Source organism: Quadrisphaera sp. GCM10027208, assembly GCF_042658805.1.
Taxonomy (GTDB): Bacteria; Actinomycetota; Actinomycetes; order Actinomycetales; family SCSIO-59966; genus SCSIO-59966.
This window is the reverse complement of the sequence record NZ_JBHSRC010000002.1, coordinates 56472-112070: the sequence shown is the minus strand read 5'-3', so window position 1 is coordinate 112070 and position 55599 is coordinate 56472. Positions and strand designations below refer to the sequence as shown.

Annotated in this window: 59 protein-coding genes and 1 tRNA gene (2 of these 60 running past the window's edge); 22 read left to right on the top strand and 38 right to left on the bottom strand. The window is 74.6% G+C overall.

The genetic code is table 11. From position 1 onward, the window contains the following. From ACFP6A_RS03600 to ACFP6A_RS03590, 3 genes are all read left to right on the top strand, one after another. On the top strand, positions 1-74 hold the 3' portion of the coding sequence (locus tag ACFP6A_RS03600) for a DNA/RNA non-specific endonuclease (RefSeq protein ID WP_379601614.1). It extends 1504 nt beyond the left edge of the window; 74 of the gene's 1578 nt are visible here — the last part of the coding sequence; its start codon lies off the left edge, out of view; it ends in the stop codon at positions 72-74. Next, the gene (locus ACFP6A_RS03595) at positions 71-508 is read left to right on the top strand and encodes a hypothetical protein (protein WP_379601612.1); all 438 of its coding nucleotides are present in this window, start codon (positions 71-73) and stop codon (positions 506-508) included. The genes ACFP6A_RS03600 and ACFP6A_RS03595 overlap by 4 nt, the downstream gene beginning before the upstream one ends. A 310-nt stretch (positions 509-818) precedes the next feature. Then, complete coding sequence (locus tag ACFP6A_RS03590; protein WP_379601611.1) at positions 819-1247, top strand: hypothetical protein; 429 nt, start codon at positions 819-821, stop codon at positions 1245-1247. 73 nt (positions 1248-1320) lie between these two features. Here ACFP6A_RS03590 and ACFP6A_RS03585 read toward each other — a convergent pair. The 7 genes from ACFP6A_RS03585 to ACFP6A_RS03555 all read right to left on the bottom strand — a co-directional run bounded on the left by ACFP6A_RS03585 (position 1321) and on the right by ACFP6A_RS03555 (position 6397). Continuing rightward, positions 1321-1393, bottom strand: a tRNA-Thr gene (locus ACFP6A_RS03585). 105 nt (positions 1394-1498) lie between these two features. Then, positions 1499-2248, bottom strand: a complete 750-nt coding sequence (locus ACFP6A_RS03580; protein WP_379601609.1) for a DsbA family protein — start codon at positions 2246-2248, stop codon at positions 1499-1501. Continuing rightward, positions 2245-2820: a MauE/DoxX family redox-associated membrane protein gene (locus ACFP6A_RS03575; RefSeq protein WP_379601607.1), complete on the bottom strand. Its 576-nt coding sequence runs from the start codon at positions 2818-2820 to the stop codon at positions 2245-2247. Before ACFP6A_RS03575 ends, ACFP6A_RS03580 begins: the two co-directional genes overlap by 4 nt. After that, on the bottom strand, positions 2817-3509 hold the full coding sequence (locus tag ACFP6A_RS03570) for a copper resistance protein CopC (RefSeq protein WP_379601606.1): 693 nt from the start codon (positions 3507-3509) through the stop codon (positions 2817-2819). Before ACFP6A_RS03570 ends, ACFP6A_RS03575 begins: the two co-directional genes overlap by 4 nt. Positions 3510-3555: 46 nt before the next feature. Next, positions 3556-4194: a hypothetical protein gene (locus ACFP6A_RS03565; RefSeq protein ID WP_379601605.1), complete on the bottom strand. Its 639-nt coding sequence runs from the start codon at positions 4192-4194 to the stop codon at positions 3556-3558. A 64-nt stretch (positions 4195-4258) separates the two neighbouring features. Next, positions 4259-5944, bottom strand: a complete 1686-nt coding sequence (locus ACFP6A_RS03560) for a serine/threonine-protein kinase (protein WP_379601604.1) — start codon at positions 5942-5944, stop codon at positions 4259-4261. A gap of 24 nt (positions 5945-5968) precedes the next feature. Continuing rightward, positions 5969-6397 (bottom strand): CBS domain-containing protein, encoded by a 429-nt coding sequence (locus ACFP6A_RS03555; RefSeq protein WP_379601603.1) that lies wholly within the window; start codon positions 6395-6397, stop codon positions 5969-5971. 148 nt (positions 6398-6545) lie between these two features. On the opposite strand from ACFP6A_RS03555, the gene ACFP6A_RS03550 reads away from it, so the two are divergent. Next, complete coding sequence (locus ACFP6A_RS03550) at positions 6546-7973, top strand: trehalose-6-phosphate synthase (RefSeq protein WP_379601601.1); 1428 nt, start codon at positions 6546-6548, stop codon at positions 7971-7973. Next, positions 7970-8731, top strand: a complete 762-nt coding sequence (gene otsB, locus ACFP6A_RS03545; RefSeq protein ID WP_379601600.1) for a trehalose-phosphatase — start codon at positions 7970-7972, stop codon at positions 8729-8731. Before ACFP6A_RS03550 ends, otsB begins: the two co-directional genes overlap by 4 nt. 38 nt (positions 8732-8769) lie before the next feature. On the opposite strand, the gene ACFP6A_RS03540 is transcribed toward otsB, so the two are convergent. Further along, a complete protein-coding gene (locus ACFP6A_RS03540; RefSeq protein WP_379601599.1) occupies positions 8770-9801 on the bottom strand; it encodes a LacI family DNA-binding transcriptional regulator in 1032 nt (343 codons plus the stop codon). A 114-nt stretch (positions 9802-9915) separates the two neighbouring features. Between ACFP6A_RS03540 and ACFP6A_RS03535 the strand changes: the two genes are divergently transcribed. The 6 genes from ACFP6A_RS03535 (at position 9916) to ACFP6A_RS03510 (ending at position 18194) form a co-directional block, all read left to right on the top strand. Beyond that, positions 9916-11211, top strand: coding sequence for an extracellular solute-binding protein (locus ACFP6A_RS03535; protein ID WP_379601597.1), 1296 nt, complete (start codon positions 9916-9918; stop codon positions 11209-11211). Positions 11212-11302: 91 nt separating this feature from the next. After that, complete coding sequence (locus ACFP6A_RS03530; RefSeq protein WP_379601596.1) at positions 11303-12892, top strand: ABC transporter permease subunit; 1590 nt, start codon at positions 11303-11305, stop codon at positions 12890-12892. A 130-nt stretch (positions 12893-13022) separates the two neighbouring features. Further along, complete coding sequence (locus ACFP6A_RS03525; RefSeq protein ID WP_379602146.1) at positions 13023-13868, top strand: sugar ABC transporter permease; 846 nt, start codon at positions 13023-13025, stop codon at positions 13866-13868. An 11-nt stretch (positions 13869-13879) separates the two neighbouring features. Further along, positions 13880-15793, top strand: a complete 1914-nt coding sequence (locus ACFP6A_RS03520; protein ID WP_379601595.1) for a glycoside hydrolase family 13 protein — start codon at positions 13880-13882, stop codon at positions 15791-15793. 51 nt (positions 15794-15844) lie between these two features. Next, positions 15845-16921 (top strand): ABC transporter ATP-binding protein, encoded by a 1077-nt coding sequence (locus ACFP6A_RS03515; protein WP_379601594.1) that lies wholly within the window; start codon positions 15845-15847, stop codon positions 16919-16921. Between the two features lie 4 nt (positions 16922-16925). Next, a complete protein-coding gene (locus ACFP6A_RS03510) occupies positions 16926-18194 on the top strand; it encodes a DUF4032 domain-containing protein (RefSeq protein WP_379601592.1) in 1269 nt (422 codons plus the stop codon). A 1-nt stretch (position 18195) separates the two neighbouring features. On the opposite strand, the gene rlmB is transcribed toward ACFP6A_RS03510, so the two are convergent. Together rlmB and cysS are read right to left on the bottom strand one after the other, a co-directional pair. Beyond that, entirely contained in the window at positions 18196-19164 is a 969-nt protein-coding gene (gene rlmB / locus ACFP6A_RS03505; protein WP_379601590.1) for a 23S rRNA (guanosine(2251)-2'-O)-methyltransferase RlmB, read from the bottom strand. A 1-nt stretch (position 19165) separates the two neighbouring features. After that, the gene (cysS, locus tag ACFP6A_RS03500) at positions 19166-20608 is read right to left on the bottom strand and encodes a cysteine--tRNA ligase (protein WP_379601588.1); all 1443 of its coding nucleotides are present in this window, start codon (positions 20606-20608) and stop codon (positions 19166-19168) included. 90 nt (positions 20609-20698) lie between these two features. Between cysS and ACFP6A_RS03495 the strand changes: the two genes are divergently transcribed. Beyond that, entirely contained in the window at positions 20699-21559 is an 861-nt protein-coding gene (locus ACFP6A_RS03495) for an alpha/beta fold hydrolase (protein WP_379601587.1), read from the top strand. Between the two features lie 43 nt (positions 21560-21602). Here ACFP6A_RS03495 and ACFP6A_RS03490 read toward each other — a convergent pair whose 3' ends face one another. From ACFP6A_RS03490 to ACFP6A_RS03465, 6 genes are read right to left on the bottom strand one after another with little or no spacing between them, the layout of a single operon-like run. Next, on the bottom strand, positions 21603-23240 hold the full coding sequence (locus ACFP6A_RS03490; RefSeq protein WP_379601586.1) for an FAD-dependent monooxygenase: 1638 nt from the start codon (positions 23238-23240) through the stop codon (positions 21603-21605). Between the two features lie 2 nt (positions 23241-23242). Beyond that, positions 23243-24205 (bottom strand): MBL fold metallo-hydrolase, encoded by a 963-nt coding sequence (locus tag ACFP6A_RS03485; protein WP_379601585.1) that lies wholly within the window; start codon positions 24203-24205, stop codon positions 23243-23245. Beyond that, positions 24202-25023, bottom strand: a complete 822-nt coding sequence (locus ACFP6A_RS03480; RefSeq protein ID WP_379601583.1) for an ABC transporter ATP-binding protein — start codon at positions 25021-25023, stop codon at positions 24202-24204. Before ACFP6A_RS03480 ends, ACFP6A_RS03485 begins: the two co-directional genes overlap by 4 nt. After that, a complete protein-coding gene (locus tag ACFP6A_RS03475) occupies positions 25023-26927 on the bottom strand; it encodes an ATP-binding cassette domain-containing protein (protein ID WP_379601582.1) in 1905 nt (634 codons plus the stop codon). The genes ACFP6A_RS03480 and ACFP6A_RS03475 overlap by 1 nt, the downstream gene beginning before the upstream one ends. Then, a complete protein-coding gene (locus ACFP6A_RS03470) occupies positions 26927-27796 on the bottom strand; it encodes a branched-chain amino acid ABC transporter permease (RefSeq protein WP_379601580.1) in 870 nt (289 codons plus the stop codon). The genes ACFP6A_RS03475 and ACFP6A_RS03470 overlap by 1 nt, the downstream gene beginning before the upstream one ends. Next, the gene (locus tag ACFP6A_RS03465; RefSeq protein ID WP_379601579.1) at positions 27793-29001 is read right to left on the bottom strand and encodes an ABC transporter substrate-binding protein; all 1209 of its coding nucleotides are present in this window, start codon (positions 28999-29001) and stop codon (positions 27793-27795) included. The genes ACFP6A_RS03470 and ACFP6A_RS03465 overlap by 4 nt, the downstream gene beginning before the upstream one ends. A gap of 126 nt (positions 29002-29127) precedes the next feature. Here ACFP6A_RS03465 and ACFP6A_RS03460 point away from each other — a divergent pair, with 126 nt between their 5' ends. Further along, complete coding sequence (locus tag ACFP6A_RS03460) at positions 29128-29838, top strand: IclR family transcriptional regulator (protein ID WP_379601578.1); 711 nt, start codon at positions 29128-29130, stop codon at positions 29836-29838. A 10-nt stretch (positions 29839-29848) separates the two neighbouring features. Here ACFP6A_RS03460 and ispF read toward each other — a convergent pair whose 3' ends face one another. Genes ispF through ACFP6A_RS03445 form a run of 3 tightly spaced genes read right to left on the bottom strand, consistent with a single transcriptional unit; the run spans position 29849 to position 31535 of the window. Further along, positions 29849-30373, bottom strand: coding sequence for a 2-C-methyl-D-erythritol 2,4-cyclodiphosphate synthase (gene ispF / locus ACFP6A_RS03455; protein ID WP_379601577.1), 525 nt, complete (start codon positions 30371-30373; stop codon positions 29849-29851). Continuing rightward, complete coding sequence (gene ispD, locus ACFP6A_RS03450) at positions 30370-31041, bottom strand: 2-C-methyl-D-erythritol 4-phosphate cytidylyltransferase (RefSeq protein WP_379601576.1); 672 nt, start codon at positions 31039-31041, stop codon at positions 30370-30372. Before ispD ends, ispF begins: the two co-directional genes overlap by 4 nt. 11 nt (positions 31042-31052) lie before the next feature. Then, complete coding sequence (locus ACFP6A_RS03445) at positions 31053-31535, bottom strand: CarD family transcriptional regulator (protein WP_379601575.1); 483 nt, start codon at positions 31533-31535, stop codon at positions 31053-31055. Positions 31536-31722: 187 nt separating this feature from the next. Here ACFP6A_RS03445 and ACFP6A_RS03440 point away from each other — a divergent pair, with 187 nt between their 5' ends. Continuing rightward, entirely contained in the window at positions 31723-32199 is a 477-nt protein-coding gene (locus ACFP6A_RS03440) for a hypothetical protein (protein WP_379601574.1), read from the top strand. 54 nt (positions 32200-32253) lie between these two features. Here the strand turns inward: ACFP6A_RS03440 and ACFP6A_RS03435 are convergent, their stop codons facing one another. Both ACFP6A_RS03435 and ACFP6A_RS03430 read right to left on the bottom strand, forming a co-directional pair. Beyond that, positions 32254-32937, bottom strand: a complete 684-nt coding sequence (locus ACFP6A_RS03435; RefSeq protein WP_379601572.1) for a response regulator transcription factor — start codon at positions 32935-32937, stop codon at positions 32254-32256. 2 nt (positions 32938-32939) lie between these two features. Further along, on the bottom strand, positions 32940-34169 hold the full coding sequence (locus ACFP6A_RS03430; protein WP_379601571.1) for a sensor histidine kinase: 1230 nt from the start codon (positions 34167-34169) through the stop codon (positions 32940-32942). 124 nt (positions 34170-34293) lie between these two features. On the opposite strand from ACFP6A_RS03430, the gene phoU reads away from it, so the two are divergent. Beyond that, positions 34294-34953: a phosphate signaling complex protein PhoU gene (phoU, locus tag ACFP6A_RS03425; protein WP_379601569.1), complete on the top strand. Its 660-nt coding sequence runs from the start codon at positions 34294-34296 to the stop codon at positions 34951-34953. A 30-nt stretch (positions 34954-34983) separates the two neighbouring features. Next, a complete protein-coding gene (locus ACFP6A_RS03420) occupies positions 34984-35577 on the top strand; it encodes a hypothetical protein (protein WP_379601567.1) in 594 nt (197 codons plus the stop codon). 145 nt (positions 35578-35722) lie between these two features. Here ACFP6A_RS03420 and ACFP6A_RS03415 read toward each other — a convergent pair whose 3' ends face one another. The 4 genes from ACFP6A_RS03415 to ACFP6A_RS03400 all read right to left on the bottom strand — a co-directional run bounded on the left by ACFP6A_RS03415 (position 35723) and on the right by ACFP6A_RS03400 (position 39210). Then, positions 35723-36466 (bottom strand): phosphoglyceromutase, encoded by a 744-nt coding sequence (locus ACFP6A_RS03415; protein WP_379601566.1) that lies wholly within the window; start codon positions 36464-36466, stop codon positions 35723-35725. A gap of 9 nt (positions 36467-36475) precedes the next feature. Beyond that, complete coding sequence (locus tag ACFP6A_RS03410; RefSeq protein WP_379601564.1) at positions 36476-37075, bottom strand: YbjN domain-containing protein; 600 nt, start codon at positions 37073-37075, stop codon at positions 36476-36478. Then, a complete protein-coding gene (mshA, locus tag ACFP6A_RS03405) occupies positions 37072-38349 on the bottom strand; it encodes a D-inositol-3-phosphate glycosyltransferase (RefSeq protein WP_379602144.1) in 1278 nt (425 codons plus the stop codon). The genes ACFP6A_RS03410 and mshA overlap by 4 nt, the downstream gene beginning before the upstream one ends. Positions 38350-38427: 78 nt before the next feature. Continuing rightward, a complete protein-coding gene (locus ACFP6A_RS03400; protein WP_379601562.1) occupies positions 38428-39210 on the bottom strand; it encodes a PP2C family protein-serine/threonine phosphatase in 783 nt (260 codons plus the stop codon). A 24-nt stretch (positions 39211-39234) separates the two neighbouring features. On the opposite strand from ACFP6A_RS03400, the gene ACFP6A_RS03395 reads away from it, so the two are divergent. Next, entirely contained in the window at positions 39235-40035 is an 801-nt protein-coding gene (locus ACFP6A_RS03395; RefSeq protein WP_379601560.1) for a class I SAM-dependent methyltransferase, read from the top strand. Here ACFP6A_RS03395 and ACFP6A_RS03390 read toward each other — a convergent pair. From ACFP6A_RS03390 to ACFP6A_RS03350, 9 genes are read right to left on the bottom strand one after another with little or no spacing between them, the layout of a single operon-like run. Beyond that, positions 40022-41197: a hypothetical protein gene (locus ACFP6A_RS03390; protein ID WP_379601559.1), complete on the bottom strand. Its 1176-nt coding sequence runs from the start codon at positions 41195-41197 to the stop codon at positions 40022-40024. The two genes, ACFP6A_RS03395 and ACFP6A_RS03390, sit on opposite strands and share 14 nt — an antisense overlap. Further along, entirely contained in the window at positions 41194-42327 is a 1134-nt protein-coding gene (locus tag ACFP6A_RS03385) for a sensor histidine kinase (RefSeq protein ID WP_379601558.1), read from the bottom strand. Before ACFP6A_RS03385 ends, ACFP6A_RS03390 begins: the two co-directional genes overlap by 4 nt. Positions 42328-42335: 8 nt before the next feature. Then, a complete protein-coding gene (locus tag ACFP6A_RS03380) occupies positions 42336-43031 on the bottom strand; it encodes a response regulator (RefSeq protein ID WP_379601557.1) in 696 nt (231 codons plus the stop codon). Between the two features lie 46 nt (positions 43032-43077). After that, positions 43078-43608 (bottom strand): O-acetyl-ADP-ribose deacetylase, encoded by a 531-nt coding sequence (locus ACFP6A_RS03375; RefSeq protein WP_379601556.1) that lies wholly within the window; start codon positions 43606-43608, stop codon positions 43078-43080. Positions 43609-43610: 2 nt separating this feature from the next. After that, a complete protein-coding gene (locus tag ACFP6A_RS03370) occupies positions 43611-43937 on the bottom strand; it encodes a DUF2516 family protein (protein ID WP_379601555.1) in 327 nt (108 codons plus the stop codon). Positions 43938-43981: 44 nt separating this feature from the next. Continuing rightward, positions 43982-44407, bottom strand: a complete 426-nt coding sequence (gene dtd, locus ACFP6A_RS03365) for a D-aminoacyl-tRNA deacylase (RefSeq protein WP_379601553.1) — start codon at positions 44405-44407, stop codon at positions 43982-43984. Next, complete coding sequence (locus ACFP6A_RS03360) at positions 44404-45435, bottom strand: LLM class flavin-dependent oxidoreductase (RefSeq protein ID WP_379601551.1); 1032 nt, start codon at positions 45433-45435, stop codon at positions 44404-44406. Before ACFP6A_RS03360 ends, dtd begins: the two co-directional genes overlap by 4 nt. Further along, positions 45432-46442, bottom strand: coding sequence for an asparaginase (locus ACFP6A_RS03355; RefSeq protein ID WP_379601550.1), 1011 nt, complete (start codon positions 46440-46442; stop codon positions 45432-45434). The genes ACFP6A_RS03360 and ACFP6A_RS03355 overlap by 4 nt, the downstream gene beginning before the upstream one ends. Beyond that, entirely contained in the window at positions 46439-47281 is an 843-nt protein-coding gene (locus tag ACFP6A_RS03350) for a GNAT family N-acetyltransferase (protein WP_379601549.1), read from the bottom strand. Before ACFP6A_RS03350 ends, ACFP6A_RS03355 begins: the two co-directional genes overlap by 4 nt. A 154-nt stretch (positions 47282-47435) precedes the next feature. On the opposite strand from ACFP6A_RS03350, the gene ACFP6A_RS03345 reads away from it, so the two are divergent. The 4 genes from ACFP6A_RS03345 to ACFP6A_RS03330 are packed head-to-tail and all read left to right on the top strand — an operon-like array spanning position 47436 to position 51871. Beyond that, positions 47436-48554: a glycosyltransferase family 4 protein gene (locus ACFP6A_RS03345; RefSeq protein WP_379601547.1), complete on the top strand. Its 1119-nt coding sequence runs from the start codon at positions 47436-47438 to the stop codon at positions 48552-48554. Then, complete coding sequence (locus ACFP6A_RS03340; RefSeq protein ID WP_379601546.1) at positions 48551-49711, top strand: glycosyltransferase; 1161 nt, start codon at positions 48551-48553, stop codon at positions 49709-49711. Before ACFP6A_RS03345 ends, ACFP6A_RS03340 begins: the two co-directional genes overlap by 4 nt. After that, positions 49708-50532: a glycerophosphodiester phosphodiesterase family protein gene (locus tag ACFP6A_RS03335; RefSeq protein WP_379601544.1), complete on the top strand. Its 825-nt coding sequence runs from the start codon at positions 49708-49710 to the stop codon at positions 50530-50532. The genes ACFP6A_RS03340 and ACFP6A_RS03335 overlap by 4 nt, the downstream gene beginning before the upstream one ends. A gap of 25 nt (positions 50533-50557) precedes the next feature. After that, positions 50558-51871 (top strand): CehA/McbA family metallohydrolase, encoded by a 1314-nt coding sequence (locus tag ACFP6A_RS03330; protein WP_379601543.1) that lies wholly within the window; start codon positions 50558-50560, stop codon positions 51869-51871. A 78-nt stretch (positions 51872-51949) separates the two neighbouring features. Here the strand turns inward: ACFP6A_RS03330 and ACFP6A_RS03325 are convergent, their stop codons facing one another. The 4 genes from ACFP6A_RS03325 to ACFP6A_RS03310 all read right to left on the bottom strand — a co-directional run bounded on the left by ACFP6A_RS03325 (position 51950) and on the right by ACFP6A_RS03310 (position 54596). Next, positions 51950-52255 (bottom strand): YciI family protein, encoded by a 306-nt coding sequence (locus ACFP6A_RS03325; protein WP_379601542.1) that lies wholly within the window; start codon positions 52253-52255, stop codon positions 51950-51952. A gap of 99 nt (positions 52256-52354) precedes the next feature. Then, a complete protein-coding gene (locus ACFP6A_RS03320; RefSeq protein ID WP_379601540.1) occupies positions 52355-53236 on the bottom strand; it encodes a biotin-dependent carboxyltransferase family protein in 882 nt (293 codons plus the stop codon). Next, positions 53233-53856 (bottom strand): allophanate hydrolase subunit 1, encoded by a 624-nt coding sequence (locus ACFP6A_RS03315; RefSeq protein ID WP_379601539.1) that lies wholly within the window; start codon positions 53854-53856, stop codon positions 53233-53235. The genes ACFP6A_RS03320 and ACFP6A_RS03315 overlap by 4 nt, the downstream gene beginning before the upstream one ends. After that, positions 53853-54596: a LamB/YcsF family protein gene (locus ACFP6A_RS03310; RefSeq protein WP_379602142.1), complete on the bottom strand. Its 744-nt coding sequence runs from the start codon at positions 54594-54596 to the stop codon at positions 53853-53855. The genes ACFP6A_RS03315 and ACFP6A_RS03310 overlap by 4 nt, the downstream gene beginning before the upstream one ends. Positions 54597-54695: 99 nt before the next feature. Between ACFP6A_RS03310 and ACFP6A_RS03305 the strand changes: the two genes are divergently transcribed. After that, positions 54696-55599, top strand: partial view of a GGDEF domain-containing protein gene (locus ACFP6A_RS03305; protein ID WP_379601537.1) — the 5' end (the start) only. 1274 nt of this gene lie beyond the right edge of the window; the window shows 904 of its 2178 coding nt (coding positions 1-904); it begins with the start codon at positions 54696-54698; its stop codon lies beyond the right edge, outside the window.

The following is a 55599-nucleotide window of genomic DNA, read 5'->3' as shown; positions in this document are numbered from 1 at the left end:
AACGTCCGGAAGCGTTTTCCGTTGAGTACACTGTGAACGGCAGCGACCCACGGATCAAGGAGTTCGTCCAGTGACGCAGCAGGTCGACCCGACGTTGCTTTATCAGCAGATCTTCAATGCCTTCCGTGCGGCTGCGCCCGAAGGGTGGACGGTTGGACACATCACCTACCTGTGTGCTGGGAAGACGGCCGAATACCAGGCGCTCGCCACGATGCCTGACGGCAGGAAGGTCGGCTTCGGCCGCATTCCCCGCACCCTCTCCAAAGCGTTTCGAGCATTGCGGGACTCGATGTACCGACCGGGTAGAGGTACCTGGTACACCGCGACCGCGACGCTGTACCCGGACGGCCGATTCTCACTGGACGTCGACTACGACCACGAACCCCAGTGGGATTCCCCGACATCCCCGGGCCACTACGTCGAAGACGCCGAGCAGTACCCGCGCGACGAGAAGCACACGCCGGACTGGCTGCGGCAGCGCCTAACCGAAGCGACCAAGGGCAACTGAGCACCGCCTGCCGCTCAGGCGCTGCGGCCGGTGTATCGCGCATGTGGAGTCCCGGCGTGTGGAGTCCCGGCGTGGTGTACGGGCCGCCCGCCAAGTTGCCGCGGACGATCGACGGCGTCCAAGCAGTTGACACGAAAGACCGTGAAGACCCGGACGTCGCCTCAGCCCCCAGACACGCCGACCGTGAGCGACACCTCAACCACGCTCAACTGGGAAGAGCCCGTATCCTGAAGGCTCGACCCGACCGGAGACGAATCGTCGTCGAGTACTCGGTAAACGGCGGCCCCCCGACCAGGAGAGAATTCGAGCAGTGAGCGACTCGCCGGACGAATTGATCCGAACCATCGGCCAGGCCTTCGTCGACGCTGCCCCGCGCGAATGGACGGAAGGCAAAATCGTGTACCGACGGGCAGGCAAGACCGCCGAGTACCAGGAAACCGCGGTCCTGCCCGACGGCAGGGTGGTGGGCGTTGACGCAGGCCGCGGCGCAGCCAAGGCATTCAAGGAACTGCGGCGCCTGATGTACCAACCTGGTAAGGGCACCTGGTTTACCGCGGTGTGCACGTTGTACCCGGACGGACGCACCACGTTCGACTTCGACTTCGACAACGAGCCCGAGTGGGCTTCCCCCACGGTCGCAGGTCACTACGTGGAGGACGTCGAGCAGTACCCGCGCGACGACGAGCACACGCCGGACTGGTTGCGGCAGCGCCTAGCCGAAGCGACCAAGGGCAACTGAGCATCGCCTGCCGCTCAGCAGAGACCCCATGCTGAGCTACCATCAACGAGGATCTGACCTGCGGAGATACTTGAGCCGGCACGGGGACTCGAACCCCGAACCGCCCGATTACAAGTCGGGTGCGCTACCAGTTGCGCCATGCCGGCGGGACGCCCGGACTCTAGTCCGGGCGACGGTCGTCGGGCAGGACGACCCGACGGCGGTGGGGCCGGTGACCCGAGCCCGGACGGCGCGGGTCACCGGCCCGGCCCTCACCCGGCGGCGGCGACGGCGGCCTCCACCGCCTCACGGGAACGGTCCTGCAGGATCTCGCCCTCGACCATGACGGTCGGCGTGCCCTGGACGCCGGCCTGCGACGCGGCGTCCGTGGCGTTGGCCACCCAGCCGGTGTACCGCTCCTCGAGCACGCACTGCTCGGCCTCGGGGTCGGCGCCGGCGGTCTCGGCGATGGACCAGATCTCCTCGTTCGTCATCCCCGGCCCCTGCTCGGCGACCTGGTTGACGAACATGAGCCGGTTGAACTCCGGGAACGCCTCCGGCGAGGTCTCCCCGACACAGGCTGCAGCGCTCGCGGCACGGGTGGAGAACTCGGTGGTGGAGTAGCGGTCCAGGATGGCGATCGGCTTGTGCACGAGCGCGATCTCACCGGCCTCGGCCTTGTCCACCAGCCACTCGCCGTCCTGCGCCTCGTACTGAGCGCACGCCGGGCAGGCGTAGTCGAGGTAGACGGCGACCTCGGGTGCGTCGGCCGGCCCGGTCCGGATCCCGTTGTCCACCAGGCCGCTCGGAGTCGCCGTGGTGTCCGAGACGTTGCTGCGTCCGGCCTGGACGATGGCGCCGATCGCCACCACGACGAGCAGCACGCCGATGACGGCGCCGGCGACGGCCAGTCGGCGGTTGCGCCGCTGGCGGGCCTCGGCCTCCTCGCGCATCCGGCGGGCCTTGTCACGCGCCGCCTCCTTGCGCTCGGCCTTGGTGGGACGGGGGGCGTTGGTGCTCATCGGGAGGCTCCTCGTGGTTCGGCGATGTCGGGGTCGTCGGAGACGGGGTCGGCGGGATCGGCGGGATCGTCAGTGTCGGGGTCGTCGGCGGGCGGGCTGTCGTGCCGGTCGGGAAACAGGACGTTGTCGAGGGCGAGCCGGGTCCGCGGCCGCCACACCAGCCATGCCGACGCGGCGAGCAGCAGCACGTCCCGGACGATCTCCTGCGGGTACTCGGTGTCCTCGGCGCTGACCTCACCGCCGCCCCCGAAGCACCCGCAGTCGATGGTCAGCCCCCGGGCCCAGGCGGACGCGACCCCGATGATGAACGCGATCATCAGCAAACCGGACACACCGGCCGCGATCCGGGTGCCGAGCCCGACCAGCAGCAGCAGCGCCACCGCGACCTCGAGCACCGGCAGCCCGAAGCCGACGACCTGGACGACCGGCTCGGGCAGCAGCTGATAGGCCCGGACGGCGCGGACGGACTCGTCCGGGTCCGGCAGCTTGATCGCCCCGGCGTAGCCGAGAACCCCGGCCAGCACGAGACGCAGGACAGTGCCCACCCATGGCACGACGTTCGCACGGCTCATCGGGTTCCTCCTCGTCGGATCAGCAGCCACCCGCCGCCGGCGAGCACCGCGGCGCCGGCGCCGAGCGCCCACGGCAGCACCGCGACGTCCGAGCCCTCGGCCGCTGGGCCACCGGCAGCGGAGGTGGTCGACTCACCTGTCGGCTCAGCTGTCGGCTCGGCGGTCAGCGGCGCCGAGGGGGGCGCGGACGCCGAGGCCGGCACGGACGCCGGGGGCGACGCGGTCGTCGGGGAGTCTGCCGCAGCCGGCGTCACGGTGAAGCCGTACGCGCCGGTCAGCGGGTGACCGTCCTGGGCGGTGACCCGCCAGGTGAGCGTGTACTGACCACCCGGGACGCCGTCGGGGACGGCGGTGGTGACCGTGCGGCCGTCGACGACGGGGGTGGCCAGGTCGACGGCGCCGTCCGGGCCGGTGAGCCGCAGACGGGTACCGAGGTCGAGGACGTCGTCGGTGAACTCGAGCCGGATCTCGGTCAGCCGCGGGATGGTCTGGTCGGCGGCGGGGACGGTGGAGCGCAGGTCGGTGTGCGCCGCCGCCGGGGCGGTGGGACCGGCCAGGACAGCGGGGACGGCGAGCGCCGCGCCGACCGCGACGAGCGCGGCACGTGTCCCGGGCGGCCGGGGGGCGTGAGGGCGGGCACGGGACAAGCGCATGGACGACATGGGCACGAACGACAGGGGCACGAACATGGTCGGGTTCTCTCCGTAGCGGGCGGGTGAGCGGGGGGCGGACGCGTCAGGCGCGTCGCGCCACCGGCGGACCACGCCGTCCCACGGAGCGGTGCAGCACGGCGACGTCGACGGCGGCCTGCTCGCAGGGCACCGGCACCGCCACCGGGCGGCTCGGGACCAGGACCGGTTCGATCACCCGCACGAGGATCGCGCCGACGAGGGCCACCACCGCGCGGACGGCGTCCTCCAGCCGGGCCAGCCACGCTCCTCCGGCGACGGTCAGCGCGGTGTGCACGACGAGCAGCGGCAGCGCGGACACGACGGCGCTCAGCGCCACCTGCTGAGCAGCGCCCAGCGACAGGCCGCTCGACAGGCACATGGTCGAGGCGCTCCACCACGCGAGGTCCAGGCCGGCGGCCGCGGCCCGGCCGACGGCCTGCAGGCACCCCACCGGGTGAGTGAGGGCGAGGACGACGTGCAGGGCCACCTGTGCGGCCAGCACGCTGGTGAGGCAGGAGCTGCCGGCCCGGTCGGCGAGACGCGCCGCACCGGCGGCCAGGACGACGCCGGCGACGACCGCCAGCGGCTCGGGCGGCGACCCGGCGACGAGGCCGTGCGCCGCCACCGTCGTCAGGACGGCGAGGACGAGGACGACGAGCAGCCGGGGAGCGCCTCCCGCCGTACCGGTACCCGCCGCGGACATGGCACGACTGTACGTGAGCCGGCCCGACTCGAACCCGTCCTGCGCCGTGCTCGTGACGGGTCGGTCACCGCAGTCCCAGTGGCGGACCTGGCAGCGGCGTCCAGTCGGGCTGCGCTCCACCGAGCACCACCACGACGGCGGCAACCGTGACGAGCAGGAGCAGCACGACTGCCACCTGGGAGCCGCCGCGGCCCGGAGCGACCGCCCGGACCACCGTCCGGGTGCCGCGCCGCAGGGCGGCACCCCCCGGTCCCCACCACGCGGCGACAGCAGCGGATGCGGCCCCGGCCGCCAGCGCCACCGGACTGCCAGGGGTGACGCCGGCCAGCCCGAGTCCGCCGTCACCGAGGAACCAGCCGGTGAGGAAGGCGACGGCCACGCCGAGCAGCAGGGGCAGGACGAGGGCGACGACGGCGACCCCGGTCGCGGGCACGAGGTGCCACGGGGACGCCGCCACGGCCCGGACGACGTCGGACCTCCGGGGTCCCCGCTCGTGCCGGCGCCGCAGCAGTGCGCCGTGCGCCCGGTCCACGGTGCGGGCCAGCGCAGAGCCGAGCAGGGCGGCGATGGCCGCGACAGCGGGGGCTACGGCGGCCACCGCCACCAGGGCGAGCAGTCCGGCGGCGATCGTGCCGCTGCGTCGCGGCAGGACAACCAGCGCCGGGGCAGCCAGCGGGTACGGCGGGTAACCCGGCGGCGGGTACCTGCCGGGCAGGGTCTGCTCCTGGTAGGGCGCGGGGACCGGTCCGGTGACGTCGTGGCGGGCCACCGGCTCCAGCACCGCCGTCGGCGGGACCGGGACGGCGCGGGTGCGGTCCTCGACCTGCCCGACCGGCCCGTCGTCCCAGCTCCCGTGCTCGTCCCGCGCCTCGTCGTCCCAGCTCTCGTCGTCGTCCCACGCCTCGTCGTCCCACGCCTCGTCGTCCCACGCCTCGTCGTCCGGGCCGCCCTCCCGCAGCCGCTCGACGGCCATCCGCAGCTCGGCGGGGCGGGGACGGCGCAGCGGGTCCACCTCCAGTCCGCGGCGCAGCACGTGGAGCAGACCCGCCGGCACCCCCTCCAGGTCGGCGTCGCCGCGACGCACCCGGTCGAGCACCACGTCGACCGGGCCCCGGCCGAACGGTGGCCGGCCGGTCGCGGCGAACGCCATCGTCGCCGCCCAGCCCCACCAGTCGGTGGCCGGCGTCACCGGCTCGCCGGCGACCACCTCCGGGGACAGGTAGCCCGGCGTCCCCATGACCAGCCCGGTGGAGGTCAACCGGACGTCGTCGGCGACGTGCGCGATGCCGAAGTCGATGACGACGGGCTCGCCGTCGAGCATGAGGACGTTGCCGGGCTTGAGGTCACGGTGGACGACCCCGGCCTCGTGGACGGCGGCCAGCGCCTCCCCCAGCCCGTCACCGAGGGCGGCGAGCCGCTCGGCGTCCAGCGGGCCGTGCTCGCGGACGTGGACGTCGAGCGGCGGGGCCGGCACGTACTCGGTGACGACGTACGGGGTGTCGCAGTCGACGTCGGCGTCCAGCACGGCCGCGACCCGGGGGCTGCGCACCCGGCGCAGCGTGTCCACCTCACGGGCCAGCCGTCGACGCGCCTCCGGGTCGCCGGCGACGTGGGGGCGCAGCACCTTGACGGCGACCGCCCGGCCGGCCTCGTCGAGGGCCAGGTGGACGACGCCCATCCCACCCTCGCCGATCCGGTGCACGAGCCGGTAGCGGCCCAGTCGCCCCCCGGTCGGCTCCGTCCTCGTCACCGCTCCACGGTACGGGAACGACGCTCAGCGGCTGATGTACGCCTCGAGCTGGTCGCGCTCACTCTGCAGCTCGCTCATCCGCTGCTTGACGACGTCGCCGATGCTCACGATGCCGACGAGCACCCCGTCCTCGAGGACCGGGACGTGCCGGATCCGCTGCTCGGTCATGACGGCCATGAGGTCGTCGACCGTGGCGGACGGACTGCACGTGTGGACGTCCGCGGTCATGATCTGCGACACCTCGATGTCGAGGACGCCGTCGCCGTCGGTGCTGAGCCGCCGGACGACGTCCCGCTCGCTGACGATGCCCTCGACCGTCCGTCCGTCGGTCGACACGACGAGCGCACCCACACCGCCGTCGCGGAGACGGTCGAGCAGGGTGCGCACCGACTCGGTCGGTGCGATCGTCAGCACGTCGGCGCCCTTGTGCCGCAGCACTCCGGAGATCTGCATCCCACACCGCCTCTCCCGGCCGACGCGGGGGGTGGCGCCCGCCCGGTCTCGCCGTCCGTGACCCGAACGTAGCCGTTCCCGCGGCCGAGCGGGAGGGGTCGGCCGCCGGTATGTTGACCTCGACCCAGTCGAAGGAGCTGACGTCGTCGTGCCCACTGGTAGCGAGGTCGTGCCGGACGGCTACGAGTTCGTCGTCGTCGCCAACCGGCTCCCGGTCGACCGGCAGGTCGAGGCGGACGGCACCACGTCGTGGCGGCGGTCCCCCGGCGGCCTGGTGACCGCCCTGGAGCCGGTCATGCAGAAGGCCGACGGCGCATGGGTCGGCTGGTCCGGCGCCCCCGGGGAGGCCGACGCCCCGTTCGACGCCGACGGGATGCGCCTGGTCCCGGTGCCCTTGAGCGCCGAGGAGGTCGCCGACTACTACGAGGGGTTCTCCAACGCGACGCTGTGGCCGCTCTACCACGACGTCATCGTCGCCCCGGAGTTCCACCGCGACTGGTGGGACGCCTACGTCCGGGTGAACCGGCGCTTCGCCGAGGCCGCGGCCGAGCAGGCCTCGCACGGCGCGACGGTCTGGGTGCAGGACTACCAGCTCCAGCTCGTCCCCGCGGTGCTGCGCGGGCTGCGCCCCGACCTGCGGATCGGGTTCTTCAACCACATCCCGTTCCCGCCGTTCGAGATCTTCGCCCAGCTGCCCTGGCGCCGGCAGGTCATCGAAGGGCTGCTCGGCGCGGACCTGCTGGGTTTCCAGCGGGTGCAGGACGCGAACAACTTCCTCCGGGCGGTACGCCGCACCGCCGGCCTGAGCACCCGCGGGCAGTCCGTCCGGGTCCAGGACGCCGCGGGCGAGCGCCGGGTGCGAGCGCACGCCTTCCCGATCTCCATCGACTCCGCCGGCCTGGACGCGATGGCCCGCCGGGAGGACGTCGTGCGGCGGGCAGCGGAGATCCGCGCAGAGCTCGGCTCCCCGCGCCGGATCGCCCTCGGCGTCGACCGGCTGGACTACACCAAGGGGATTCGCCACCGCCTCAAGGCCTGGGGCGAGCTGCTCGAGGACGGCAAGGTCACCCCCGAGGACAGCGTCCTGGTCCAGGTGGCGACCCCGAGCCGGGAACGGGTCGAGCACTACCGCGTGCTCCGGGACGAGATCGAGCTCACCGTGGGCCGGATCAACGGTGACCACTCCCGGCTCGGCACCCCGGCGGTGCACTACCTGCACCACTCCTACCCGCGGGAGGAGATGGCGGCGCTGTTCCTGGCCGCCGACGTCATGCTCGTGACGTCGCTGCGCGACGGGATGAACCTCGTCGCCAAGGAGTACGTCGCCTCCCGCCACGACGAGCGCGGCGTCCTGGTGCTCAGCGAGTTCACCGGCGCGGCCGACGACCTGCCGCAGGCGCTGAAGGTCAACCCGCACGACATCGACGGGCTCAAGGAGACCATCCTGCGGGCCCTGTCGATGCCGGACGCCGAGCAGGCCCGTCGGATGCGGGCCCTGCGCCGACGGGTGCTCGACCGGGACGTCGCCCGCTGGGCCGACTCGTTCCTGTCCGCGCTCCAAGGGCCCCAGCCGTGAGCGGCCTGCCGGCGGACCTCGACGCCGCCCTGCGCCGGTTCGCCGGCGCAGGGCGGGTGCTCGTCGCCCTGGACTTCGACGGCTGCCTGGCCCCCATCGTCGAGGACCCCTCGGCGGCGCGGGCGCTGCCCGGCTCGGACGCGGCGCTGCGGGCCCTCAGCCGCCGTGACGGCGTCCGGGTGGCGCTGGTCAGCGGGCGGGCGCTGGCGGACCTGCGGGCCGTCGCCGCCCCGCCACCGGAGGTCGTGCTGGTGGCCAGCCACGGTGCCGAGGTCGCCGGGGCAGACGGTCCGGAGGTGCCGGACGAGGTCCTTCGGCACGTGGTGTCCCTCCTGGAGCCGGTCGTCCTCGACCATCCCGGCACGGCCCTGGAGCACAAGCCAGCCGGGGTCGTGCTGCACACCCGCCGCGCCCCTCGGGCCGTGGCCGACGCCGCCACCGCCGCCGCGCTGCGGGCGGTCGCGGACGTCGAGGGCGCCCACGTGCTGCAGGGCAAGGAGGTCGTCGAGGTGTCGGTCGTCGAGGCCGACAAGGGCAGCGCGCTGCTCGAGCTCGCCGGCACCCTGGGGGTCGACGCGGTGCTCTACGCCGGGGACGACGTCACCGACGAGCACGCCTTCGCGGCGCTCGCCCGCCGGGGGGTCGACGCCGACGTGACCGTCAAGGTCGGCGAGGGCGACACCGCCGCCAGGTACCGGGTGGACGGTCCCGCGGCCGTCACCGGGGTGCTCGAGCGGCTGCTCACCCTGCGCGGCTGATCCCCGCCGCTGCCCCGCCGTCCGGTCAGTCGTGCCGGTCAGTCGTGCCGGCCGGCCGTGCGGCGCGGCGCGGCGCCGGTCGAGGACCGCACGACCAGCTCCGGACGGAACACGTACTCCGCCCGGGGCGCGGGCACCCCGGTGATCTCGTCGAGCAGGGCCCGGACCGCCGCGGTGCCCATCGCCTGCACCGACTGCCGGATCGTCGTCAGCGGCGGGTCGGTGAAGGCGACGAGCATCGAGTCGTCGTACCCGACGACGGACACGTCACCGGGCACGCTCAGGCCCCGCTCGCGGACGGCTCGGATCGCCCCGAGCGCCATGAGGTCCGAGCCGCAGATCACCGCGGTGCACCCGGCGTCCACCAGCCGGCCGGCGGCCGCGGCACCCCCCTCGACGCTGAACAGCGTGTACTCGACGAGCCGGTCGACGTCGTCCGTGCCGACGTGCGTGCTCATCGCCGCCCGGAACCCGGTCACCTTGCGGATCACCGGCACGTACCGCGACGGGCCCAGCGCCAGCCCGATCTCGCGGTGCCCGAGGGAGACGAGGTGGGAGACGGCCAGGTCCATCGAGGCCACGTCGTCGTTGGAGATGAAGGGGGCGTCGACGCCCTCGGCGTAGCCGTTGACCAGCACGATCGGCAGCCCGCGCTCGCGCAGCCTGGTGTACCGGCTGGTGTCGGCGGTGGTGTCGGCGTGCAGGCCGGAGACGAACACGATGCCGGAGACCCCCCGCTCCAGCAGCATCTGGGTGTAGTCGTCCTCGTGCACCCCACCGGGCGTCTGGGTGCACAGCACCGGAGTGAAACCGTGCTGCGCCAGCGAGTTCTCGATCACCTGGGCGAACGCCGGGAAGATCGGGTTCTCCAGCTCGGGGACGATGAGCCCCACCAGCCCGGCGCTCTTGAGCCGAAGCCGTGAGGGCCGCTCGTAGCCGAGGACGTCCAGGGCGGTGAGGACCGCCTGCCGCGTGCTGTCCGCCACCCCCGGCTTGGCGTTGAGCACCCGGCTGACCGTGGCCTCGCTGACCCCGGCGTGAGCGGCGATGTCCGCCAGACGCGCTCTCATGTGGCGCACGCTACAGCACGCTTGCGAAAACTTGCAGAAAGACCCTTGCGGAGTCCATGAAAGACCTTGCTACAGTCCGGGCACCATCCACACCCTTCGCGAGGAGATCCCGATATGCGTAGGACCGCACGATCCCTGGCCCTGACGGCCGGGTTCGCCGTGCTCGTCTCCGCCTGTGGCGGCGGCGAGACGACCGATCCGGAGGCCACGGACACCGGGGCCGCCACCGACACGGCGACCGAGACCGCCGCCCCGGAGAGCACGGAGACCGAGGGCGCCCCGACCCGGGCGGACGCCGACCTCGTCATCTGGGCCGACGAGAACCGCGCGAACGCGCTGCAGGCCACCGCCGAGCAGTTCGGCGCCGACAACGGGATCACCGTCGCGGTCCAGACCGTGGCCACCGACCTGCAGACGAACTTCGTCACCGCCAACACCGCCGGCAACGGCCCCGACGTCGTCATCGGCGCGCACGACTGGATCGGCAACCTCGTCCAGAACGGCGCCATCGACCCGCTGCCGCTGTCCGAGGCCGACCAGGCCCGGTACGCCGAGGTCGCCATCAAGGGCGTCACCTTCGACGGCCAGGTCTACGGGCTGCCCTACGCGGTGGAGTCCATCGCGCTGTACCGCAACACCGACCTCGTCGCCGAGGCTCCGCAGACCATCGAGGAGCTGGTCCAGCTCGCCAACGAGTCCGGCGCCGAGAACCCGCTGTGCCTGCAGGTCGGCGAGAACGGCGACGCCTACCACATGCAGCCGCTGTACACCTCCGCCGGCGGCTACCTCTTCGGCGAGACCCCCGAGGGCGACCCGGACCCGACCGACGTGGGCGTCGGCAAGGAGGGCTCCATCGTCGCCGCGGAGAAGATCGGCGAGCTCGGCGCCCAGGGCGTGCTGAAGACCTCCATCACCGGGGACAACTCCATCGCGCTGTTCACGGAGGCCGCCTGCCCGTTCCTCGTCTCCGGGCCGTGGGCGCTCGGTGACATCAACACCGCCGGGATCAGCTACGAGATCACCCCGATCCCGGGCTTCGAGGGCATGGAGCCGGCGCGGGCCTTCACCGGCGTCCAGGCGTTCTACGTCGCGAGCAAGGGGGCCAACAAGGCCTTCGCGCAGGAGTTCGTGCTCAACGCCGCGAACACCCCGGAGACCATGCGAGCACTGTTCGACGCCGAGCCGCGCCCGCCGGCGATGACCGAGGTCCTCGAGGCCGTCGCACCCGAGAACCCGGACGTCGCGGCGTTCGCCGAGGCCGCCGACGCCGGCCAGATCCTCCCGGCCATCCCGCAGATGGCCGCCATCTGGGAGCCGCTGGGCAAGGCGGAGGCCGCCATCGTCGGCGGCGCCGACCCGGCCAGCACCATGCAGACCGCCGGCGAGACGATCGCCGCAGCGCTGCAGTGACCGACCCCCGCCCCGCCCGCGGCGCCTCGGCCCGCGGGCGGGGCGGGTCCACCCTCACCCCTGCCAGCAGGCCGACGACGTGGAGGACCCGGTGAGCTCGCTCCAGGACGTCCCCAGACGACCCGGTCGACCGGAGCGCTCCGTCGGGGTCGCCGCAATCCTCGTCAAGCTGCTCGGGCTCGGCCTCGTCGTCGCGCTCGTCCTCAGCGTGACACCGGCGCTGCTCGCCGCCGAGGACTACGCGATCCTCGTCGCGATGTGGGTGGCGGCCGGGGCGCTCGTCGCCGTCTACGGCACCACCAGGCTCATCCCGCTGAAGTACCTGCTGCCGGGAACGCTCTTCCTCCTGGCGTTCATCGTCTACCCGATCATCAGCACGTTCGCGATCTCCTTCACGAACTTCGGCGACGGCAAGCGGACGTCGAAGGAGGAGTCGATCACCCAGATCATCGGCCGGTCGGTCCAGCAGCTGCCGGACTCCCCGACGTACACGCTGACCGTCGGCACCACCGGCTCCCCGACCGAGGGGCCGTTCACGTTCTTCCTCGTCGACGACGCCGACGGCTCGCTGTACCGCGGCACCGCAGAGGGCCTGGAGCCGCTCGAGGAGGACGAGGTGACCGTCACCGACGGCCGGATCACCGAGGCCCCCGGCTTCACGATGCTGGACGCCCGGCAGGTCAACGACGCCGGGCCGCTGATCCAGGACTACACGGTGCCGACCGAGGACGGGGCGATCCGCCCGCTCGGCATCGGTCGGGCGTTCGAGGGCACGACGATCCTGCAGTACGACGAGGACGCCGACGCGATCACCGACACGTCCACCGGGCGCACCTACCCGGTGGCGATGGTCGGCGACTCGGAGTACTTCGTCGACCCGGAGACCGGCCGGCCCGCCTTCTCCCAGAGCTGGCAGCAGAACGTCGGACTGGCCAACTACGAACGCGTGCTGACCAACCCCACCATCCGGGCCGACTTCGTCCGCATCTTCCTGTGGACCCTGGCGGTGGCCGTCCTGTCCGTCGCCACGACGTTCGCGCTCGGGCTGTTCCTCGCCGTCGTCCTCAACGACCCGCGCGTGCGGGGCCGGCGTCTCTACCGGTCGATCCTGCTGCTGCCCTACGCGATCCCCGCGTTCATCTCCCTGCTGGTGTGGGCGAGCTTCTACAACCGCGACTTCGGCCTCATCAACGACATCCTCCCGGGCAACCCGAACTGGCTCGGTGACCCCTGGCTGGCGAAGGTCGCCGTCCTGCTGACGAACCTGTGGCTGGGGTTCCCGTACATGCTCGTGGTGAGCACCGGCGCCCTGCAGGCCATCCCGGCCGAGCTCAAGGAGGCCGCCGCCATCGACGGGGCGAGCGGCTTCACCGCCTTCCGCCGGATCACCTTCCCGCTGCTGCTGGTCGCCGTCGGCCCCCTGCTCGTCGCCTCCTTCGCCTTCAACTTCAACAACTTCAACCTCATCCAGCTGCTCACCGAGGGTGGACCGTTCCCCGCGGACAACCCGCAGGCCGGTCACACCGACATCCTCATCAGCTACACCTACCGGCTGGCCTTCGGCGCCGGGGGCGCCCAGTTCGGCTTCGCCGCCGCGGTGTCCGTCGTCCTGTTCGTCCTGACCGCCGTCATCGCGACCATCCAGTTCCGGTACACCCGGGTGCTGGAGTCGGTGAGCTGAGGAGCCCGTCATGACCTACACCCCTCAGCCGCTCGGATCCGCACCGGGAGAGAACGTCGAGCCCCAGGACGCCGGGCTCGCCTCGACCGAGCGGACCCGCCGCACCTACGAGGAGCCCAGGCCGCGCGGGATGCGCTGGTGGCGGGAGATCGGCTGGCGGCACGTCGTCGGGCTGGCCGCCGTCGCCTTCGCCGCGTTCCCGGTGCTCTACGTCGTCTCGGCATCGGTGAACCCGCTCGGCACCATCGGCACCACCGGCCTCGTCCCCACCCGCTTCGGCCTGGACAACTACGCCGAGCTGCTCAGCGGGGACCGGGGCCCCTTCCTCACCTGGTACGTCAACACCCTCGTGCTGTGCGCCGTGGTGACGGTCGGCCAGGTCCTCGCCAGCGCCCTGGCCGCCTACGCGTTCTCCCGGTTCCGCTTCCGCGGCCGGCGCGGCGGTCTGCTGACCATCCTGCTCATCCAGATGTTCCCGCAGTTCCTCGCGATCGTCGCACTGTTCAACCTGTTCAGCCGGCTCGGGGAGGCGATCCCGCAGATCGGGCTGAACACCCTCGCCGGCTACGGGCTCATCCTCATGGGCGGTGCGATGGGCCAGGTCTGGCTCATCAAGGGCTTCTTCGACTCCATCCCCCGGGACCTCGACGAGGCGGCCATCATCGACGGCGCCACGCACACCCAGGTCTACTTCCGGATCATCCTGCCGCTCGTGCGCCCGATCCTCGCCGTGACCGGGCTGCTCGCCTTCGTCGGTGCGATCAACGAGTTCATCATCGCGAGCATCTTCCTCACCGACGACAGCGTGAAGACCCTCGCCGTCGGCCTCTACGGCATCATCGACGGCGACCGGAGCAACAACCTCGGCGTGTTCGCCGCCGGCGCGGTGCTCACCGCGCTGCCGGTCGTGCTGCTGTTCCAGTACCTGCAGAAGTACATCGTCGGCGGGCTGACGGCCGGCTCGGTGAAGGGCTGACGACCAACGCCATGGGCCGCCACAGCGACCGCTCCGCCCACCTGCTCGACCTGCCGCACCACGACGGCTCTGCGCTGTACGTCACCGACGACGCCCCGGCGCCAGGCTCCACCGTCACCGTGCGGCTGCGGGTGCCGCACGCCCACCGGGCCCGGCACGTCGTCGTCCGCCAGCTCCGCGACGGCGAGCCGCTGCTCGTGCCGGCCGAGGTGGAGAGCGCGGACGACGTCCAGACCTGGTGGCGGGCCGACCTCACCGCGCACAACCCGCTGACGGCGTACCGGTTCTTCCTGCACGGCGAGGACGGCGGCTACCGGTGGCTCGACGCCGCCGGACTGCACGAGCGCGACGTCACCGACGCACACTCCTTTCGGGTGACGACCCATCCGGGCCCGCCGTCCTGGGTGCAGGACGCCGTGGTCTACCAGGTGTTTCCCGACCGGTTCGCCCGCTCCGGCGTCCACCACGACACCCCGCCGTGGGCGGAGCCCGCCGACTGGGACGACGACGTCGTCCACCGCGGGCCGCACGTGCAGCGGCAGTGGTTCGGCGGTGACCTGGCTGGCGTCGAACACCACCTCGACCACCTCGTCGACCTCGGCGTCACCGTGCTGTACCTGACGCCGTTCTTCGAGGGCCGGTCGAACCACCGCTACGACGCGGTCACCTTCGACCGGGTCGCCCCCGAGCTCGGCGGCCAGCAGGCGCTGGTGTCGCTGGTGCGAGCGGCCCACGCCCGCGGGCTGCGCGTCCTCGGCGACCTCACGACGAACCACACCGGCGCGGGCCACGAGTGGTTCCGCCGCGCGGTCGCCGACCCCGGCAGCGAGGAGGCCGGGTACTACCTCTTCCGCCACCACCCGGACGACTACGTCAGCTGGCTGGACGTCCCCAGCCTGCCCAAGCTCGACCACCGCAGCGCCGCCCTGCGGCGCCGGCTCACCGACGGACCCGACTCGGTGGTGGCCCGCTGGCTGCGCGACCCGGTGGCCCTCGACGGCTGGCGCATCGACGTCGCGAACATGACCGGCCGGTACGCCGACGTCGACCTGGCTCACGAGGTGGCCCGCACGGTGCGGGCCACGATGGCCGCCGTCGAGGCGCAGACCGGCCGTCCCACCTGGCTGCTCGCCGAGCACGGCCACGACGCCTCCGCGGACCTCGCCGGGGACGGCTGGCACGGCACGATGGCCTACTCCGCGTTCACCCGGCCGGTCTGGGCGTGGCTGACCGAGCCCGGGCACGGCCTCACCTTCCTCGGGCTGCCGGTCGAGGTCCCCAGCCTGCCCGCCACCGCGGTGGCCGCGACCGTGCGGGACTTCGTCGCCTCGATCCCCTGGCGGTCGCTGGCCGCGTCCTCGACCGCGCTGGGGTCCCACGACACGCCGCGGATCCGGACGGTGGTCGGCGGCGGGACGGCGGGGGGCCTGGGCGCCGGCCGGGCAGGACGCGACCGGCACCTCGTCGCGCTCGCCCTGCTCGTCGGGATGCCCGGGGTCCCGATGGTGTTCGCCGGCGACGAGATCGGGCTGACCGGCGTGGACGGCGAGCACTCTCGCACCCCCTTCCCCTGGCACCGGCGGACGGAGTGGGACGAACCGACCCTGCGGGCCTACCGGACGTGGCTGGGGCTGCGCCGCGACCACGTGGCCCTGCGTCGCGGCGGGCTGCGCTGGGTGCACGTGGGCGCCGACTCGATGACGTTCCTGCGCGAGCACGCCGACGGCTCGGTGCTGGTCCACGCCGCCCGTGCCCGGCACGACCGGGTCCGCGTCCCGCTGCGCGCCCTCGGCGTCACGGACATCGGGGACGTGCGGACCCTTGCCGGAGCGGACGTCGTCGGAGAGGATGCCAGCACGCTGGCCCTGCCGGACGACGGTCCGGCCGCGCACGCGTACCTGCTCCCGCCGGCCGGCGGGGGCTAGACCCCTCACGACGGATCGTCCGGCACGTACCTGCCGGTGAGAGGACACACGATGGCCACAGTCACGTTCGACAAGGCGACCCGGGTCTACCCCGGCGCCGACGAGCCCGCGGTCGACCAGCTCGACCTGCAGATCGCCGACGGCGAGTTCCTCGTCCTCGTCGGCCCCTCGGGGTGCGGCAAGTCCACCTCGCTGCGGATGCTCGCCGGGCTGGAGGAGGTGAACGAGGGGCGCATCCTCATCGGCGACCGGGACGTCACCAACGTCCAGCCGAAGGACCGGGACATCGCCATGGTCTTCCAGAACTACGCGCTGTACCCGCACATGACCGTGGCCGACAACATGGGCTTCGCCCTGAAGATCGCCGGGGTGAAGAAGGACGAGATCCGCCGGCGGGTCGTGGAGGCCGCGAAGATCCTCGACCTCGAGCCGTACCTCGACCGCAAGCCCAAGGCGCTCTCCGGCGGGCAGCGGCAGCGCGTCGCGATGGGCCGGGCCATCGTCCGCCAGCCCCAGGTGTTCCTCATGGACGAGCCGCTGTCGAACCTCGACGCCAAGCTGCGGGTGCAGACCCGCACCCAGATCGCGCAGCTGCAGCGCCGCCTCGGCGTCACCACCGTCTACGTCACCCACGACCAGGTCGAGGCGATGACGATGGGCGACCGGGTCGCGGTGCTCAAGGACGGCGTGCTGCAGCAGGTCGGCGCCCCCCGGCACCTGTACGACCACCCGGACAACGTCTTCGTGGCCGGCTTCATCGGCTCACCGGCGATGAACCTGCTCGAGCTCAAGGCCGTCGACGGCGGCGTGGAGTTCGGCGACACCACGTTCCCGGTCGCCCGCGAGGTGCTCAGCCAGGCCGGGGCGGGCCAGGTCACCGTCGGCGTCCGCCCCGAGGACCTCGAGCTGGCCGACCGCGGCCTGGCCGTCCAGGTCGACGTCGTCGAGGAGCTCGGCGCCGACGCCTACGTCTACGGCCGGACGACGATCGCCGGCGACGAGTACGAGATCATCGCCCGGGTCGACGGCCGGCAGCCCCCGGCCAAGGGCGACATGGTGCACTTCCAGCCCAAGGAGGGGCACGTGCACCTGTTCTCCACCGTGGACGGGCGCCGGCTCGGCGACTGACCCGGTGCCTCTGGACATCACCGCCGCGGCCCCGGACCCGGAGCTGCTCGACCTGCCGTGGGAGCTCCCGCTGGAGGAGTGGCCGTCGGACCGACTGGCGGCCCTCCCCCGCGGGATCTCCCGGCACGTCGTCCGGTTCGTGCGGGTCAGCGGCCACGTCGTCGCCGTCAAGGAGATCACCGAGGCCTACGCCCGCCGGGAGTACGCCCTGCTGCGCACCCTGCGCCGGCTGGGACTGCCCACGGTCGAGCCGATCGGGGTCATCGCCGGCCGGCAGGACGCCGCCGGCCGGCCGCTGGAGTCGGCGCTGCTCACCCAGCACCTGCAGTTCTCCCTGCCCTACCGGGCGCTGTTCAGCCAGACGCTGCGCCCGGAGACGGCGACCCGGCTCGTGGACGCGCTCGCGGTGCTGCTCGTCCGGCTGCACCTCAGCGGCTTCTTCTGGGGCGACGTGTCGCTGTCGAACACCCTGTTCCGCCGGGACGCCGGCGCGTTCGCCGCCTACCTCGTCGACGCCGAGACCGGTGAGCTGCACGACACCCTCTCCACCGGCCAGCGTGAGCACGACCTCGAGGTGGGGCGGGTCAACATCGCCGGGGAGCTGCTGGACCTCGCCGCCGGGGAGCGGCTGGACCCGGCCGTCGACCCGGTGGACACCTCGGAGGTCATCGTCCACCGCTACCGCGAGCTGTGGGCGGAGCTCACCGAGCCGGAGTCCTTCGAGCGCGGCGAGCGCTGGCGGGTGGCCGCCCGGATCGCCCGGCTCAACGACCTCGGCTTCGACGTCGGCGAGCTCGCCATCTCCACCGACGTCACCGGGACGACGGTCCGGATCGAGCCGAAGGTCGTCGACGCCGGGCACCACTCGCGCCGGCTGCTGCGACTCACCGGGCTCGACGTCCAGGAGAACCAGGCCCGCAGGCTGCTCAACGACCTCGACGCCTTCCGCGCCGCCACCGACCGGCAGGGCGACGACGAGGAGATCGTCGCCCACGAGTGGCTCACCACCGTGTTCGAACCGGTCGTGCGGGCCGTGCCGCGCGAGCTGCGCGGCAAGCTCGAGCCGGCCGAGGTGTTCCACGAGGTGCTCGAGCACCGCTGGTACGAGTCGGAGCGGGCCGGGCACGACATCCCCCTCGCCGAGGCGGTGCGCAGCTACGTCGAGAAGGTGCTGCGGCACAAGCCGGACGAGGCCGCGGTGCTCGGTGTCGACACCCAGGCGCTGCCCGTCGTCGCCGGCGGTCCGCCGCCGGGCGACGGGGAGGACGGCTGAGTCAGCCGCGGTCGCGGTGCCGGGCGATCTCGTACAGCGCGATCCCGGCGGCGACCCCGGCGTTGAGCGACTCGGTCGCGCCGGACATCGGGATGCGGGCCACGACGTCGCACGTCTCGCGGACCAGCCGGGACAGGCCGGCGCCCTCGGCGCCGACGACGAGCACGACCGGGCCGTCGGCGACCGGCACCTGCGGCAGCGGGGTGTCGCCCCCGGCGTCCAGCCCGACGACGAAGCAGCCGGCCCGCTGGTAGCCCTGCAGCGCCCGGGTCAGGTTCGTCACCCGGGCGACCGGCACGCGTGCCGCCGCCCCGGCGGACGTCTTCCACGCCGACGCGGTCATCCCGGCGGCCCGCCGCTCGGGGACGACGACCCCGTGCCCGCCGAACGCGGCCGCGGAGCGGACGACGGCGCCGAGGTTGCGGGGGTCGGTGACCCCGTCGAGGGCGACCAGCAGCGGGACCTCACCGGCCGCCCGGGCGGCCTCGAGCAGCCCGTCGGCGTCGGCGTACTCGTACGGCGGCACCTGCAGGGCGAGCCCCTGGTGGACCGCGCCGTCGGTGAGCCGGTCCAGCTCGGCGCGGGAGGCCTCGAGCACCGGCAGCCCCCGGTCGGCGGCCAGCCGCAGCGCCTCGCGCACCCGGTCGTCGGCGTCCACCCGGTGGGCGACGTAGAGGGCGACCGTGGGCACCTCGTGCCGCAGCGCCTCGACGACGGAGTTGCGTCCCGCGATCGTCTCCGGTGCCCCGGGTGCGCCGCCGCGCCGCGGTGACCCCGACCGCTGGGTCGCCGCCCGCCGCTCGGCGGCCTTCTTCCGCTGGTGCGCGACGTGGTACTCCCGGTCCTCGGCCTTCGGGGTGGGCCCCTTGCCCTCCAGGGCGCGGCGGCCGCGGCCGCCGCTGCCGACCGTGGCGCCCTTCTTGGACCCCGGACGGCGCACGGCCCCCGGTCGACGCGAGTTTCCGGCCATGTCAGCTCTCCTCGTGGTGGCGGGCGAGCGACCAGCGCGCCCCGTCCGGGGTGTCCTCGACCGCGATCCCGGCCGCGGCCAGCTGGTCGCGGATGGCGTCGGCGGTGGTGAAGTCACGGGCCGCCCGCGCCGCGGCGCGGGCCTCCAGCCGGTCCCGGACGAGGGCGTCCAGGGCAGCGAGCGCGGGGGTCGGGCCGGCCGCGGTGCCGGCGCCGGCCCAGTGCGGGTCCTGCGGGTCGATGCCGAGCACGCCGGTCATCGCGGTCACCTCGGCCCACGCCCGGTGCGCGGCCGCGGTGTCCCCGGCGTCCAGCGCGCTGTTGCCCCGCCGCACGGTGTCGTGGACGACGGCGAGCGCCCCGGCCACGTTGAGGTCGTCGTCCATCGCCGCGCGGAAGGCGTCCGGCCACGAGGCCGGCTGCCCGGCGGCGGCGTCGGCCCCGGCTGGGCGCGCCCGGCCGAGGAAGCCCTCGATCCGCTCGACGGCGGCCTCGGCCTCGCGCAGCGAGTCGGACGTGTACTCGATCGTCGAGCGGTAGTGCGCCTGGCCCAGGTAGTACCGGAGCACGAGCGGCCGGGTGCGCCGCAGCACCTCCGGCACCAGCAGCGAGTTGCCGAGCGACTTGCTCATCTTCTCGCCGCCGATGGTGACCCAGGCGTTGTGCAGCCAGTACCGGGCGAAACCGAAGCCGGCCGCACGGGACTGCGCCTGCTCGTTCTCGTGGTGGGGGAAGCGCAGGTCCACCCCGCCGGCGTGGATGTCGAAGGTGTCGCCGAGGTACCGGCGGGCCATCGCCGAGCACTCCAGGTGCCATCCCGGTCGCCCCCGGCCGTACGGCGTCGGCCAGGACGCGGTGACCGGCTCGCTCGGCTTCCACCCCTTCCACAGCGCGAAGTCCCGCGGGTCCCGCTTGCCCCGCGGGTCGGCGTCCTCGGCCGGTGCCATGTCCTGCGGCCGCTGGTGGGTGAGCGCCCCGTAGTCGGGGAACGAACCCACGTCGAAGTAGACGTCACCGGAGCCGTCCTCGGCGACGTAGGCGTGACCGCGCGCAAGCAGCAGCTCGACGAGCTCGAGCATCTCGGTGATGTGCCCGGTGGCGCGCGGCTCGTACGTCGGCCGGCGGACGCCGAGCGCGTCGTACGCCTCGGTGAACGCCACCTCGTGCCGGTAGGCCCACGCCCACCACGGCACGCCGGCCTCGGCGGAGCGGGCGAGGATCTTGTCGTCGATGTCGGTGACGTTGCGGATGAACGTCACCCGGTACCCGTGGCCGGCCTCCAGCCAGCGCCACAGGACGTCGAACGCGACACCGGAGCGGATGTGGCCGATGTGCGGCGGGGCCTGCACCGTCGCCCCGCACAGGTAGACACCGACCTCGCCCGCGGTCAGCGGGACCAGCTCGCGGACCTCCCGGGTGGCGGTGTCGAACAGGCGCAGGCTCACCGGCCACAGGCTACCGGCCGGCAGCACGGGCCCTGCGGCCCTGGGACAGGCCGCCGGTGGGCGTCGTAACCTGTCCGCAGGAGGTGGGCGATGCCTTCTGGTCCGGCCGCCACCGGGCACGAGCCGGTGCGAGTGTCCCTGCACGGGCGGGAGATCAGCTACCTGGACGTCGGGCAGGGTCCGGTCGTCGTCTTCGTCCACGGGCTGCTCGGCTCGCACCGCAACTGGCTGCACCTCGTCGACGACCTGGCCGCGACCCGCAGGGTCATCGCACCGGACCTGTTCGGCCACGGCGCCTCCTCCAAGCAGCGCGGGGACTACTCGCTCGGCGCGCACGCCGCGGCGCTGCGGGACCTGCTGGACCACCTGCGGATCGGCTCGGTGACGCTCGTCGGCCACTCCCTCGGCGGCGGCATCAGCCTGCAGCTGGCCTACCTGTTCCCCGAGCGGGTGGATCGGCTCGTGCTGGTCTCCAGCGGTGGCCTGGGACGCGAGCTCGGTCTCCTGCTGCGGGCGCCTGCGCTGCCCGGCGCGGAACTCGTCATGCCACTGGTGGCCTCGACGTGGGTGCGTCGCGGCGGCCAGTCGATCGGACGCGGTCTGGTCCGGCTGGGGCGGGATCCGGGTCACGACGTCAACGAGGCGTGGCGCGGCTTCCTGCAGCTCGGTGACGCGGAGAGCCGCCAGGCGTTCATCACCACCGTCCGCTCGGTCATCGACCCTGGTGGGCAGATGGTCTCCGCGGACGACCGGCTCTCCCGCATCACCGTGCCGGTGCTCGTCGTGTGGGGCGGGCGCGACCGGCTGATCCCGATGTGGCACGGGGCTCGTGCCGCGCAGCGGATCCCCGGCAGCAGGCTGGAGGTCTTCGAGAACGCCGGGCACTTCCCCCACCTGGACGACCCGGAGCGTTTCGCCCGGGTGCTGCGGGAGTTCATCGAGGCCGGCTGACCGGGTGCGCGCGGAGGCCGGCCACGGGTCCGCCCGCCACCGGTCAGCCGAGCGCCAGCACCCGGCGGACGGCGTCCGCCAGCTCGGCCGGTGCCCGGACGCACGCGGCGACGTGCGCGTCCGGGCGGACCAGCCAGATCTCGTCGTCCGCTGCCCGCAGCGCCTGGCTCAGCACGCCGCGGGGATCGACCGCCGTCAGCGCCAGCACGCGCACCGGCAGGCCGGGCGGTGCCACGTCGCGCACCGCGTCGGCGCACGCGGTCTGGTCGGCCGCCGGACCGGTGAGCACGAGCAGACCGCGCCGGCAGAGCTCCCGCACCCGGGTGACGCCGGGGTCCTCGGGGTCGGCCGCGGGCCCGTCCGGCAGGACGACGCCCGGGACCGGTTCGGGGGCGCGTCCCCGCTGCGGGCGGCCCGGCCACGGGCGGTGCGGGCACGGGGTGGTGAGCGGCGAGGACACGTACCAGAACGGCTCGGCGAGCCGGCCGGAGTCGACGTCGCGGGCGGCGGCCGGGTCGTGCACGGCGGCCTCGAGCACCTCGATCCGGCGCCGGTACGCCTGCGGGGTCTGCGGGACGAGGAAGTCCATGGTCCGGGAGGTGACCTCGAGGTTCTCGTCCGCCGCCGCGCCCCGCTCGATCTCGTAGGAGTCGAGGAGCGCCTGGCCGGCCCAGCCGCGGAGCACGAACGCCAGCTTCCACGCGGCGTTCTCGGCGTCCCCGACTCCGGAGTTCAGCCCGCGCGCGCCGAACGGCGCGACGAGGTGGGCGACGTCCCCGGCGAGCAGCACCCGCCCGACGCGCAGCCGGTCGGCTCGGCGGGCGTGGAACCGGTACACCGAGCTCCACACGACCTCGTAGTCCTGGTCGCCGATGACCTGGCGGATCCGGCGGTCCAGGGAGCCGTCCGCGCGGGCGGCGTCGAGGTCGAAGCCTGGTTCGACCTGCCAGTCGATCCGGTACACCGAGTCCGGGCACGGGTGGATGAGGACCTGGCGGCCGGGGTTCCACGGCGGGTCGAAGTAGAACCGGCGCTCGTTCTCCCAGCCCGGCAGCTCGGCGCGGATGTCGCAGATGAGGAAGGCGTCGTCGAACGAGCGGCCGTCGAAGTCGACGCCGAGCGCAGCGCGCAGCGCGCCGCCCCTGGCTCCGGCGCAGGCCACCGCCCAGGCGGCCCGGACGGTCACCTCGCCGTCGTCGGTCCGGCAGCCCAGGTGCACCCCGGCGTCCGAGGACTCGACCGTCACGACCTCGTGCCCCCAGCGGACGTCGATGAGCGGCTGGGCGGCGATGAGCTCGTCGAGCACCTCCTCGGTGCGCGCCTGGGAGATGTTGACGAACGCCGGCAGCGGCGAGCTGCCGGGGTCCTCCAGCTCGATGCTGAACAGCTCGCGGTCGCGGTAGAAGGTGCGGGCGACGGACCAGGTGACGCCTTCCTGCGCGATCCGGCCGGCGCCGCAGGACGCCCAGACGTCGAGGACGTCGCGCTGCTGGCAGATGGCCTTGCTGCCGACCGCGTCACGTTCGCGGCGCGCGTCCAGCAGGACGACGGGCACGCCCCAGCGGGCGAGCAGCAGCGCGGTGGTCTGGCCGACCGGGCCGTTGCCGACGACGGCGACGGGCTCGGTCGGCGGCAGCGCAGGGGTGCCCCGCGGGTCGGCCGCGGCCGGGGCAGTCGTCATCCTCAGTCCTGCAGCTGGTCCCAGACCTGCCGGTCCCGCTGCGCCGTCCAGATCGTCGGACGCTCGACCCCCTCGAGCTCCTCCCAGACCCGGGCGACGTCGAACGGCAGGGTGTGCTCGAAGATCGGCCAGCTCCCGTAGGTGGGGGCGAGCCGGTCGTGGCAGGCGCGGAAGGCGTCCTTGAGCATGCCGCCCTCGCTCTGGACCCGGCGCACCTCGTCGATGAGCGCGGTGAGGAACCCGCGGCTCTGCTCGATCGCGGCGTCCACGGCGTCACGGCCCCGCACCACCGCACCCCGCCCGCCGACGAGGGCCTCCGCGCCGAACGCGGCGACGGCGTCCAGGGTGCCGCTCACCCACTCCTGGTGGAAGGCGTCCCCGGTGTACAGGGCAGCCTGCGCCTCGACGAGGTCACCGGCGAACAGCACCCGGTGACGCGGCAGCCAGGCGACGATGTCGCCCTCGGTGTGCCCGCGGCCGCAGTACTGCAGGACCAGGTCGCCGCGGTCGCCGCCGAGCGGGATCGTCACCCGGTCCGAGAACGTCAGCGTCGGCCAGGTCAGACCGGGCACCGAGTCCGGCTCCTTGAACAGCCGCGGCATCCGGGCCAGCTCGCTGTCCCAGTCCTGCTGGCCGCGCTCGGCGATGAGCGCCCGGGTGTTCTCGTGGGCGACGACGACGTCGGCGTCGAACGCGCTGGCGCCCAGCACCCGGACCGCGTGGTAGTGCGACAGGACGAGGTAGCGGACCGGCTTGTCGGTGTGCTCGCGCAGCCGGTCGAGCCACTCGCGGGCGGCGACCGGCGTGGCCCGGGCCTCGAACGCGACGACGAAGTCCTCGCCCTCGACGGCCCCGACGTTGGGGTCGCCCTCGGCGGTCAGGGCGTAGACGCCGTCGGCGAGGACCTCGAGCGTCTCGGTCTTGTCCTCCAGGTCCGCGGACGACGCGAACGGCTTGCTGCTCAACGGTTCTCCTCCGCTGCGGGGTGGTCGGTGGTGTCGGACGGGGTCCCGGTCGGCGCCGGTGCCCCGGCCGGGGCGGCGGCGCCGACCGAGCCGGACGACGTGGAGTCGCCGCCGAGGTAGGCCGAGCGCACCCGGGCGTCGTCGGCCAGCTCGGCCGGCGTCCCGGTGACGACGACCCGGCCGCGGTCCATCACCAGGACCCGGTCGGCGACCTTGAACGCCGCCCGGACGTTCTGCTCGACGAGGAGCACGGCGAGCCCTTGCTCGTCGCGCAGGTGCGCGAGAGCGGCGATGATCTCGCCGACGACGCGCGGGGCGAGCCCGAGGCTCGGCTCGTCCAGGACGACGACCGAGGGGCCGGCCATGAGGGCCCTGGCCATCGCGAGCATCTGCTGCTCCCCGCCGGACAGGGCGCCGGCGACCAGGGCGATCCGGTCGGCGAGCCGGGGGAACAGGGCGAGGGCCTCGGCGCGTCGCTGGGCGTAGCGCCCGTCGCGCTGACGGGTCCAGCCGCCGAGAGCGAGGTTGTCCTCCACGCTCAGCGACGGGAACACCAGCCGGTTCTCCGGCACGTGCGCCAGGCCACGGCGGGCGATCTGCTCGGCGCCGAGGTTCGTCACGTCCGTCCCGTCGAGCAGCACCTGGCCGCTGCGGGGACGCAGCAGCCCGGAGACCGAGCGCAGCAGGGTGGACTTGCCCGCCCCGTTCGCGCCGATGACGGCGACCAGCTCGCCGGGTGCGACCGAGACGTCGATCCCGTGCAGCACCTGCAACCGGTCGTACCCGGCCTCCAGGCCGCGCACCTCGAGCCCGGCCATCAGCGCACCTCCTGCGCGGCGTGCCGGACGATGTCGTCGGCCTCGTCGTCCGTGCCCAGGTACGCCGCGACGACGGCCGGGTCGTTGCGCACCTCGGCGGGGGTACCCAGGGCGATGAGCCGCCCGTCGTCGAGGACGGCGACCCGGTCTGCGAGCGCCATCACGGCGTCCACGTCGTGCTCGACGAGGACGACGGCGACGCCGGCGTCCCGGGCGCGGCGCAGCAGCTCGGCCAGCTCGTCGCGCTCGGCGCCGGACAGGCCGGCCATCGGCTCGTCGAGCAGCAGCAGCCGCGGGGCCAGGGCGAGTGCCCGGGCCACCTCGACCTGCCGCTGGCGACCGAACGGCAGGTCCGTGACCGAGCGGTCGGCGTCCTGCGCCAGGCCCAGCGCCGCGATCGACGCCATCGCCGAGCGCTCGATCTCCTTCTCCTCCCGGGCGGCCAGGCCGAGCATGCCGCGCACGACGCCGGAGCGGCTGCGCAGGTGCCGTGCCACCTTGACGTTGCCGAGGACCGTGCTGCTGCCGAACACCTGGAGGTTCTGGAAGGTGCGGGTGGCGCCGAGGTCGGCGACGGTGTGCGGGGCGCGGCCCTCCACCCGGCTGCCGAGCACCTCGATGGTCCCGGCGGTCGGCTCGAGCACCCCGCTGATCATGTTGAAGCAGGTCGTCTTGCCGGCGCCGTTGGGTCCGATGAGGGCGAGGATCTCCCCGGCCCGGACGTCGAGGTCGACGTCGTCGACGGCCACGACGCCGCCGTACCGCTTGGTCAGGCCACGCACGGACAGCACGACGGTGCCCCGCTCGGGCACGTCGGCCTCCGCCAGCAGGTCCGCCAGCGACACCTCCCCCGTCCCGGGGACGTCGTCCCGGGGTCCCTCACGAACCGCGACCGTCGGCAGCTCACCGGGTTCGCGGGCACTGCCGCGGCGGCGCAGCCGGGAGACCGCCATCTCCCACAGCTGGGCCAGGCCGCCGGGCAGCAGGATGACGACGAGGACGAGGGCGACGCCGAAGGCGATGAGCTGGACCTCGCCGGTGGCCCCCGGGACGATCCGCGGGATGAGGGCCTTCATGCCCTCGTCGAGGCCCTCGACGACGACGGCGCCGGTGATGGCGCCCCAGACGGTGCCGAGCCCGCCCAGCACCACCATGAGCAGGAAGTGCACGCTGAGCAGGAAGCCCGCAGCCTCGGGGCTGACGACGGCGAGCCAGTAGGCGTAGAAGACGCCGGCGAGTCCGGCGTAACCGGCCGACAGCACGAAGACCTTGAGCCGCAGCAGGAACGTGTTGACCCCGAGGCACTCCGCGGCCACCTCGGAGTCGTTGACGGCGGACAGGGCCCGGCCGGTGCGGCTGCCGACGAGGTTGCGCGCCATGAGCAGGCCGACGACGACGAACGGGACGAGCAGCCAGAAGAACTCGCGCGGGCTGTCGTAGACCCGCCCGCCGAACTCCGGCTTGGGGATCCCGAAGATGCCGGAGGTCCCCCCGGTGTACTCGAGCTCCCGGACGGTGACCGAGACGATGATCCCGAGCCCGAGGGTGGCCAGCGCGAGGAAGTGGCCACGCAGCCGCAGCAGCGGCAGGCCGACGAGCAGGGCCACCAGCATGGCGGCGAGCACGGCGGTCACCGCGGCGACCAGGCCGTGCACGTCGTACCGGGTGACGAGGATGGCGTGGGTGTAGGCGCCGACGGCGAAGAACGCGGCCTGGCCGAGGCTGACCTGCCCGGCGAGGCCCATGAGCAGCGACAGGCCGATGGCCGCGATGCCGTAGATCAGCGCGAACACGCCGATGTTCACCATGTTCGTCGACGCGACGAGCGGGAACACGGCGAGGACGGCGGCGAGCGCCAGGAACGGCAGGTAGTAGCCGGCGTGCCGCCGGAGGACGGCGTTCATCAGACCCGCACCCCCGAGGCCTTCAGGACGAGACCCTGCGGCCGCACGAGCAGCACGAGGACCAGGACGAGGAACGCGACGGCGTCCCGGAACCCGGTGTCGACGTACCCGGCGACCAGGTTCTCCAGGACGCCGAGGACGAGACCGCCGAGCATGGCCACCCGCAGCGACACCAGCCCGCCGAGGGTCGCCGCGACGAACCCCTTGAGGCCGAGGGTGAGCCCGTACTCCCAGGAGGAGAAGTAGATGGGGCTGCCGACCACGCCGGCCACCGCGCCGACGAACCCGGCGATGGCGAAGGCGACCATCGTCGCCGTCCGGGGCGAGATGCCGACGAGCCGCGCGGCGACCGGTTGTTCGGCGCACGCCCGCAGCGCCTTGCCGTACAGGGTGTGCTCGTAGAACCACACGACCGCGGCCCCCACCACCGCGGCGACCCCGAGGATCCACAGCTCCTGGGAGCGGATGCTGATGCCGCCGACGAACAGGTCCCAGCCCGGGAACGCGGGCAGGCCCCTGGCCTGGGGGCCCCAGACCAGCAGCATGACCGCCTTGAGCGCGGTGGAGATGCCGAGCGTGAGGATGATCGACACCAGCGGCGTCATGTGCTTGACCGGGGCCACGAACAGCCGCTCGAGCACCACCGACACCAGGACGACGAACGGCACGACGAGGATGACGGCCAGCAGCAGCGGCACCCCGGAGGCGACGGCCGTGATGGCGCTCAGGCCGGCGAGTGCCGCGTACTCCCCCTGCGCGAGGTTCACCATCTCGCGCACGGAGAAGATGGCCACGAAGCCGAGCGCGACCAGGCCGTAGACGGCGCCCTGAGCCAGCCCGGAGAAGACCAGCTGGAGGAGGTCGGTCATTCGGCGCCGTCGGCGATCTGCCACTCACCGTTCTCGACGGTGACCAGGACCAGCGCCTCCTTGCTCAGCCCCGAGTGGTCCTCCGGCGTCATCGTGAAGACGCCGCTGACGCCCGGCCAGTCCGAGACGCTCTCGATCGCGTCGCGCAGCTCGTTCGGGTCCGTGCCGACCTCCTCGATCGCGTCGACGGCGATCATGAACGCGTCGTAGGCGTGCCCGGCGAACGTGGACGGCGTCTCGCCGTAGGCGGCCTCGTAGTCCTCGATGAACTGGGTGACGACCTCCTTCTGCGGGTCGTCCTGCGGCAGCTGCTCGGCGACCACCATCCGGCCCAGCGGAGCGAGCAGGCCGTCGGCGGCGTCCCCGGCGCTGTCGAGGAACACCTGGTTGCCGATGCCGTGGGACTGGTAGACCGGCGCCTCGATGCCGAGCTGGCGGTAGGCCACCTGGGCCAGCGACGCGGCCGGCGGGATGCCCCAGATCACGACGGCGTCCGGGTCGGCGTCCCGGATGTTGACCATCTGGGCGGTGAAGTCCGTGGCGTCGGGGGCGAAGCTCTCCGTCGTGACGACCTCGATGCCCTCCTCGGCGCCGATCTCGGCGAACGCCTCGGGGACGCCCTCACCGAACCCGGAGGCGTCCCGGGCGACGGCGATCCGCTGGTAGCCCTTGGCCGCCATGTCGTCGATGATCCGCTCGATCACCACGCTGTCGTTCTGGGCGGTCTTGAACACCCACTCCGAGCCGTCGATGATCGCCTGGTTCGCAGCCAGCGAGATCATCGGGATCTGCGCCTGCTCGGCGATCGGACGCATGGCCAGGCTGGGGCCGGTGCGGCTGGCACCGAGCAGGATGTCCACCTCCTCGGACTGGATCAGCCTGCTGGCGGCCCGCGCCGCGCCGTCCTCGGTGGACTGGTTGTCCTCGATGAGGACCTCGAGCTCCCGGCCCGCGACGCCGCCGTCGGCGTTGACCTGCTCGGCGAGCATCTCGATCGTGTTGCGCTCGGGGACGCCGAGGCTGGCGCCGGCGCCGGTGATGTCGAGCACCACCCCCATCTTGATCGGCTCCTGCTCGCCGCCGGTGGCCTCGCCGCCGTCGGCGGTGCCCTCCGACTGCGGGGTGGGCTCTTCCTCCGCGCAGCCGGTGAGGGCGAGGGCGAGTCCGGCGACGAGTGCGGCTGCTGCGCGTGCTCCACGACGCATAGGTGCTGCTCCATTCGAGGTCCGTGGCGACTGGCGGCGCCGTCACCGTGTGCTGTACCGTCAGAGAAGTTCTATATTCGAACGTCTCATTCGAATTGCGAGTGAGGATAGGTGATACAGGCCACAATGACAACGGCCTCCCGTGCTCTTGACCCCGATGGTGACGGCACGGCCCGCCCGGCGTCCCAGACGCTCGACCGCGGCCTGCGCACCCTGGAGCTCGTCGCGGGCAGCGAGCGGCCGTTGTCCGTCGCCGAGGTGGCCCGCGCGCTGGGCCTGCACCGGTCGATCGCCTACCGGATGCTGCGCACGCTGGAGGACCACGCCCTCGTGGCCCGTGACGCGGAGAACCGGTACGCCGCGGGCGCCGGGCTCGCCGTCCTGGCCCGGCAGGTGGTGCCGAACCTGCAGGCCGCGGCCGTGCCGGAGCTCTCCCGCCTGGCGAACGACGTGGGGATGACCGCCTTCCTCGTCGTCCGCCAGCACGACGAGGCGGTGACGGTGACGGTCATCGAGCCCCGCCAGTCGACGGTCCACGTCGTGTACCGGCCGGGCACCCGGCACCCGGTGACCCGGGGTGCGCCCGGACTGGCGCTGCTGGCCGGGTCACCGCCCGTCCCCGGGGAGCGCCCGGAGGTGGCCGAGGGGCGACGCAAGGGGTGGGTCGCCACGTACTCGGAGGTGCTGCCGGGGATGAACGCGGTGGCCTCGCCGGTCGTGGACGCGCGCGGGGTGTGCCACGGCGCGGTCAGCGTCGTGTTCGTCGCCGACGTCGACTTCGACGAGCTCGGTGAGCGGGTCCGCGGCGCAGCCGGCGCCACCGCGGCCCTGCTGTGAGCCGCCGCGGTCACCGCCCGCGGGACGGGACGACCAGAGCGGTCGCGATCGCTGCGACGCCCTCACCGCGGCCGGTCAGCCCGAGGCCGTCGGTGGTCGTCGCGGACACCGACACGGGGGCGCCGCACGCCTCGGCCAGGGCCCGTTCGGCCTCGGCTCGCCGGGGGCCCAGCCGCGGTCGGTTGCCGATCACCTGGACGGCCACGTTGCCGATGTCGTAGCCGGCCTCGCGCACCAGTCGGGCGGTCTCGGCGAGCAGCGTGGTCCCCGCGGCACCGGCCCACTGGGGGCGGGCGGTGCCGAAGTGCAGTCCCAGGTCGCCGAGACCGGCGGCGGACAGCAGCGCGTCACAGCAGGCGTGGGCGGCGACGTCGGCGTCGGAGTGCCCGGCGAGCCCGGTCTCGCCCGGCCAGTCCAGGCCGGCGAGCCGCAACGGGCGGCCCACGGCGGGGTCCGCGAACCGGTGGACGTCGGTCCCGACACCGACCCGCGGCACCAGCGGCTGAGGGCCCTGCGGTTCCTGGCCGTCGGTCACGGCGTCTGGGACTGGCCGGCGGCACCGGCGAGCAGCGCCTCGGCGACGCGCAGGTCGTGGGCCGTAGTCACCTTGAACGCCTCGGGGTGACCGGGGACGACCTGCACCCGCCAACCGGCCCGCTCGACCAGCCCGGCGTCGTCCGTCGCGGCGAGGGACTCGTCCGCCTGGTCCACCGCCAGGGCGTGCGCCTCCTCCAGGACGGCCCGCCGGAACCCCTGCGGCGTCTGCACGGCCTGAAGCCGATGACGGTCGAGCGTCTCCCCGTCGACGGAGCGCACCGTGTCGGTCACCGGTAGACCCGGGACGACCGCGTCCGCACCGGCCCGGACGGCGTCCGCGACGGTCCGGAACAGGTCCGGCGGGGCGAGGCAGCGGGCAGCGTCGTGGACGAGGACGACGTCGACGTCCGGCGACAGCGCCGCCAGGCCCAGCCGCACCGAGTCCTGCCGGGTCTCGCCCCCGGGGACGACGACAGGGTGGCGGGACTGCATGATCACCGAGGATGGGGGGGAGTCGGGGGGCACGACGACGACGACCTCGTCGGCGACACCGCTGGCCTCCAGGCGCCGTAGCGCGTGGGTGAGCATCGGCTCACCGTGCAGCGGGACGAGCGCCTTCGGGGTGCCCAGGCCGAGGCGGGTGCCGTTGCCCGCGGCGACCACCACGCAGCCGGTGGTCAGCTGGCCAGCACCTCGTCGAGGATGGCCTCGGCCTTGTCCTCCTCGGTCTTCTCCGCGAGCGCGAGCTCGGAGACGAGGATCTGCCGCGCCTTGGCCAGCATCCGCTTCTCCCCGGCGGACAGCCCGCGGTCCTGGTCACGGCGCCACAGGTCGCGGACGACCTCGGCCACCTTGATCACGTCACCGGAGGCGAGCTTCTCGAGGTTGGCCTTGTAGCGGCGCGACCAGTTGGTCGGCTCCTCGGTGTAGGGAGCGCGCAGCACCTCGAAGACCCGCTCGAGCCCCTCCTTGCCGACCACGTCCCGGACGCCGACGAGATCACAGTTCTCGGCGGGGACCTCGATGGTCAGGTCGCCCTGGGCGACCTTGAGGCGGAGGTAGAGCTTGTCCTCTCCCTTGATGGTCCTGGTCTTGATCTCCTCGATCAGTGCGGCCCCGTGGTGCGGGTACACAACCGTCTCGCCGACCTTGAATGCCATCTGCTCTGTTCCCCTTTCGCGACGTCCAGGGTAACACGGTGGCACCGGGCACCGACAGTCCCCGATCGACGTTTCCGCAGGTCAGAGCCCTGGCGTCGACGAGGAGGGGGTTGACATCGCCGCGGTGACGTGCTGCGCCGGGTGGTTGAGCGCCCCCGAGGTCCCGCGGCCGCTACGCTCTGGCGACGTGACCCGCCTGACCCGACCCGTGGCCCTCGCCGTCGCCGCCGTGCTCGCCTCCGGGCTCACCGCAGGCTGCTCGGTGACCAACCCGCAGGAGACCGCCCGGTACTACATGCCCAGCGACGGCGTGGAGGCCCAGCTCGGTGACGGGCTGGTCGCGACCAACCTGCTGCTGCTCGCCGAGGACGCGCAGAGCGAGGCCGTCCTGGTGGCCCGGGTCGTGAACTCCGGCACCGAGCCGGCCACGGTACGGATCACCTCGACCGAGGCGGACGTCGACGTCGAGGTGGAGGTCGAGCCCGGCCAGACGTACGCCGTCGGCGGTCAGGACGCCGACGAGCAGGTCACCGTCGACTCGCTCGGCGTCATGCCCGGCCAGCGGCTGCCGATGACGGTCGGCGCGGACGGCGCGGAGCCGGTGCAGGTCAGCGTCCCGGTGCTCGACGGCACCCTGCCGGAGTACGCCGACCTGCTGCCCTGAGCGGCCGGAACGGTCGGGGCGCGACGTCAGTCGGCCGACGTCAGCCGGCCGTCGTCAGTCCGCCTCGAATTTGTACCCCAGGCCCCGAACAGTGACGAGGTAGCGCGGCGCCGACGGCTCGGGCTCGATCTTGCTGCGCAGTCGCTTGACGTGGACGTCGAGCGTCTTGGTGTCGCCGACGTAGTCGCTGCCCCACACCCGGTCGATGAGCTGGCCACGGGTCATCACCCGGCCGGTGTTGCGCAGCAGCAGCTCGAGCAGCTCGAACTCCTTGAGCGGCAGCTGGACCGGCTGGCCGTCGACGGTGACGACGTGCCGCTCGACGTCCATCCGGACCGGACCGGCCTCGATCGTCGGGGGCACCAGGTCGTCCGGCTCCGCCCGGCGCCGCAGCACGGCACGGACCCGGGCCACGAGCTCGCGCGAGGAGTACGGCTTCGTCACGTAGTCGTCGGCTCCGAGCTCGAGCCCGACGACCTTGTCGATCTCGCTGTCCTTCGCCGTGAGCATGATCACCGGCACGTTGCCCCGGGTGCGCAGCTGGCGGCACACCTCGGTCCCGGACAGGCCCGGCAGCATGAGGTCAAGCAGGACGAGGTCGGCGCCGTTGCGGTCGTACTCCTCCAGCGCCTCGGTCCCCGTCTCGGCGACCGCGACGTCGTAGCCCTCCTTGGACAGCAGGTACGACAGCGGGTCGCTGAAGGACTCCTCGTCCTCCACCACCAGGATGCGGGTCACGCTCACACTCCTTGCCGGGCTCGGGCCGGGCGGTCGGCCCGGCCGGTGTCGTGGGACGGCGGGTCCGGACGCCCGCCGGGGGCCCCGGTGGCGGCGTCCGGCAGTCGCAGGGTGAAGGTCGACCCGTGCCCGGGGCGGGACCAGACTGTCACGTCACCGCCGTGATTGGCCGCCACGTGCTTGACGATGCTCAGGCCCAGACCGGTCCCCCCGGTGGCGCGGGAGCGGGCCGGGTCGATCCGGTAGAACCGCTCGAAGACCCGGTCGAGCTCGCCCTCCGGGATGCCGATGCCCTGGTCGGCGACCGCGACCTCGACGAGGCCGTGCTGGTGGCGCACCCCGATGCCGACCCTGGTCCCCGGCTCGGAGTACCGGATCGCGTTGTCGACGAGGTTGCGCACCGCGGTGACGAGCAGGTCGTGGTCGCCGTAGACCGTCGCCCCGGCGGCCGGACCGACGTCGATGCTCACCTCCCGCGCCTCCGCGGTCAGCCGGGACCGGTCGACGGCTTCGGCGACGACGGCGTCCACGTCCACCGGCACCGGCTCGCGCACACTCGCCGCGGCCTGCAGGCGGGACAGGTCGATGATGTCCTGGACGAGCGAGGTGAGCCGACCGGACTCGCGTCCCATCCGGACGGCGAACCGCCGGACGGCGTCGGCGTCCTCGGCGTTGTCCGCGATCGCCTCGGCGAGCAGGGCGATCGCCCCGACCGGCGTCTTGAGCTCGTGACTGACGTTCGCGACGAAGTCGCGGCGGATCTCCTCCACCCGGCGGGCCTCGGTGTTGTCCGAGACGAGCAGCAGCACGTACCGGTCCGCCAGCGGAGCGACCCGGGCGTGGACGACGAGCACCTCCCGGCCGAGGGGGCCTCGGCGCAGCTCGAGCTCGGCCTCCCGGATCCGGCGGTCGGCGCGGACCTCGTCGACCATGGCCGTCAGCCGGTCGTGGACGACGTGCCCGTCGCGGACGATGCCGTAGGCGTAGGCGGCCGGGGACGCCGTCCGCACGACGTCCGTCTCGTCGACGACGATCACCGCCGACGGCAGCACGGCGAGCACCTCCACCGTGCCGGGGGGCAGCCCCGCCGAACCGGGCTGGCCGCCGTCGGCGTCCGCACCGTCGGTGCTGCCCCCGGCACGGCGGGACAGCACGACGACGCCGGCCACGACGGCGGCACCGACGAGCACACCCAGACCCAGCGCCGCCAGCTCGGCGACGATCGCCTCCACGGCGGCCAGCCTACGGCCGCCGCCGCGCCACTCCGGCCGCCCGCCCGTCCGGACAGCGTGGCCATGGCCGGATGTTCACCTGTCGCTGAGCGTCCGTTCACCAAAGGGTGTAAACCTGCCCCCCATGCGAGAGGTCTTCCACCACGAGCTGGACCAGCTCGCCGACGGGCTCATCGGGATGACCGAGCTCGTCGGCCAGGCCATCGACGACGCCACCCGCGCCCTGCTGGAGGCCGACCTCCAGCTCGCTGAGTCGGTGATCGCCGCCGACGCCCAGGTGGACGCCGCTCAGGCCGAGCTGGACGAGCGCGCCATCGAGCTGCTGGCGCGCCAGGCGCCGGTCGCGACCGACCTGCGGGTCGTCGTGGCCGCACTGCGGATGAGCTCCAGCATCGAGCGGATGGGCGACCTGGCCCGGCACGTCGCCCAGCAGACGCGGCTGCGCTTCCCGCGGTCCGTCGTGCCCGAGAGTCTCGCGCCCACCTTCGAGAAGATGGGGCAGACCGCCCAGCGACTGTCCGGGGAGGCGGGGGACCTCATCCGCACGCGCGACCTGGCCGCGGCCGCCAAGCTGGAGTCGGACGACGACCTGCTCGACCAGCTGCACCGGCAGGTCTTCACCCGGATGATGGCCGCGGACTGGACGGAGCCCGCCGAGACGACGGTCGACGTGACGCTGCTGAGCCGCTTCTACGAGCGGTTCGGTGACCACGCCGTGTCCGTCGCCCGACGCGTGGTGTTCCTCGTCACCGGGGACTACAGCGGCTCCACGCTCGGGGAGTGAGGCTGCGGCCCCTCCGGTAGCGTCCTGCCGGTGAGGACGGGGCTGCGCGACGGCGGCCGGAAGGCCGGGCGCAGAGCCGGTGCGGCCGCGCTCGTCGCCGGCTCGCTGGCCCTGGCGGGGTGCAGCGGTGCCGACGACCCGCAGCCGTCCCCCTCGGGTCCGTCGCCGACGACCACGGAGCCGACGACCACGGGGCCGACGACGCCGAGCCCCGTGCGGGACGTGGACTGCGCGGCGGTCGAGGAGGCCCGGGCCCGGCTCGAGGCGGCGACACAGGCCGAGCTGGACCGGCTGGAGGTCCCCCGCGGCGACCCACGGGCGTTCAGCATCCAGGTGATCGTGACGAGCCAGGAGGCGGCGGAGTACTGGTCCGCCCTGCAGGACGCCCTCGGCCCCGGGGAGCCCGAGCTGCGCGCCGACGCCGAGACCGTCGTGGCGTACTGGGAGCCCCTGGACGCCGACCTCGAGGAGATCGAGATCCCCGACGGCACCGAGGCGGCGATCACCGAGGCGACCGAGCGCTACGTCGAGATCAGCGAGCAGCACCCGGACGAGGACGTCGTCGAGGCGCAGGAGCGGCTGTCCGCCGGCCTCGAGGACGCCTGCTCCGACAGCGCCGGCTGACCGGGTTCCGCCGCCCGGCGCCGCCCGCCGCCCCGCCGCCCCGCCGCCCCGCCGAGGGTTCGCGCCCGTCGTGGTGGTGATCCGGCCCTGAAAGCGCCGTCCCGACAACCACTGGAGGCGCGAACCCCCCCGGCAGGGGGCCGGGTCAGCGGCCTTGGTTGGCGACGGCGGCGATGGCGTCCTGGGCGGCCTCGGGGTCGAGGTAGCGCCCGTACCGGGTCACCGGGGTCATCGACTCGTCGAGCTCGTACAGCAGCGGGATACCGGTGGGGATGTTGAGGCCCGGGATGTCCTCGTCGGAGATGCCGTCGAGGTGCTTGACGAGGGCCCGCAGCGAGTTGCCGTGCGCGGCCAGCAGCACGGTCCGGCCCGCCCGCAGGTCCGGCACGACGGCGTCCTCCCAGTACGGCAGCATCCGCGCGACGACGTCCTTGAGGCACTCGCTGCGCGGCATGAGGTCGCCGAGGTCGGCGTAGCGCGGGTCGCCGTCCTGGGCCCACTGGTCGCCGGGGTCGATCGGCGGCGGGGGCACGTCGTAGGAGCGCCGCCAGGTCATGAACTGCTCCTCGCCGAACTCCTCGAGGGTCTGCTTCTTGTTCTTGCCCTGCAGGGCGCCGTAGTGGCGCTCGTTGAGCCGCCACGTGCGGCGCACCGGGATCCAGTGCCGGTCCGCGGTGTCCAGGGCGATGTTCGCCGTCGAGATGGCGCGCCGCAGCAGGGAGGTGTGCACGACGTCGGGCAGCAGGCCCTCGGCCCGCATGAGCTCGCCGCCGCGGCGGGCCTCCTGCTCGCCCTTGTCCGACAGTGGCACGTCGACCCAGCCGGTGAACAGGTTGCGAGCGTTCCAGTCGCTCTCGCCGTGGCGGAGCAGCACGAGCGTGTACGTCATACCTCGACCCTACTGGCGGGGCCCGCGGCCCTCTTGCCGGCCGCCGTCCGGACCCGTGCCGTCGTCCCTGCCGTCGTCCGGGGAGTCGTCCGGGGAGTCGTCCGGGGCGAGCAGGTGCCGGAAGGCCTCGAGGTTGACGGTCGGCTCCCCACGGGAGACCCGCCACGCCCACTCCTTGCGCATCGCGGTGAGAAAGCCCATCGCGAGCAGCTCGTTGAACGCACCGTCCGCGGTCGCCAGCACCGACCCGAGCAGGCCGTCGAGCGTCTCCTCGGTGACGCCCTCCAGCGGCAGCCGGCCGACGAGGTACACGTCGCCGAGGGCGTCCAGGGCGAAGGCGATCCCCTGCAGCCGGGCGTTGCGCTCGAGCAGCCAGCGGTGCACCCGCGGGACGTTCTCGTCGGGGCGCCGGACGACGAACGCCGAGACCGACAGCGAGTGGTCGCCGACGAGCAGGGACGTCGTCGTCCGCAGCTTGCGCTCCCCCGGGAGCTGGACGACGTACTCCCCCGGGCGGGCCCCCGGCTCCCAGTCCAGCCCGCAGTCCGCCAGCCAGGACCGCACGGCCGCCTCGGCCCGGCGCCGCTGGACGGCCCGCCCGGCGGTCACCGCAGCGCCTCGAGCCGGCGGTGCAGGCGCAGCGCCCGCTCCTGGCGGGCGGCCCGGTAGACCGCCAGGGTCGCCTCGACGGTGACGTCCCAGCCGAACGAGTGGGCCTGGGCGACCGCCCCGGTGGCGAGCATCTCGCGGCGTCCGCGGTCGTGCACGAGGTCGAGCAGGACGTCGGCCCAGTCGTCCGGGTCGTGCCCGTCGACGAGGATCCCCGAGACGCCGTCGGCGACGGCCGTGCGCAGTCCGCCGACCGCGGCCGCCACCACCGGCGTGCCACAGGCCTGCGCCTCGATGGCGACGAGGCCGAACGACTCGTTGTAGGACGGCACCGCGACGACGTCCGCCGCCCGCAGCCACGTCGCCAGCGTCACCCGGTCCGCCGGCGGCTCGAAGCGCACGACGTCCGGCACCCCGGGCACGCCGACGAGGCCGAGGGAGCGGGCGAGGTCCTGCAGCTCCTCGGGGTGCTCGAGCCCGCTGCCGCTGGGGCCACCCAGGACGCCGACGAGCAGGCGGCCGCGCAGCCCCGGGTCGCGGTGCAGCATCCGGGCGGCGGCCCGGACGAGGACGTCGGGTGCCTTGAGCGGCTGGATGCGGCCGGCGAACAGCAGCAGGTGAGCGTCCGGCGGCAGCCCGAGCTCGCGGCGAGCGGCCTGCGCGCCGGCACCGGGTGTGAACACCTCGAGGTCCACCCCCGGCGGCACGACCGCGACCCGACCGGGGTCGGCGTCGTAGCGGCCGACGAGCTCGCGGGCCTCGTCCGCGGTGCTGGCCACGAGCCGGTCGGCGGCGTCCACCACCTGCTCCTCGCCGATCACCCGGCCCTGCGGCTCCGGGGTGTCCCCGTCGGCGAGGTAGGCGTTCTTCACCTTCGCCATCGTGTGCATCGTGTGCACGAGGGGCACGTTCCAGCGGTCGGCGACGAGCCAGCCGACCTGCCCGGAGAGCCAGTAGTGCGAGTGCACCACGTCGTACCAGCCGGGCTCCTTGCGGGCCTCGGCCCGCATCAGGCCGGCGGCGAACGCGCACAGCTGACCGGGCAGGTCGTGCTTGCCGAGCCCCTCGAACGGCCCGGCCGGCACGTGCCGCACGAGCACGCCGTCGGTGAGCGGCACCACCGGCGGCTGCGAGGACGACGTGGCGCGGGTGAAGATCTCGACCTCGGTGCCGCGGGCGGCGAGCCGGCGGGCCAGCTCGACGACGTAGACGTTCATCCCACCGGCGTCCCCGGTGCCGGGCTGCTCGAGCGGAGAGGTGTGCACCGACAGCATCGCGACCCGGCGCACCGGGGCGGGCCCGGTCGGCGCGGACGACGGGACGGTCGCAGTGGGAGCGGTCACGAGCGGACGCTAACCCAGCGCCCGCGCGCCGGGCACATCGACCACGACGACGCTGACGTTGTCGCGGCCCCCGGCGTCCAGTGCGGCCGCCACCAGGGCGTCGGCCGCCTGCTGCGGGTCCGGGTGGCCGCCGAGCAGCGCGGCAAGGCCGTCGTCGGGCACCTCGTTCGTCAGCCCGTCGGTGCACAGCAGGAACCGGTCGCCGGGGCGCAGCGGCAGCGTCCACCAGTCGGGGCGCAGCACGGCGGCGGCACCGACGGCCCGGGTGATGACGTGGCGGCTCGGGTGCGAACGGGCCTCCTCGGGGCTCAGCAGCCCGTCCTCGACGAGCTCCTGGACGAGAGAGTGGTCGGTGCTGACCTGCTCGAGCCGGCCGTCGGCGAGCCGGTAGAGCCGGCTGTCCCCGCAGTTCAGGGCCGTCCACGCCGTCCTCCCGGTCAGCACGAGGGCGGTGACGGTGCTGCCGGCGCCCAGCGGGGCCCCGTCGGGGTCACGCAGCCCGCGGACCCGGTCGTCGGCTCGCTGGACCGCCGTCCGGAGCCGGTCAGGGGTGACCGGGGCGCCGTCCGTGACGAGCCGGCCGAGCTCCTCGACGACGATGGCGCTGGCGACGTCCCCCGCCGCGTGCCCACCCATCCCGTCGGCGACCGCGAAGACCGGCGGGGCGGCGAGCACGCTGTCCTCGTTGTGGGTGCGCACGCGGCCGACATGCGTGGCGCTGCCGTACTCGACGTGGCTCGTCATCGCCGTCCCGACCGTGTTCTGCTCGGACGGGCCGATGGTAACGATCACCTCGCGGTCGGGCAGGATCTGCCGGTGCCCGGCCCGTCGTCGTCCCGTCCCGTGGGCACGGTGACCCGGGGGACGACGAACCCGAACCGCTTGCGGCGGCTCGACCGGTGGCTGGTGTCACGAGCCGGCCGGGTGCTGCGGTCCGCGCCGGACCCGCTCGTCGTCGACCTGGGCTTCGGTGCGTCCCCTGTGACGACGGTCGAGCTCGCCGACCGGCTGCACCGGGTCCGTCCGGACGTCGAGGTGGTGGGTCTGGAGATCGACCCCGGCCGGGTGCGCGCGGCCCGGGCGGCGCAGCGGCCGGGGCTGAGCTTCGCCCGCGGCGGGTTCGAGCTCGGTGGCCTCGGTGCTCGTCGGCCCGTGCTCGTCCGGGCCGCGAACGTGCTGCGCCAGTACGACGAGGCGGACGTGCCGGCCGCCTGGGCCCGCGTCGTCGACCGGCTGCACCCCGGCGGGCTGCTCGTCGACGCGACCTGCGACGAGCTCGGCCGGCGGGCCTCCTGGGTCGCGGTCGGCGCGGACGGACCCCGCTCGCTCACCGTGTCGCTGCGGCTCGCCGGCACCGACCGTCCGGGGGAGGTGGCCGAACGGCTGCCGAAGGCGCTGATCCACCGCAACGTGCCCGGGGAGCGGGTGCACGCCTGGGTGGCCGCGCTGGACGCCGCCTGGGAGCGCAGCGCCGCGCTGCGGGGCTTCGGCGCCCGGCAGCGGTGGATCGCGACCTGCCGCGCCCTCGCCGCGGACGGGTGGCCGCTGCTCGACGGACCGGGCCGCTGGCGGCTCGGCGAGGTCACCGTCGCCTGGACGGCGGTCAGCCCCCGCTGAGGCGGCTGTCGGGGCCCTGCTCGGGCCGTAGCTCCGCGAACAGCTCACCCGCGCCGTCCTCGACGGTGACGTCGACGTCGAGGCCGGTGAGCCCCCGGGCGGCCGCCACCTGCTCGAGCCGAGCGGCCACGGCCCGGGCGGCCTCGGCGTCCGCCGTGACGACGACGGTGAGCAGCACGCCGTCCGGGGGTCGGCGCACGGCCACGCTGCCGCGCGGCAGCGCGGTGACCGCGGCGGTGGCCAGCGCCCGCGCGTCCGCCAGCCGGGCGTCCTCCCCGGCCGCTCCCGGCAGCGTCGGCCCGCCGGGAGCGGTGTCGTCGGCGACGGTCACCTCGCAGCCCCGCCGGCGGGCTCGTCGCACCGCCTCGCGCAGGGCGTCGTCGAGCAGCGCCGGTGCGCGCAGCTGGTCGCGCAGCAGCGCACCGGTCTCCGCGCTGCGGGCGCGCAGGTCCGGTGGGATGCACCCCTGCCGACCGGCCGCGAGCACCGCCTGGAGCACCGGGACGGCGTCGCGCTGCAGCTCGGCGCGCCGGGTGGCCGCCGCCTCCCGCCGCGCCGTGGCCGCCGCCCGACGCGCCCGCTCCTCCTCGGCCTCGCGCAGGAGCCAGGCGACCCGCCCGGAGCTGTACTCCAGCAGCATCCCCGCCCCCAGCCCGACCAGGGCCCACACCCACAGCGCGTCGACGACCGCGGTGGTGGCGAGCAGGGACGCCCCCGGGTCCCCGGTGCGGGCCGACAGCTGCAGCCACACGGCGGCGGTGGCGGCCACGGCGGCGAGGACGGCGTGCCGGCCGCGCCGCCGGACGCCGAGGGCGGCCAGGACGGGCGCGCACGCGGCCGGCCACCAGGTGACGTGCCCGGCGACGGCGGCGTCCGGCACGTTCGGCAGCTCGAGCAGGGCGAGCACCGTCGGCACCGCGGCCAGCGCCCACGCGGTGCCGTCGGCCATCCGGGCGTCCCCGCGCCCGGCCAGCGGGGCGAGCGCGACGGCGACCGCGACGACGAGCACGACCAGGGCGACGGCGAACGCCTGCGGGCAGTCCAGCTGGAGGCGCGCGCGCAACCCGGACAGCACGTGCACGCCCGACCAGGCGACGGCGGCGGCCAGCAGCAGCGCGGGGCGGACGGCACCACCGGGCGCACCGGTGGCCGGGGAGGTCACGCGGGCCACCGGATCGTCACCCGGGTCCCCTCGCCGGGGGTGGAGTCCTGCTCGAGCCGGCCGCCCGCGGCGTGCACCCGGCGGGCCGCGAGCCGGACGCCGAGCCGGTCCTCCGGGATGTCGTCGGCGGCGAAACCGGTCCCCTGGTCGCGCACGGTGATCAGCAGCCCCGCGAGGTCGTAGCGGCCGTCGACGAGCGTGCCGGCGTCCGGGCCGGCGTGCCGGACCGAGTTGCGGACCGCCTCGACGACAGCGGCGACGAGCGACTCGGCGCAGGCCGGTGGGATCCGCTGACGCCGGGCCGCCACGGCGATGCGCACCGGCACGTCCGGGTCGACGGCGTGCACCGCGGCGGCGATCCACTCGGCCACCGGGGAGACGGTGTCGCCGCCGGCCGCGTCGTCGTTGGTGATCCGCTCCAGCGCCCGGGCCGCGTCGTCGGCGGCCCGGCGCGCGACGTCCGGGTCGACGGCCACCGCGGCGGTGGACAGGGCCGACAGCACGTCGTCGTGGACGAGGGCGTCCCACCGGACCGACTCGGTGGCCCGGACGGCGGCCTCCTGCGCCGCGCGCCGGGCGGCCAGCGTGTCGGCCTCGGCCACGCTGACCCGGGTCGCGATGGCCCCGATCGCGGCGGCCGCGGTGAGCACGACGAGCCCGACCGCGGAGAGGTACCCCGCCTCGGCGGCGGCGTCCAGGGGCGTGAGCGCACCCCACGCCGGGAGGGTGAGCAGCCCGGCGTAGCCGGTCGCGAGCACGAGGACGAGCGCCACCCCGCCCGCCCCACCCACGGACATCCCGGCTGCGGCCACGAGCACCGGCACGAACGTGGCGAGCCACGGCTGGTGCGCCGCCGCCCCGTCGTCCGACGCCACCAGGGTGCGGACGACGACGAGGACCAGCCCGGTGCCGACGAGGACCCGCACCGCCCGGTGCGGGGGGCGACCTCGGACGAACGCGACGGCGACCGGGCCCAGGGCGACGACGAGAGCGGCGACGGCCGTCCCGGTGAACCATCGCGGTTCGGGCTCGTCGTGGACGGCCAGGTGGGCGGCGACGTTCGGCGCCCGGACCAGGGTGGCGACGAGGACGAGCCCGGCGAGCAACCGGTGCGCCGTCCGCTCGGTCACCGCTCGGCTCAGTCGTCGGGGCCGAGGACGCCGTCCTCGACCGCGCGGTGGTAGAGGGCGAGCTTGGTGCCGGCCGGGCGGTCCAGGCCGGCGTACTTGGCCCGGATCCGCTTGAGGTGCTCCTTGACCGTGCCCTCGGTCACCCCGAGGCGGCGGGCCACCGACTTGGCGGGCAGGTTGGAGGCGTACAGCCGCAGCACGTCCCGTTCCCGCTCGGTGAGGTGGGCGGGCAGCGCCGCGGCACCCTCGAGGGCCGCGGCGAGCCGTTGGCTGACGACCGTGTCGCCGGCGGCGACCGTGCGCACCGCCTCCGCGATGGCCGGACCCGGTTCGGACTTGTGGACCACGCCCAGGGCCCCGGCGCGCAGGGCCTCGCGGGTCAGGTCGTTGTCGTCGCCCTGGGTGAACACGAGGACCCGGACGCCGGCCTCCCGCAGCCGGGAGACGTTCTCCGCAGGGCGGCTCCCGTCGTCCAGCCGCAGGTCGAGCAGGACGACGTCCAGCCCGGGGCCGGGGTCGCCCCCTGCCAGCAGCGCGGTGACGGTGCCGGCGTACCGGACGAACTCCAGGTCGGGAGCACGGTCCGCCAGGACGGCTCGAATCCCTTCGAGCACGGCCGGGTGGTCGTCGACCGCCCCGACCCGGACCTGGCGTACCGCACTCCCGTGCGACCCCCGTCGGCCCCGAGCCCCCTGCCCGTTCACGGTAGAGACGTCGACCACGGCGCGGTACCCATCCCCGGGTCCCCCGTTAGGAGGACGCCAGCTCCCGCTCGAAGGCGGCGTGGACGGCCGGGGACGACAGCACGAAGCGGACCAGGGTGACCCCCGGGGCCCGGCCGGCGGCCAGGGTCTCCCGGGTGGCGGCGACGGCGACCCGGGCGACCTCGTCGGGGTCCCACCCGTAGGCACCGGCGCCGACCGCCGGCACGGCGACACTGGTCGCCCCGGCCTCGGCAGCCACCTCCAGGCTCCGCCGGAAGCAGGAGGCGAGCAGCTCGGGGTCGGTCTGGCCGGCGTGCCGGTTCGGGCCGACGGTGTGGACGACGAACCGGGCCGGCAGGTCGCCGGCACCGGTCGCCACCGCCTGCCCGACGGGCAGCCCGTCCGGCAGCGGACCCGAGCGCAGCGCCCGGCACTCGGCCAGCAGGGCCGGCCCAGCGGCGGCGTGGATGGCGCCGTCGACGCCACCGCCGCCGAGCAGCGAGGAGTTGGCCGCGTTGACGACGGCGTCGACCTGCTGGCGGGTGATGTCCCCCAGGACGGCCTCGACGGTCGGCACCCTCACCAGCCCCCGTACGGCCCACCGGAACGGCCCTGCCCGCGGCCACCCATGGCCCGGACCGCGGGCCGCACGTCGGTGAGGTAGACGGCCGTGGCGACGACGGCGATGACGAGCAGGAACAGGAACTGGGCGTTGCCGAGGGAGATGAAGCCGACCGCGGCGCTGACGCCCAGGATCACCAGCCACTTCGTCTTGGTCAGCTTGTCGGCCGCCTCGTACGCGGCGGCCGGGTGCCGGGAGGCGTCGACGAGGGCGAACACCTGCATCGCGAAGGCGGCGACGGTGAGCAGCAGCATGAGCCAGGACTGCGCGGCGGCGAGGAACACGCTGACGAGGGTAGTCCCGGTGCCGGCCCGTGGCCCGGTCCCGCTCAGGCCTCCAGCAGGATGGTCACCGGACCGTCGTTGACGAGCTCGACCGCCATGTCCGCACCGAAGGCCCCGGTCGCCACCTCCAGGCCACGGGCACGCAGGGCGGCGACGACGTCCTCGACGAGCGGCCGCGCCACCCCGCTGGGGGCGGCGGCGTTCCACGTCGGGCGACGGCCCTTGCGGGTGTCGGCGTACAGGGTGAACTGGCTGACGACGAGCACTGGGGCACCGACGTCGAGCGCGGAGCGCTCCCCGCGCAGGATGCGCAGCTCGGCCACCTTGCCGGCGACCCGCTCGACCTGCTGGGGGCCGTCGTCGTGGGTGACCCCGAGGAGGACGAGCAGTCCCGGCCGGTCGATCCGGCCGACGACGACGTCCTCGACCGTCACCGCCGCCCGGGTCACCCGCTGGACGACGGCCCTCACCCGGCCCGGTCCTCGACCGCCGGCTCGGGGCTCAGCCCCCACGCCGCGGCGAGCAGCTCCAGCGTGCGCTCGGCGACGGCCGGGTCGTGCACCGTCGAGGTCACCATCACCTCCTGCGCAGCGGTGCGGCGGGCGAGCTCACGCAGGGCGTCCGCGACCTTCTCGCCGGTCCCGGTGACCTGGGTGCCCGGCAGCCCGGCGGGCGGGCCACCGATGTCGGCCAGCAGCCGCTGCGCCGTCTCGGGGGTGACCACGGGTCCGAGCCGGTTGGTCCGCAGGCCGTGGGCCATCACCCGGCTCGGCCCGGCGAGCCACTCGGCCTCCTCGTCGTCGCCCGCGGCGATCACCGAGGCGGTGACGATCGCGTACGGCTCCGACAGCACCCGGCTGGGAGTGAAGCCGCTGCGGTACAGGTCGAGCGCCGCCTCGGTGTGCGGGCTGCCGAAGTGGTGGGCGAAGGCGAACGGCAGCCCGAGCCGGGCGGCGACCTGGGCGCTGTACCCGCTGGAGCCGAGCAGCCAGACCGTCGGCGCCGTCGTCGCGGCGGGGGTGGCGCGGAACCGGGCCCCGAGGCCGCCGTCGTCGGTGCGGGGGTCACCCAGCAGGGACAGCAGATCGAGCAGGTGCAGGGGGAAGTCCTCGACCCCGAGCTGCCCGGCACCCCGGCGCAGCGCCGCCGCGGTGGCCGGGTCGGTGCCGGGGGCCCGGCCGATACCGAGGTCGATCCGGCCCGGGTGCAGGGCCTCGAGCATGGCGAACTGCTCGGCGACGACCAGCGGCGGGAAGTTCGGCAGCATGACCCCGCCCGAGCCGAGCCGGATCCTGCGGGTGACGGCGCCGAGGTGGGCGATGAGCACCGGCGGGGAGGTCGCGGCGACCATCGGCATGTTGTGGTGCTCGGCCACCCAGTACCGGTGGTACCCGAGGCGGTCGGCGAGCTGGGCGAGCCGGGTCGTCCCGGCCAGGGCGTCGGCCGAGGTCCGGCCGGCGGCGACGGTGGCGAGGTCGAGGACGGACAGCCGGGTCACAGCAGCGCCTCCACCGCACCGACCGGTTCACCGTGCCCGAGCACGGGCACCCGGCCCACCTCCCGCAGCACCGGGGCGTCGACGCCGAGCCGGCGCAGCGCCGCGGCCATCACCACCGGACGCGGACGCTGGGAGCCGTCGAGCACCTTGAGCGCCGCGGCCGAGCCGTTCGGCAGCCCGACGGCGTAGACCCCCTCGGCCCCGTCCTTGGCGACCAGGCCCGGGACCCCGGCCATCACCAGCGTGACGTCCCGGCCGGTGCCACCCACGTACTCGGGGTGCGCGCTCATCGCCCGGCCGACCCGCGCCGGCGGGGAGGTGTCCGAGGCGTCGGCCGCCGCTGCCGCCACCCGGGCGAACGCCCGGGCCAGCCCGGCCAGCGTGCAGGAGAACAACGGCGCCCCGCACCCGTCGACCGCCACGTGCTCCACGGCGTCGCCGGTCATCTCGGTGACGGTCTGCCGAACGGCCCGCTGCAGCGGGTGGCCGGGGTCGAGGTAGCCGGCGGTGTCCCAGCCGGCGGCGACGCACGTCGCAAGCATCGCGGCGTGCTTGCCGGAGCAGTTCTGCACGACCCGCTCGGGACCGTGACCGGCGGCCCGCCAGGCCGCCGCGGCGTCGGCGTCCAGGGGGAGGTCCGGGGTGTTCGCCAGCGCGTCCTCGCCCAGCCCGGCCCGGGCCAGGATCCGGCGGACCCCGTCGACGTGGCGGGGCTCCCCGGAGTGGGAGGCGGCGGCCAGCGCGAGCAGCTCGCCGTCGAGGTCGAGACCGGCCGCCAGCATGGCGACCGCCTGGACCGGCTTGAGCGAGGACCGGGGCAGCACGACGGCGTCCGGGTCACCGACCGACGCCTGCACCTGGCCGTCCGGGCCGAGGACGACGACGTGGCCGTGGTGCACGGACTCCACGACACCGTTGCGGACGACGGCGGCGACGGGGTCAGCGGTGCTGGCGACGGTCAGGTCGAGGGCGTGGTCGATGGTCCGGTCGAGAGAACCTGAGGTCACCCGGGCACGGTACCCGGGCGGGTCGGGGCGCCTGCGGTGAGCCGTTCGACGGCCGAGCGCCACTGGGTGAGCTCGGTGGCGACCAGCCGTCCGGGGTGGACGGCCGCGAGCGCGGCGCACCACGGCTCTCCGTCCGGCAGCAGGTCGGCGACGTGGTCGGCCTGCTCGACGAGCCGGCACCGGCCGTGGACGAGGAACGCGCACGGGACGGCGGCGCTGCGGCTTGGACCGGCGCACCGGCGCACGTCGTACCCGGCGCGGCGCAGCGCCTCGGTCTGCGGGGTCTCCCACAGCGCTCGGGACTCCACGAGCACGGTAGGTCTCGCCGTCCCGGGCGGCCAGCCCGGCATCAGCCCGTCGGTGGCGACCTCGAGGAAGACGACGCCGCCCTCCGTGGCGCCGACCACGGCAGCGCCCATCCGCCGCAGCACCCGCAGCATCGGGTCGTTGTCCATCCGGACCGCGGCGGTGAAGACGCCGATGCCGCGCTGACGGGCCAGACCGGCGAGCCGGTCGAGCAGTCGGGGGCCGAGCCCGCGGCCCTGGTGGTCGTCGGCCACGGCCACCCCCATCTCCCAGGTGCCGTCCGTCTCCCAGGTGCCGTCGTCGCGCTCCAGGCGCGCCTCACCCACCACCCGGTCCCCGGTGACGGCGACGACGCCGAAGGCCGCCGTGTCGTCGAGGGCGGCCAGCCGGTCGGCGAGCTCCGGCGGTACCCGGGTGGAGAAGCGCATCAGCATCGCGCGCTCGCCGAGCCCGGCGTACAGGGCGGCCACGGCCGCGCGGTCCGCGGCGGTCTCCTCGCGGACGAGCAGCGACGGGGTCACGGCGGCCGTCATCCAGGCAGACTGTGTCGAGGCGCCGGACCCGGCGAAGGGTCGAAGGTCCCTCACCGGGCGACCGACCGGCTGCTCGCCGACTGTTCCCCGAACCGTTCCCGACGCGACACCACGGTGTCGCGTCCTGCCCCGCCTGTCCTGGTTGCCTCGTGGTGTGCGGGTCGCGATCGTCACGGAGTCCTTCCTCCCTCACGTCAACGGCGTCACGAACTCGGTGCTGCGGGTGCTCGAGCACCTGCGACGGCACGGCCACCAGGCGCTGGTGCTCACGCCCGGCTACCCGCCGCAGCGCTGCGAGGGCGCCCGCGTCGTGGGCCTGCCGTCCGTGCCGATGCCGGGCTACCCCCAGGTCCGGCTGTCGGTCGCCACCGCCCGCGCCATCACCAAGGAGCTCAAGGCCTTCCAGCCGGACGTCGTCCACCTCGCCTCGCCGTTCACGGTGGGCGGGCCCGCGGTGCGGGCCGCGGCCCGACTCGACGTCCCGGTCGTCGCGGTCTACCAGACCGACGTGGCCGGGTTCGCCACCCGCTACGGGCTGGGCGTCACCGGGGACGTGGCCTGGCGGCGGATCCGCAACATCCACACCAGGTCCACGCTGACGCTGGCGCCCTCTCAGTCGGCGGCCGACGACCTCGGGCGGCACGGCGTGCACGACGTCCGCCTGTGGCCGCGCGGTGTCGACACGAGCGCCTTCTCCCCGGCGCACCGGGACGGCGGGCTGCACCGCCGCCTCGGTCGCGGTTCGGTGCTCGTCGGCTACGTCGGCCGACTGGCGGCGGAGAAGCAGGTGGAGGACCTGGCCGCGCTGCGGGCCCTGCCCGGCACGCAGCTGGTCGTCATCGGTGACGGGCCCGCCCGCGGCGACCTGGAGAGGGCCCTGCCCGGCGCGGTGTTCACCGGCCTGCTGACCGGCCGGTCGCTGTCCCGGGCGGTCGCCACCCTGGACGTCGCGGTGCAGCCCGGACCGCACGAGACCTTCTGCCAGGCGGCGCAGGAGGCCATGGCGAGCGGCGTGCCGGTGGTCGCCGTCGGCGCCGGGGGCGTGCGCGAGCTGGTCGACAACAGCCGGACCGGGTGGCTGTACCCGCCGGGCGAGCTGGACGTGATGCGCACGGCGGTCGCCGACCTCGTCGGTGACCCCGCCAAGCGCCGGGCGATGGGGGCGGCGGCGCACGAGGCGGTCCGGTCGCGCACCTGGCCGGTGGTCTGCGAGAGCCTGCTGAGGTACTACGAGGACGCGATCTCCTGCGCCGCTGACCGGGTGGCCCGGTGAGAGTCGTCCACGTCACCAACGCGTACGCGCCGCGCAGCGGCGGCATCCGGACGACGGCGCACGCGCTGGGCCGGGGGTACCGGGCCCGCGGTCACGACTTCGTCCTCGTGGTGCCCGGTCGCAGGGCGGCGGACGAGGAGCACGAGTGGGGCCGGCTCGTCGAGCTGCCGGGCCCGGTGGTGCCGGGCACCGGCGGCTACCGCGTCCTGCTCGACGTCCTGCGGGTGCAGGCGACGCTCGACGGCCTGGCCCCGGACCGGCTGGAGGTCTCCGACCGGCTCTCGCTGCGCCGGCTGGGCGGCTGGGCGCGCCGGGCCGGTGTGCCGTCGCTGGTCATCGCCCACGAGCGGGTGGACGGCGTGCTGCGCGCCCACCTGCGGCTCGGCGAGCGGGCCGCCCGTGCCGTCGCCGACCGGCACAACGCCGGCACCGCGCGGGTGTTCGACCGGATCGTCGCCACCACCCGGTACGCCGCGACCGAGTTCGACCGGATCGGCGTCCCGACCACGCACGTGCCGCTCGGGGTGGACCTGGAGGCGTTCCACCCGCTGCCACCAGCGGGTTCCGGGCCCTCGTCCCCTTCCGAACCCTCGACCCCTTCCGAACCCTCGTGCCTGTCCGGGCCGGCGACCCTGGTGCTGTGCAGCAGGCTCTCCCGGGAGAAGCGCCCCGACCTCGCCGTCGACGCACTGCGGGTGCTGGTGGGCCGGGGCCTGGAGGCCCGGCTCGTCGTCCTCGGGGACGGCCCGGTCCTGCCGTCGCTGCGACGCCGGGCCCAGGGGCTGCCCGTCGACTTCCTCGGCCACGTCCGGCAGCGGGAGCGGGTGGCCCGTCTCCTCGCCGAGGCGGACGTCGCCCTGGCACCCGGCCCCGTGGAGACGTTCGGCCTGGCCGCCCTGGAGGCACTGGCGTCCGGGACACCGGTGGTGGCGTCGTCCACCTCCGCGGTGGCCGAGCTCGTCACGGACGACGCCGGCCGGTGCGCGCCGCCGGAGCCGCAGGCCCTGGCCGACGCGGTCCTCGACGTTCTGTCCTGGCCCGTCCACGTGCGCCGGGCGGCCGCGCGCCGGCGGGCCGAGCGCTTCCCGTGGGCGACCACCACCCAGGCCATGCTGGCGGTGCACGCCGCACCGGCGCCGTCCGGAGTGACGCGGTGAGCAGGTACGGGGCCGGCGGGCCGCTGGCGATCGCGCACCGCGGCGGCGCGGCGCTGGCGCCGGAGAACACCGTCGCGGCGTTCGAACGGTCCCTCGCCCTCGGCTACCGGTACCTGGAGACCGACGTGCGGGTGACCGCGGACGGCGTCTGCGTCGCCTTTCACGACCGCGGCCTGCGGCGCGTCACCGGGGTCACCGGCCGCGTCGCCGACCTGTCCTGGGACGACGTCCGGTCGCTGCGGGTCCTCGGCCGCGAGCCGGTGCCACGGCTGGACGACCTGCTGACGCGCTGGCCGGACGTCCGCTGGGTGCTCGACGTCAAGCAGCCGGAGGCGCTGTCCTGCCTCGTCGCGACGGTCCGGGACTGCGGGGCGGCGTCCCGGGTCTGCCTCAGCGGCACGTGGGACCGCTGGCTGGGGCACGCCCGCCGCGCACTGGGACCGGACGCCACCACCGCACTAGGCTGGCGGTCCCTGGTGTCCCTGCTGCGGGGCGCGAGCCCGCGACCGGACGGCGCCGGCTTCGCGCACGTGCCGCTGCGGTTCGCCGGCCGGCGGCTGCCGTCGGCCCGTCTCGTCGAGCGGGCGCAGGCCCTGGGGCTGCGGGTCGTGGTGTGGGGCGTCGACGACCGGGCCGAGATGCACCGGCTGCTCGACGAGGGCGTCGCCGGCGTCATCACCGACCGCACCGACGTCCTGCGCGAGGTGCTCGTGGCCCGGGACGCCTGGACGGCGCCTGCCGACGACGTCCGGGCGCCCGACGTCCGGGCGCCCGACATCCGGGTGCCGGAAGCCCGGGCGCCCGAGGTCCGCATCCACTGAGCTGTCCAACTGAGCCGAGGTGACCATGACGCACACGCCCATCACCCGACGCGGCGTGCTCGGCGGCGCCGGAGCGGCGCTGCTGCTCGCCGGCAGCGCCGGCCCTGCCCTCGCCGCGGCGCGCACGCCCGCGCCCAGCACCGACACCGGCGCCGCCCGCCGCTCCCGGATCACGCGGGGCACGGCGCTGTTCCACGCCGACCTGCACAACCACACCCTGCTGTCCGACGGGGACGGCGCCCCCGAGGACGCCTTCGCGTCCATGCGGGACGCCGGCCTGGACGTCGCCGCGCTCACCGACCACGCGACGCTGTCCGACCACCTGCTCGGCGACGCCCTGACCGCCGTGCTCCCGCCCGGCTACTCCGCCCTCGGCGGGCTGACCCGCCAGGGATGGGCCCGCACCGGCGCGCTCGCGGACGCGCACGACGTGCCCGGGGAGTTCACCGCGCTGCGCGGGTTCGAGTGGAGCGCACCCGTCCTCGGCCACGTCAACGTGTGGTTCACCGACGAGTACACCGACGTCCTGGACATCGGCCGGATGAGGCCCCTCTACGAGTGGCTCCAGCGCACCCCCGGGCGGTTCGGGCTGGTGGACGGCGGGGCAGGCGGCATCGCCGGCTTCAACCACCCCGGGCGTGAGCCGGGCCGCTTCGAGGAGTTCCGCTTCGAGGAGTCGGTGCGCGACCAGATGGTGAGCCTCGAGATGTTCAACCGGCGCGACGACTACCTGTTCGAGGGCTGGGCCGACGGCAAGCCGTCCCCCCTGGTGGCCTGTCTCAACAACGGCTGGCGCACCGGCCTCACCGGTGTCACCGACGAGCACGGCACCGACTGGGGCTTCCCCGAGGGCAAGGGACGCACCGGCCTGTGGCTCACCGAGCACACCAGGAGCGGCGTGCTGGAGGCCATGCGCGCCCGGCGGTTCTTCGCGACGAACGTCTCGGGCCTCCGGCTGGACGGGGTGGCCGGCCTGGAGGGGGTGCCCGGGGCGGCCGCGGGGACGACGCGGATGGGCGGCACCGTCGCCCTCCCCGGCGGCCGCGCCGAGGTCACCCTGCGCCTGGACGTCGACCGTGGCACGGCGTGGGAGGGCAAGCCTCTGCTCGCCCAGGTGCTCCGCCCCGGGGACCAGGTGCCCCGGGTGGTGGACGTCGTCCCCTTCACCTGCCCGGACGTCGTCCGCCTGCGGGTGCCGGTCGACCTCGCCGAGGGCGACTGGCTCGTCGTGCGGATCTCCGACCCGGCGGGCGTGAACGCGACGCCCGGGCCCGCGGGGCACCCGTGCAACGACCTCGGGGTCGCCTACACCTCGCCGTGGTGGTTCACCGCCCCCTGACCCACCACCCCGACCCGGGGTTCGCGCCTCCGGTGGCTGTGCTCCGGGCCTTTCGGAGGCGGATTCACCGCCACTTCGTCAGCGAACCTCGCCCGCAGCGTCGGCCCACGGGCCGATCACCGGCGTCCACTCGGTGACGGTGTAGCCGGCGACGATCCCCTCCCTGCGGAACGGGTCCCCGGCGACGAGCTCGGCCACGGCGTCCTTGTCGGGCGCCCTGACGACGATGAGCGCGCCGTGCGGCTCCCCCGGGGCGTACGCGCCGGCCGCCACGACCACCCCCCGGTCGGCAAGGTCGCGCAGGTAGGCGCGGTGCTCGGCGCGGTGGGTGTCGCGGGCGGCGGTGTCCTCGGTGTAGGCGTAGTGCAGGGCGTAGACCGGCATGACGGCGAGACTGCCACACCCGCCGGGCCGAGGCCGAGGCCGCGCGCGGCCGCGCGCGGGCTCGAGGCTGCATCCACGGCGGGGCACGTGCGCGCGGCGCTACCCCGACCGGCCCGTCGCGTACCGGAACCTCAGCCGCTGACCGGGGCGCACCTGGGCGCACCGGTCGACGTCGGCGTCCCGGACGTACCCCGGCACCGGGTACCCGCCGGTCACCGGGTGGTCGGCGAGGAACACCACCGGGTGCCCGGACGGCGGCACCTGGACGGCGCCGCGCAGCATGCCCTCGCTCGGCGGCTCGGCGCCGGTCCGTCGCGCCAGCGCCAGCGCCGGGCCCTCGAGGCGGACCCCGATCCGGTTGCTGTCGGCACCGACCGTCCACGCCGACCCGGTGAGCACGTCCCAGCCGGCGGGGTCGAGCACCTCCGGCCGGGGCCCGGGCAGCACCACGACCGTCACCTCTCCGGCGGCGGGCTCGGCGACTGGTGCGACGTCCACCCCCGGGAACGGGCCGCGGCGGGCCCCCACCGGTAACCGGTCCCCCGCCGCGACGACCGGCGGGCCGATCCCGGAGAGCAGGTCGGTGGCCCGCGAGCCGAGCACCGGGGTGACGTCGACACCGCCGCGGACGGCCACGTACGTGCGCAGTCCGGCCGGCGGGACGCCCAGGTCCAGGCGCGCCCCCGCCGGCAGGTGCACGGGGGTCAGGTGCGGCGCCCCCGGGCACCGGGCACCGGCGACGGCGACGTCCAGCGCGCCCTCGGCCTCGACCACCAGCCCGCCGAGGGTGACCTCCAGTGTGGCGGCGTCCGGCGGGTTGCCGACGAGCGCGTTGGCGAGCCGGTGCGCGGCCCGGTCCGCCGCCCCCGAGCGACCGATCCCCAGCGCGCCGCGGCCCGGCCGGCCGAGGTCCTGGACGGTGGTCAGCGGCCCGGTCCGCAGCACGCGCAGCGCCCGCGTCCCTGCCCCGTGGGCGGTCACGTGGCCTCCGCGGTGAACCGCACACGGACGCCGGGCCGCAGCAGCGAGGGCGGGTCCCGGTCGAGGTCCACGAGCCGGACGCCGGACGACCCGATGACCTGCCACCCGCCCGGGGACTCCCGCGGGTACACGCCGGCGTACCCGCCGGCCAGGGCCACCGCCCCCGCCGGCACCCGGACCCGGGGCCGCTCGCGCCGCGGGACGTCCCAGTCGAACTGGCGGCCGGTGAGGTACCCGAAGCCCGGCGCGAAGCCGCAGAAGGCGACCATCCACTCCTCGGCCTGGTGGCGGGTGACGAGCTCGTCGACGGTCCAGCCGAGCAGGCCGGCGGCGGCGTCCAGGTCCGGGCCGTCGTACCGCACCGGGATCTCCACCGGGTCCCCGTCCGGCACCTCCCTCGGGACGCCGCTCCCGGCCGCGGCCGCCGTCCGGACGGCGGAGACGACCGTTGCGCGGTCGGCGTCCGGGGTGAGGGCGAGCAGGACGGTGCGGGCGGCCGGGACGACGTCGAGGACGCCGGGCGGCGGGTCCGCGACGAGCCGCGCGTACAGGGCGTGCACCCGCTCGAGCGAGGGCAGCTCGACGAGCAGCCCGTGGGACCCGGCCGGCAGCAGCCTCATCGGGCGAACGCGACGAGCGCCACCCCGGCCGCCTCGAGCCGGGTGCGGACCCGCCGGGCGACCTCGACCGCCCCGGGGGTGTCGCCGTGCACGCAGACCGAGTCGGGGCGCACCACGAGCGGGTCGCCGTTGACGTCGGTGATCGGCTCGCCGGTGGCCATCGCCACGCAGCGCCGGGCGACCTCGTCCGGGTCGTCCAGGACGGCGTCCGGCCGGCCGCGGGGGACGAGCGTGCCGTCCGGGGCGTAGGCGCGGTCGGCGAACGCCTCGTGGACGACGGGGAGGCCCTCCTCCTCGGCCCAGCGCAGCCACAGCGAGCCGGGCAGGCCCATCACGGCGAGCCCGGTGCCGTAGTCGCGGACGGCGCCCACGACGGCGGCGGCGTGCTCCTCGTCCTGGCCGGCCGCGTGGTAGAGGGCCCCGTGCGGCTTGACGTAGCGCACCCGGTCGCCCGCGGCGCGGGCGTGGCCGTCGAGGACGGCGATCTGGTCGAGCACCTGCCGTCGCAGGGTCGCCCCGTCCACCTCGACGCGACGGCGTCCGAACCCCTGCGGGTCCAGGTAGGAGACGTGGGCCCCGACGGCGACGCCGCGGGCCACCGCCGCCTCGCACACGCTGCGCATCGTGGTGTCGTCCCCGGCGTGGTAGCCGCAGGCCACGTTGGCGCTGCTGACCAGCCCGAGCAGCGTGTCGTCGTCCCCGACGCCCTCGCCGAGGTCGCAGTTGAGGTCCAGGGTCAGGCCCACCGGTCCATTGTGGCGCCGCGGCCGCGGCGGCGGGGACTACGCCGGTCGGGTGATGCGCCCGGCCACTCGTACGGGCGCCGGGGCGGGACGCCGATGCCCCTGGCCGTGAGACGTCCCGAGCAGGTTGCCCTCGCGGTGCTCGCTGCCGCGCTGCTCGGCTACGTCGTCCTCGGCGCGTCCGGACCCGAGCTGCCCGGCGTCTACGCGGCGATCGCGGTCGGTGCCCTGGTGACCGCGGCGACGGCACTGCGGCGGCACCCGCCCGCGCGGCCCCGTCCGTGGCGGTGGGTGCTCGCCGGGATGACCGGCTGGGTGGCCGGCGACGTCGTGTGGCAGGTCGAGACCGGGCTGCTCGGGGTCACCGGCTTCCCGACCGGGGCGGACGTGCTGTACCTCGCCGGTTACCTGGCGCTCGGCGTCGGCTTCCTCACGATGGTGCCGCAGCGCGACCGTCGCTCGGACGTCGGCGGCCTGCTCGACGCCGCCATCGTCACCGCGTGCGTGGCCGTGCCGCTGACGGTGTTCGTCCTGCTCCCGGCCGTGGAGGACCCCAGTCTCACGCCGCTGGGGGTGGTGGTGACGGCGGCCTACCCGCTGCTCGACCTGTTCCTGCTCGCCGTGCTCGTCCGGCTGCTGCACTCCACGGGCGCCCGGTCGGCGCCGGTGTGGCTGCTCACCGCCGCTGTGACCGCCGAGCTCGTCACCGACGTCTCCTACCAGGCCTGGACCCTGGCCACCGGGTTCGACCCGCAGTCGGTCTGGTTCGACGCCGGCTGGCTCCTGGGCTACCTGCTGCTGGCGGCCGCCATGTGCTCGCGCACCGGCCGGGCGGTCACCCCACGCCCGGCCCGGCTCGGCGAAGAGCCCTGGCGGGGCCGGCTCGCCGTCCTCGGCCTGGCGGGCGTCGTCCCGGTCGGCACCCTCGTCGTCGACGCGCTGACCGGGGAGCCGGTCCGGTGGCAGGTGCACGCCGTGGCCGCGCTCGTCGCGGTACTGC

Coding starts and splice junctions, on each gene's coding strand:
- ACFP6A_RS03580 (WP_379601609.1), bottom strand. CDS start 2,248: ATGAGCACCAACGCCCCCCGTCCCACCAAGGCCGAGCGCAAGGAGGCG.
- ACFP6A_RS03575 (WP_379601607.1), bottom strand. CDS start 2,820: ATGAGCCGTGCGAACGTCGTGCCATGGGTGGGCACTGTCCTGCGTCTC.
- ACFP6A_RS03570 (WP_379601606.1), bottom strand. CDS start 3,509: ATGTTCGTGCCCCTGTCGTTCGTGCCCATGTCGTCCATGCGCTTGTCC.
- ACFP6A_RS03565 (WP_379601605.1), bottom strand. CDS start 4,194: ATGTCCGCGGCGGGTACCGGTACGGCGGGAGGCGCTCCCCGGCTGCTC.
- ACFP6A_RS03555 (WP_379601603.1), bottom strand. CDS start 6,397: ATGCAGATCTCCGGAGTGCTGCGGCACAAGGGCGCCGACGTGCTGACG.
- ACFP6A_RS03540 (WP_379601599.1), bottom strand. CDS start 9,801: ATGAGAGCGCGTCTGGCGGACATCGCCGCTCACGCCGGGGTCAGCGAG.
- ACFP6A_RS03535 (WP_379601597.1), top strand. CDS start 9,916: ATGCGTAGGACCGCACGATCCCTGGCCCTGACGGCCGGGTTCGCCGTG.
- ACFP6A_RS03525 (WP_379602146.1), top strand. CDS start 13,023: ATGCGCTGGTGGCGGGAGATCGGCTGGCGGCACGTCGTCGGGCTGGCC.
- ACFP6A_RS03520 (WP_379601595.1), top strand. CDS start 13,880: ATGGGCCGCCACAGCGACCGCTCCGCCCACCTGCTCGACCTGCCGCAC.
- ACFP6A_RS03515 (WP_379601594.1), top strand. CDS start 15,845: ATGGCCACAGTCACGTTCGACAAGGCGACCCGGGTCTACCCCGGCGCC.
- rlmB (WP_379601590.1), bottom strand. CDS start 19,164: ATGGCCGGAAACTCGCGTCGACCGGGGGCCGTGCGCCGTCCGGGGTCC.
- ACFP6A_RS03495 (WP_379601587.1), top strand. CDS start 20,699: ATGCCTTCTGGTCCGGCCGCCACCGGGCACGAGCCGGTGCGAGTGTCC.
- ACFP6A_RS03490 (WP_379601586.1), bottom strand. CDS start 23,240: ATGACGACTGCCCCGGCCGCGGCCGACCCGCGGGGCACCCCTGCGCTG.
- ACFP6A_RS03480 (WP_379601583.1), bottom strand. CDS start 25,023: ATGGCCGGGCTCGAGGTGCGCGGCCTGGAGGCCGGGTACGACCGGTTG.
- ACFP6A_RS03475 (WP_379601582.1), bottom strand. CDS start 26,927: ATGAACGCCGTCCTCCGGCGGCACGCCGGCTACTACCTGCCGTTCCTG.
- ACFP6A_RS03470 (WP_379601580.1), bottom strand. CDS start 27,796: ATGACCGACCTCCTCCAGCTGGTCTTCTCCGGGCTGGCTCAGGGCGCC.
- ACFP6A_RS03465 (WP_379601579.1), bottom strand. CDS start 29,001: ATGCGTCGTGGAGCACGCGCAGCAGCCGCACTCGTCGCCGGACTCGCC.
- ACFP6A_RS03460 (WP_379601578.1), top strand. CDS start 29,128: ATGACAACGGCCTCCCGTGCTCTTGACCCCGATGGTGACGGCACGGCC.
- ACFP6A_RS03445 (WP_379601575.1), bottom strand. CDS start 31,535: ATGGCATTCAAGGTCGGCGAGACGGTTGTGTACCCGCACCACGGGGCC.
- phoU (WP_379601569.1), top strand. CDS start 34,294: ATGCGAGAGGTCTTCCACCACGAGCTGGACCAGCTCGCCGACGGGCTC.
- ACFP6A_RS03415 (WP_379601566.1), bottom strand. CDS start 36,466: ATGACGTACACGCTCGTGCTGCTCCGCCACGGCGAGAGCGACTGGAAC.
- mshA (WP_379602144.1), bottom strand. CDS start 38,349: ATGCTGTCGGTGCACACCTCTCCGCTCGAGCAGCCCGGCACCGGGGAC.
- ACFP6A_RS03350 (WP_379601549.1), bottom strand. CDS start 47,281: ATGACGGCCGCCGTGACCCCGTCGCTGCTCGTCCGCGAGGAGACCGCC.
- ACFP6A_RS03330 (WP_379601543.1), top strand. CDS start 50,558: ATGACGCACACGCCCATCACCCGACGCGGCGTGCTCGGCGGCGCCGGA.
- ACFP6A_RS03325 (WP_379601542.1), bottom strand. CDS start 52,255: ATGCCGGTCTACGCCCTGCACTACGCCTACACCGAGGACACCGCCGCC.
- ACFP6A_RS03315 (WP_379601539.1), bottom strand. CDS start 53,856: ATGAGGCTGCTGCCGGCCGGGTCCCACGGGCTGCTCGTCGAGCTGCCC.